38 protein-coding genes and 1 other RNA gene (1 of these 39 running past the window's edge) are annotated in these 43,187 nt (G+C 63.2%); 13 read left to right on the top strand and 26 right to left on the bottom strand.

What is annotated here, in order from left to right:
- From P3T42_RS34270 to P3T42_RS34255, 4 genes are all read right to left on the bottom strand, one after another.
- The coding region (locus P3T42_RS34270) for an electron transfer flavoprotein subunit beta/FixA family protein (RefSeq protein ID WP_429308488.1) at nt 1-341 on the bottom strand (341 nt) is incomplete at its 3' end.
- Between the two features lie 292 nt (nt 342-633).
- The gene (locus tag P3T42_RS34265) at nt 634-1,434 is read right to left on the bottom strand and encodes a MetQ/NlpA family ABC transporter substrate-binding protein (protein ID WP_429308487.1); all 801 of its coding nucleotides are present in this window, start codon (nt 1,432-1,434) and stop codon (nt 634-636) included.
- 84 nt (nt 1,435-1,518) lie between these two features.
- On the bottom strand, nt 1,519-2,172 hold the full coding sequence (locus P3T42_RS34260) for a methionine ABC transporter permease (protein WP_074300384.1): 654 nt from the start codon (nt 2,170-2,172) through the stop codon (nt 1,519-1,521).
- Entirely contained in the window at nt 2,162-3,196 is a 1,035-nt protein-coding gene (locus tag P3T42_RS34255; RefSeq protein WP_429308486.1) for a methionine ABC transporter ATP-binding protein, read from the bottom strand. The genes P3T42_RS34260 and P3T42_RS34255 overlap by 11 nt, the downstream gene beginning before the upstream one ends.
- A 238-nt stretch (nt 3,197-3,434) precedes the next feature.
- Between P3T42_RS34255 and P3T42_RS34250 the strand changes: the two genes are divergently transcribed.
- The gene (locus P3T42_RS34250) at nt 3,435-4,346 is read left to right on the top strand and encodes a lysophospholipase (protein ID WP_429308485.1); all 912 of its coding nucleotides are present in this window, start codon (nt 3,435-3,437) and stop codon (nt 4,344-4,346) included.
- A 33-nt stretch (nt 4,347-4,379) separates the two neighbouring features.
- Here the strand turns inward: P3T42_RS34250 and P3T42_RS34245 are convergent, their stop codons facing one another.
- Nucleotides 4,380-5,303, bottom strand: a complete 924-nt coding sequence (locus P3T42_RS34245) for a histone deacetylase family protein (protein ID WP_074301722.1) — start codon at nt 5,301-5,303, stop codon at nt 4,380-4,382.
- 215 nt (nt 5,304-5,518) lie between these two features.
- Between P3T42_RS34245 and mltB the strand changes: the two genes are divergently transcribed.
- Nucleotides 5,519-6,859 (top strand): lytic murein transglycosylase B, encoded by a 1,341-nt coding sequence (gene mltB / locus P3T42_RS34240; protein WP_429308484.1) that lies wholly within the window; start codon nt 5,519-5,521, stop codon nt 6,857-6,859.
- 156 nt (nt 6,860-7,015) lie between these two features.
- Here the strand turns inward: mltB and cysM are convergent, their stop codons facing one another.
- The 17 genes from cysM to gyrA form a co-directional block, all read right to left on the bottom strand.
- A complete protein-coding gene (gene cysM / locus P3T42_RS34235) occupies nt 7,016-7,918 on the bottom strand; it encodes a cysteine synthase CysM (protein ID WP_074300388.1) in 903 nt (300 codons plus the stop codon).
- A 287-nt stretch (nt 7,919-8,205) separates the two neighbouring features.
- Complete coding sequence (locus tag P3T42_RS34230) at nt 8,206-8,589, bottom strand: ComEA family DNA-binding protein (protein WP_074300389.1); 384 nt, start codon at nt 8,587-8,589, stop codon at nt 8,206-8,208.
- A gap of 76 nt (nt 8,590-8,665) precedes the next feature.
- Nucleotides 8,666-9,658, bottom strand: a complete 993-nt coding sequence (rfaD, locus tag P3T42_RS34225; RefSeq protein WP_074301723.1) for an ADP-glyceromanno-heptose 6-epimerase — start codon at nt 9,656-9,658, stop codon at nt 8,666-8,668.
- Between the two features lie 77 nt (nt 9,659-9,735).
- Entirely contained in the window at nt 9,736-10,740 is a 1,005-nt protein-coding gene (gene rfaE1 / locus P3T42_RS34220) for a D-glycero-beta-D-manno-heptose-7-phosphate kinase (protein ID WP_074300390.1), read from the bottom strand.
- The gene (locus P3T42_RS34215) at nt 10,706-12,109 is read right to left on the bottom strand and encodes a UDP-glucose dehydrogenase family protein (protein ID WP_429308483.1); all 1,404 of its coding nucleotides are present in this window, start codon (nt 12,107-12,109) and stop codon (nt 10,706-10,708) included. The genes rfaE1 and P3T42_RS34215 overlap by 35 nt, the downstream gene beginning before the upstream one ends.
- Nucleotides 12,110-12,243: 134 nt before the next feature.
- Nucleotides 12,244-13,419: a lipopolysaccharide assembly protein LapB gene (gene lapB, locus P3T42_RS34210; RefSeq protein WP_074300392.1), complete on the bottom strand. Its 1,176-nt coding sequence runs from the start codon at nt 13,417-13,419 to the stop codon at nt 12,244-12,246.
- Between the two features lie 61 nt (nt 13,420-13,480).
- Complete coding sequence (locus tag P3T42_RS34205; RefSeq protein ID WP_074300393.1) at nt 13,481-13,774, bottom strand: LapA family protein; 294 nt, start codon at nt 13,772-13,774, stop codon at nt 13,481-13,483.
- A 371-nt stretch (nt 13,775-14,145) separates the two neighbouring features.
- Entirely contained in the window at nt 14,146-14,472 is a 327-nt protein-coding gene (locus tag P3T42_RS34200) for an integration host factor subunit beta (RefSeq protein WP_074300394.1), read from the bottom strand.
- Nucleotides 14,473-14,504: 32 nt separating this feature from the next.
- Nucleotides 14,505-16,238 (bottom strand): 30S ribosomal protein S1, encoded by a 1,734-nt coding sequence (gene rpsA, locus P3T42_RS34195; RefSeq protein WP_028200080.1) that lies wholly within the window; start codon nt 16,236-16,238, stop codon nt 14,505-14,507.
- Nucleotides 16,239-16,407: 169 nt separating this feature from the next.
- Nucleotides 16,408-17,094, bottom strand: a complete 687-nt coding sequence (gene cmk / locus P3T42_RS34190) for a (d)CMP kinase (RefSeq protein WP_429308482.1) — start codon at nt 17,092-17,094, stop codon at nt 16,408-16,410.
- Between the two features lie 35 nt (nt 17,095-17,129).
- Nucleotides 17,130-18,434: a 3-phosphoshikimate 1-carboxyvinyltransferase gene (aroA, locus tag P3T42_RS34185; RefSeq protein ID WP_074300396.1), complete on the bottom strand. Its 1,305-nt coding sequence runs from the start codon at nt 18,432-18,434 to the stop codon at nt 17,130-17,132.
- Nucleotides 18,435-18,453: 19 nt separating this feature from the next.
- Nucleotides 18,454-19,395, bottom strand: a complete 942-nt coding sequence (locus tag P3T42_RS34180) for a prephenate dehydrogenase (RefSeq protein WP_429308481.1) — start codon at nt 19,393-19,395, stop codon at nt 18,454-18,456.
- Nucleotides 19,396-19,475: 80 nt separating this feature from the next.
- Nucleotides 19,476-20,588, bottom strand: a complete 1,113-nt coding sequence (hisC, locus tag P3T42_RS34175) for a histidinol-phosphate transaminase (RefSeq protein WP_429308480.1) — start codon at nt 20,586-20,588, stop codon at nt 19,476-19,478.
- Nucleotides 20,589-20,654: 66 nt separating this feature from the next.
- Nucleotides 20,655-21,737: a prephenate dehydratase gene (pheA, locus tag P3T42_RS34170; RefSeq protein WP_429308479.1), complete on the bottom strand. Its 1,083-nt coding sequence runs from the start codon at nt 21,735-21,737 to the stop codon at nt 20,655-20,657.
- 53 nt (nt 21,738-21,790) lie between these two features.
- Nucleotides 21,791-22,873 carry a 3-phosphoserine/phosphohydroxythreonine transaminase gene (gene serC / locus P3T42_RS34165; protein WP_429308478.1) on the bottom strand — a complete coding sequence of 361 codons (1,083 nt, stop codon included), beginning with the start codon at nt 22,871-22,873 and terminating at the stop codon, nt 21,791-21,793.
- Nucleotides 22,874-23,063: 190 nt separating this feature from the next.
- Nucleotides 23,064-23,672, bottom strand: coding sequence for a DUF2059 domain-containing protein (locus P3T42_RS34160; RefSeq protein WP_074301724.1), 609 nt, complete (start codon nt 23,670-23,672; stop codon nt 23,064-23,066).
- A gap of 114 nt (nt 23,673-23,786) precedes the next feature.
- Nucleotides 23,787-26,417 carry a DNA gyrase subunit A gene (gene gyrA / locus P3T42_RS34155; protein WP_074300401.1) on the bottom strand — a complete coding sequence of 877 codons (2,631 nt, stop codon included), beginning with the start codon at nt 26,415-26,417 and terminating at the stop codon, nt 23,787-23,789.
- Between the two features lie 483 nt (nt 26,418-26,900).
- Between gyrA and ompA the strand changes: the two genes are divergently transcribed.
- From ompA to P3T42_RS34125, 6 genes are all read left to right on the top strand, one after another.
- Entirely contained in the window at nt 26,901-27,548 is a 648-nt protein-coding gene (gene ompA / locus P3T42_RS34150) for an outer membrane protein OmpA (RefSeq protein ID WP_074300402.1), read from the top strand.
- Between the two features lie 221 nt (nt 27,549-27,769).
- Nucleotides 27,770-28,468, top strand: coding sequence for a bifunctional 2-polyprenyl-6-hydroxyphenol methylase/3-demethylubiquinol 3-O-methyltransferase UbiG (gene ubiG, locus P3T42_RS34145; RefSeq protein WP_429308491.1), 699 nt, complete (start codon nt 27,770-27,772; stop codon nt 28,466-28,468).
- Between the two features lie 25 nt (nt 28,469-28,493).
- On the top strand, nt 28,494-29,207 hold the full coding sequence (locus P3T42_RS34140) for an HAD-IA family hydrolase (RefSeq protein ID WP_074300404.1): 714 nt from the start codon (nt 28,494-28,496) through the stop codon (nt 29,205-29,207).
- Nucleotides 29,208-29,329: 122 nt separating this feature from the next.
- Nucleotides 29,330-29,699: a transfer-messenger RNA gene (gene ssrA, locus P3T42_RS34135) on the top strand.
- 382 nt (nt 29,700-30,081) lie between these two features.
- Entirely contained in the window at nt 30,082-31,137 is a 1,056-nt protein-coding gene (locus P3T42_RS34130) for a Fic family protein (RefSeq protein ID WP_429308477.1), read from the top strand.
- 17 nt (nt 31,138-31,154) lie between these two features.
- Complete coding sequence (locus P3T42_RS34125) at nt 31,155-31,937, top strand: substrate-binding domain-containing protein (protein ID WP_429308476.1); 783 nt, start codon at nt 31,155-31,157, stop codon at nt 31,935-31,937.
- Between the two features lie 82 nt (nt 31,938-32,019).
- Here P3T42_RS34125 and P3T42_RS34120 read toward each other — a convergent pair whose 3' ends face one another.
- A complete protein-coding gene (locus tag P3T42_RS34120) occupies nt 32,020-32,286 on the bottom strand; it encodes a hypothetical protein (RefSeq protein ID WP_429308475.1) in 267 nt (88 codons plus the stop codon).
- Between the two features lie 111 nt (nt 32,287-32,397).
- The gene (locus P3T42_RS34115) at nt 32,398-33,477 is read right to left on the bottom strand and encodes a substrate-binding domain-containing protein (protein ID WP_429308474.1); all 1,080 of its coding nucleotides are present in this window, start codon (nt 33,475-33,477) and stop codon (nt 32,398-32,400) included.
- 134 nt (nt 33,478-33,611) lie between these two features.
- On the opposite strand from P3T42_RS34115, the gene P3T42_RS34110 reads away from it, so the two are divergent.
- Genes P3T42_RS34110 through P3T42_RS34095 form a run of 4 tightly spaced genes read left to right on the top strand, consistent with a single transcriptional unit; the run spans nt 33,612 to nt 38,901 of the window.
- Complete coding sequence (locus P3T42_RS34110) at nt 33,612-34,109, top strand: NAD(P)H-dependent oxidoreductase subunit E (protein WP_429308473.1); 498 nt, start codon at nt 33,612-33,614, stop codon at nt 34,107-34,109.
- Nucleotides 34,106-35,665 carry a formate dehydrogenase beta subunit gene (locus tag P3T42_RS34105; protein WP_074300410.1) on the top strand — a complete coding sequence of 520 codons (1,560 nt, stop codon included), beginning with the start codon at nt 34,106-34,108 and terminating at the stop codon, nt 35,663-35,665. Before P3T42_RS34110 ends, P3T42_RS34105 begins: the two co-directional genes overlap by 4 nt.
- A gap of 14 nt (nt 35,666-35,679) precedes the next feature.
- Nucleotides 35,680-38,640 carry a formate dehydrogenase subunit alpha gene (gene fdhF, locus P3T42_RS34100; protein ID WP_429308472.1) on the top strand — a complete coding sequence of 987 codons (2,961 nt, stop codon included), beginning with the start codon at nt 35,680-35,682 and terminating at the stop codon, nt 38,638-38,640.
- A gap of 9 nt (nt 38,641-38,649) precedes the next feature.
- Nucleotides 38,650-38,901, top strand: a complete 252-nt coding sequence (locus P3T42_RS34095) for a formate dehydrogenase subunit delta (protein ID WP_074300412.1) — start codon at nt 38,650-38,652, stop codon at nt 38,899-38,901.
- A gap of 70 nt (nt 38,902-38,971) precedes the next feature.
- Here the strand turns inward: P3T42_RS34095 and P3T42_RS34090 are convergent, their stop codons facing one another.
- The gene (locus tag P3T42_RS34090) at nt 38,972-40,684 is read right to left on the bottom strand and encodes an FAD-dependent monooxygenase (RefSeq protein WP_429308471.1); all 1,713 of its coding nucleotides are present in this window, start codon (nt 40,682-40,684) and stop codon (nt 38,972-38,974) included.
- 79 nt (nt 40,685-40,763) lie between these two features.
- Nucleotides 40,764-41,819, bottom strand: a complete 1,056-nt coding sequence (locus tag P3T42_RS34085; RefSeq protein ID WP_074300414.1) for a cation diffusion facilitator family transporter — start codon at nt 41,817-41,819, stop codon at nt 40,764-40,766.
- 142 nt (nt 41,820-41,961) lie between these two features.
- Here P3T42_RS34085 and P3T42_RS34080 point away from each other — a divergent pair, with 142 nt between their 5' ends.
- On the top strand, nt 41,962-43,187 hold the 5' portion of the coding sequence (locus tag P3T42_RS34080) for a tetratricopeptide repeat protein (RefSeq protein ID WP_429308470.1). 622 nt of this gene lie beyond the right edge of the window; only the first 1,226 of its 1,848 coding nucleotides appear in the window; it begins with the start codon at nt 41,962-41,964; its stop codon lies off the right edge, out of view.

The raw sequence follows: 43,187 nt of genomic DNA, 5'->3' as shown, positions 1-43,187 counted from the left end.
ATCACCAGCGAAGGCTGTTCCTTGTCGACCAGCGCCTTGAGCAGCTTGGCCACGGCCAGCGGCTGCAGGTCTTCGTTCGACTCGATCAGGATCGCGCGGTCCGCGCCGATCGCCAGCGCCGTACGCAGCGTTTCCTGCGCCTGCGCGACACCCGCCGACACGGCGATCACTTCCGTCGCCACACCCGCTTCCCGCAGACGCACCGCTTCTTCCACGGCGATCTCGTCGAACGGATTCATCGACATCTTTACATTCGCAATGTCGACACCCGTGCCGTCCGACTTCACCCGGACTTTCACGTTGTAATCGACCACTCTCTTGACTGGCACCAGGATTTTCATGCACACGCTCCAAAGTTACGAATACGTCAACCCAACGGACATTATAACGACTGCCCCTTTGCGGCAGCCGTGTCGCAGGCTGGTTTACCTCGAGGATAGCGCTCCTCAGCGGCGTGACGGCAATAACGAACGATCGTTCTATTTTAATCCCGAAAAAACCCGGGCGACAACCCCGGGTCCCGACTTACGACTCTAATTCATCATTTGCCATCCATGACGGATGCGATGACTCAATCATCGTGCAACGCGCCACCTTCTTGCATCACCCGTTTGGGTGGCTAGCTCAGATTGCTCACCACGCGGCAATCACCGCACCGCCGTATTTCGTGTCGATGTACTGCTTCACTTCCGGCGAGTGATACGCCGCGATCAGCTTCGCCACCCACGGCTTGTTACGGTCCGCTTCGCGGATCGCGATGATGTTCACGTACGGGCCTTTCGGATCTTCGATCGCGATCGCGTCCTGTTTCGGCTTGAGGCCCGCCTGCATCGCATAGTTGGTGTTGATCGCGGCAGCATCCACGTCGCCGAGCGAGCGCGGAATCTGTGCGGCGTCGAGTTCGACGATCTTCAGCTTCTTCGGGTTGTCGACGATGTCGAGCGGCGTGGCCTTCAGGCCAGCGTCGGCGCGCAGCTTCAGCAAGCCTTCCTTCTGCAGCAGCAACAAGGCGCGGCCGCCGTTGGTCGGATCGTTCGGCACGGCGATCTTCGCGCCAGGCTGCAGTTCGGCGAGCGACTTGATCTTCTTCGAGTAAATGCCCATCGGGAAGGTCACCGTGTCCGCGACCCTGATCAGCTTGTAGCCGCGATCCTTCACCTGCGCCTCGAGGTAGGGGTCGTGCTGATAGCTGTTGGCATCCAGATCGCCACTGGCGAGCGCCGCGTTCGGCTGCACGTAGTCCGCAAATTCGACGATCTTGATGTTCAGGCCGTTCTTCGCGGCGACACCCTTCACGACTTCCATCAGTTCCGCGTGCGGACCGCCGGTGACGCCGACCTTGATGGTGTCGTCGGCATAAGCCGCTGTGTTTGCGGCGAAGAGCGCTGCGGCGCCGAGAGCAGCCGCTACCTGCAGAATGAAACGACGTTGCATGACTGACCTTCTCCAATTCTCTTCAAACGGGTTCCGATAACCCTTGTTCTAGTTGCGACGCCCTGTCTGCCGCTGAAGGGCGTCTTACTTGTGGCTCAGGCGACGCACGAGCCAATCCCCAAACGACTGCACCAGTTGCACGAACACGATCAGGATCGCCACGACCGTCCACATCACGTCCGGCTCGTAGCGTTGATAGCCATAGCGGATGCCCAGGTCGCCGAGGCCGCCGCCGCCGATCGCGCCGGCCATCGCCGAATAGCCAACCAGCGAGACGAAGGTGATCGTCAGCCCCGCGACCACACCGGGCCACGATTCAGGCAACAGCACCTTGAAGACGATCTGGCTGGTGGTTGCGCCCATAGCCTGAGCGGCTTCGATCAGGCCGCGGTCCACTTCGCGCAGCGCCGTTTCCACGAGACGCGCGATGAACGGTGCAGCGGAGATCGTCAGCGGCACGATTGCCGCAGCGGTCCCAATGGAAGACCCGACCACCAGCCGCGTAAACGGAATCACCGCGACCAGCAGAATGATGAACGGTGTCGAACGCACCGCGTTGATCACGATCCCCATCGAGCGATTGAGGCCGACGTTCTGCAGGACGCCCTGACGGTCCGTCAAATACAGCAACACACCGAGCGGCAAACCGACCAGCGCGCCCACGAGGCCCGAGATGCCCACCATGATGAGCGTCTCCCAGAACGACTGGACGAACATATCGAGCATTTCACTCAACATAGGACATCTCCTCCACCACTACACCCTGTTCGCGCAGATACGCCAACGCCTGCGCCACATTCACCGGTTCGCCGCCCGCGAGCACCGCGAGCGAGCCGAACGCCTGCCCCTGGATCTCGTCGATCTGGCCGTGCAGGATGTTGAAGTCGAGCTCGAAGCGGCGAATCGTTTCCGAGAGGATCGGTTGATCGACGCCCGTGCCGGTGAACGCGAGGCGCAGCAGATGACCGCTGCCGGTCTTCAGACGTTCGGCGACACGCGCCTTTAGTGCAGGCGGCAACTCCTGCGCAATCACATCGCCGATCAGCGCGCGCGTGACTTCGTGATGCGGCTGCAGGAACACGTCGATGACCTTGCCGTGTTCGACGACCCGGCCCGCATCCAGCACCGCGACGCGGTCGCAGACCTGCTTGATCACGTCCATCTGGTGCGTGATCAATACGATGGTCAGGCCGAGTTCGCGATTGATGCGCTTGAGCAGATCCAGAATCGAGCGGGTAGTTTCCGGGTCGAGCGCCGAAGTGGCCTCGTCGGACAGCAAGACCTTGGGCTTGCTCGCCAGCGCCCGGGCAATCCCCACGCGCTGCTTCTGACCACCGCTAATCTGTGCCGGATAACGGTCTTTCTGCGCCGTGAGGCCCACCAGTTCGAGCAGCGGCAACACGTTGGCTTCGATCTCGGCGCGCTTCAGGCCGGCCAGTTCGAGCGGCAGCGCGACGTTCTCGTACACGGTGCGCGACGACAGCAGGTTGAAATGCTGGAAGATCATGCCGATCTCGCGCCGCGCCTCGCGCAGTTGCGCGGCGGAGAGCGTGGTGAGATCGCGGCCGTTGACGACGATGTTGCCTTCGCTCGGACGTGTCAGCAGGTTGATGGTGCGCACGAGCGTGCTCTTGCCGGCGCCGCTGCGACCGATGATGCCGAACACCTCGCCCGCCGGAATCGACAGGTCGACGTTGTGCAGCGCCTCGACCCAGCCCCGCGGTCCGGCAAAACGCTGGAAGATATTGCGAATTTCGATCATGAAAAAACGAAACGGCGGGACTGCCGGCGAGCGTGGATGCGCTCCCGACAAGCGGCCGCCGTTACTTTTATAGGGATTTGGTCCGCGATTCTACCGCAGCGTCGACATTCCCTTTAATAATCAATTCCGATTTTTTCATAACCCAAAGGAATTAGAGGCGCATCCCGCACGCAGCGCTCGCGCGTGTCGCATGCGTACGACTATGATCGGGCGGGTCAAAACTACAACGATGGCGGACATGGAGACTACCCAGCACAACAACGCTCGTCCTGACTCAGCGACCACGGCGGTCGCCCCGCAGCGGGGCGGGGGCGCGGCGCGCCCGGTCGTAACGACACGGGACGGCGTCGAGCTGCCGCTGTACCGGTGGCCCGTCGCCGGTACCCGGCGCGCGACGGTGGCGCTACTGCACGGCCTCGCGGAACATGCCGGCCGCTACGCGGCCCTCGCCGAGCGGCTGAACGCAGCGGGCATCGAACTGCTCGCCATCGACCTGCGCGGCCACGGGCAAGCACCCGGCAAGCGCGCCCGGATCGATCGCTTCGATGACTATCTGCTCGACGCCGAGGGCTTGTTAGGCGTCGCGGCACGCGAAGGCGGCCCCTTGTTCCTGATGGGCCACAGCATGGGCGGCGCGATTGCCGCGCTGTACGCGATCGAACGTCTGCCGGCAAGCGGCCACCGGCTGGCGGGGCTGATCCTGTCGAGTCCCGCGCTCGCGCCGGGCCGCGACGTACCGCGCTGGATGTTGACGATGAGCCAGATCATCAGCCGCGTCTGGCCAGGCTTTCCCGCCATGAAGATCGACGCGGCGCTGCTGTCGCGCAACGCGGCGATCGTCGAGGCGAACCGCAACGATCCGCTGCTGCATCACGGGGCGATTCCGGCTCGCACCGGCGCGGAGATCTTGCTGGCGATGGCGCGCATCGAGCGCGGCCGTGCCGGTCTGCAGGTGCCCTTGCTGGTGTATCACGGCACCGCCGACAAGCTCACCGAACCCGACGGCAGCCGCGCATTCGGCCAGCATGCCGGCTCGCCGGACAAGACGCTGACGCTTCACGAAGCGAGTTACCACGAAACGATGAACGACCTCGATCGCGAGCGGGTGATCGGCGAGTTGCTGGCGTGGATCGAGGCGCGGTGCGGTTGAAGTTGCGCACGCCGCGCCGCGCGCCGGGGACGCTCAGATTCCCGCGAGCGCCCGCACGTGGGCGACCACGCTGCGCCCCAACGCCGACAGGTTGTACCCTCCCTCGAGGCAACTGACGATCCGCCCCTGCGCATAGCGGTTGGCGATCTCGCGCACCTGATCGGTCAGCCACGCGTAATCGTCTTCGACGAGCCCCATGTTGCCGAGATCGTCCTCGCGATGTGCGTCGAACCCCGCCGAGACGAAGATCATCTCCGGCTTGAAGGCGTGCAGGCGCGGCAGCCACATCATATCCACCGCCTCGCGCACTTCCATGCCCTTGGAGCGTGCCGGCATCGGCAGGTTGACCATATTGGGCGCCTGGTTGTCGGCGCCGCTGAACGGATAGAACGGGTGCTGGAAGATGCTGCACATCAACACCCGCGAGTCGCCGGAAAAAGCGGCTTCGGTGCCGTTGCCGTGATGGACGTCGAAATCGATAATCGCGACTCGCTCCAGCCCATGCACTTCCAGTGCGTGGCGCGCGGCAATCGCGACGTTGTTGAAAAAGCAGAAGCCCATCGCGCGAGCCGGCTCCGCATGGTGACCGGGCGGCCGCACGCTACAGAACGCGTTGTCGTAACGGCCTTCGATCACCGCGTCGGTGGCGGCCACCGCAGCGCCGGCGGCGCGCAAGGCCGCCTGCCAGGTATGCGGATTCATCGAGGTGTCCGGGTCGATCTCCGCGTAGCCTTCTTCAGGCGACCGGCTGCGGATGTAATCGACGTGCGCCTGGGTATGCACGCGCAGCAGCGCGGCCTCGTCGGCAAGCGGCGGCGACTCGCGCTCGATGAGCGCGTCGATGCGGCTGGCGATCAGTTGATCTTCAATTGCCTGCAGGCGCGCCGGACATTCGGGATGCCATTCGCCCATCTCGTGAAGCAGGCAGTCTGGGTGGGAATAAAAGGCTGTTGCCATGATTCTCTTCTGCGTCGCTTCGCGCAAGCGCGCGCGGCGTGTCTCCGTCCAAAGGCGCGCACACGCGGCGCGCCCAACCCCATCAAGTTACCACACCCTTTGCCGGAGACGCCCTGCGGCAACGGTTCTGCACAGTTCCGCAATGGGCCTCGGGTATACTGCCCCGTAACCTTCCGTCACCGTCTGTCTCCTTCGCACTGCTCTCCCAGTTCACTATGACCGTCAAGCTTGCTCCGTCCGCACGAAACCGGCTACGCACCCAGAAAGTAGCCACTGCACTATCCGTCGCATGGTGCGCGTTCGCGGCAGCCAGTCCGGCCGAGGCACAGACCAGCGCCCCGCAGCGGCCGCTGCTGGTGACGCAGTCTCAGCCGCAACAAGCGGTGCCGCAAGGCCAGACCTTCGAAGAAGAAATCATTCCGCAGCGCTACGCGAACAACCCCGACGTCGACGGTTTCATCAACGACATGGTGGCGCGCTACGACTTCGATCCCGCCGCGCTGCATACGTTGTTCGCCGGTGTCAGTTACTCGACGACCGCGGTCAAGCTCGTCACGCCGTCGACGGCGCCGTCGGTGAAGAACTGGCGCGTGTACCAGTCGCGCTTTCTCGACCCGGTCCGCATCAATGCGGGCGTGCGGTTCTGGCGTAACAACCAGGCCACGCTGCAACGCGCCTATGAGGAATTCGGCGTGCCGCCCGAGGTGATCGTCGGCATTCTCGGTGTGGAGACCATCTACGGGCGCTTCATGGGCAACTTCCGCGTGCTCGATGCACTGACCACGCTCGCCTTCGATTACCCGAACACGCCGAACCGCGCCGATCGCGAGCAGACCTTCCGCAAGAATCTCGAAGACTATCTGGTCTGGACCCGCGACTCGCAAATCGACCCTACCTCGGTACTCGGTTCGTACACGGGCGCAATCGGCATTCCGCAGTTTCTGCCGAGCAGCATCGTGCAGTATGCGATCTCGTATGACGGCAACAAGCAGATCGACTTGCGCACCAGCCAGGCCGATGCGATCGGCAGCGTCGCGAACTATCTGAAGCAGAACGGCTGGGAGAACGGCCGCCCTGTGATCTGGGACATCAGCCCGGATGCCGGCAGTCAGGGCATCGCCCAGGCCGCCGCCGACGGTCAGCCCGAGCCGCACTGGCCGCTCGAACAACTGCTGCGCGCCGGCCTGCTGCTGAACCAGCCGGGTCTGGACATGGCCGCGGAGGCCGGTACGCCGGTGACCATCGTCGACCTGCCCTCACCTGGACTGCCGACCGAATACAAGCTGGGGCTGAAGAATTTCTACGTCCTGACGCGCTATAACCGCAGCTTCTTTTACGCGCTATCGGTGTATCAGCTCGGCGAGAAGATCAAGGCGCAAATGGAGGCGTCCGGCGATCTGGACAGCAACGGCGCACCGGCCTCGATGGCGCCGCCTGCGGCACTGCCAGGTACAGCGCCTGCACCGATGGTCAGGCCTGCGCCTGCCGCTGTTCCGGGTACTGCGCCGCTGGGCCTGCCGGCTCCGATACCGGCCCCCGCTGAGGACGCGCAATAAGCGGCCGGCAAGCGCTTCGCTTCCTTCCGCTGGAATCGAAGCGGGAATTGCCTGAATGAAAAAGCGCCGGTCAGTTTGAACTGAGCGGCGCTTTTGTTTGGTGAAGCGTTTCGTGAGACGTCTGCGACGTATCAGGCCATCAAGGCCTGCCCTGACTCACGCCGGGAACACGCCCGTGGACAGATAGCGGTCGCCGCGATCGCACACCACGAACACGATGGTCGCATTCTCGACCTGCCGCGCGATCCGCAAAGCCACTTCGCACGCGCCCGCTGCCGAAATACCGCAGAAGATCCCTTCGACCGCCGCCATCTTGCGCGCCATCGCTTCGGAGGCCGCCTGGCTCACGTTCTCGACGCGATCGACCCGGCTGCGATCGAAGATCTTCGGCAGATACGCTTCGGGCCACTTGCGGATCCCCGGAATACGTGAGCCCTCTTCCGGCTGCGCGCCGATAATTTCCACCGCCTGATTCTGTTCCTTCAGATACTGCGATACGCCCATGATCGTGCCGGTGGTGCCCATGGCCGACACGAAGTGCGTGATGCGTCCTTCGGTCTCCTGCCAGATTTCGGGGCCGGTGGTTTCGTAATGAGCAAGCGGGTTGTCCGGGTTCGCAAACTGGTCGAGGATGATGCCCTTGCCTTCGCGCTGCATCTGCTCGGCGAGATCGCGGGCGTATTCCATGCCACCCGTCACCGGCGTCAGCACGATCTGCGCGCCGTAGGCAGCCATGCTCTGACGGCGCTCGACGGACAGGTCTTCCGGCATGATCAGCACCATCTTGTAGCCGCGAATGGCGGCCGCCATGGCGAGCGCGATGCCGGTATTGCCGCTGGTGGATTCGATCAGCGTATCGCCCGGCTTGATGCGGCCGCGCATTTCGGCCTTCTTGATCATCGACAACGCCGGGCGGTCTTTCACCGAACCCGCCGGGTTGTTGCCTTCGAGCTTGCCGAGGATCACGTTATTGCGGCTGCGGATCTCGTCGTCGGGCAGGCGGACGAGCTGTACGAGCGGCGTATTGCCGATCGTGTCTTCAATCGTTTTGTAAGCCATATCGGGGTGCGGTGCAGTCGCTGCGCGGAGTCTTCAATCCAACGATTCTAAACTACCGTGCGTCGGCCTGCCGTGCGGCCCTGTCAGCGGCATGGATGCAGCCGCGCACGGGTATGGCGATATAACGTTGAGATATAAGCCGGCGCGCAACGCAAAAAGCCCGCGGTCGAGCACCGCGGGAGCCAGTCATCTGAGTGACGGCTGAAGGAGTGTGCTGTGCCGACTCCAACCAGAAAGGACATTCACCTTGCGGCGGCGCGGGGGCAAGCACGCGCCGCCGCACGGGGCTATTTCTTCACCACCACGGCCGCGCCGCTCTTCTGCGTGCCGGCCGCATTCGCGGCAGCGGCCGTAGCAGTCGCGGCCTTGCCCTGCGCCGGCGCCGCAGCCTGTGCGCCAGCAGCAGCGCCAGCCGGACCGACAGCGAGACCCTCCGCCTGCAGGCGCTCGACGGTATGCCCGCCCATGCCCTTGACGCGCTTGCTGAGATCCGCCGTGTCCTTATACGGACCGTGCGCATCGCGCTCTTCAAGAATCGCTTTCGCTTTGGCCGGACCGATGCCCTTGATGCCACGCAGGGCAGCTTCGTTGGCCGTGTTGACGTCGACCGCCGCATAGGCGTGACCGAACGCGGCGAGCATTGCCGCGGTAACCATGATTTTTCGCAACATATGGAATCTCCCTCTACAACCTGCCGGTGACGACCACCGGCGAGGAGATTCCAGTTTAAAGAGGTCTACGAATGATTTATAGCTGGCCGAATAGCCAACGCACGTAGCGGTCGACACCTTCCTGCACGCTCAGGAACGGCGCGTCGTAGCCGGCGGCGCGCAGCTTCGTGAGGTCCGCTTGCGTGAAGCACTGATACTTGCCGCGCAGTGCGTCGGGAAACGGAATGTACTCGATCAGCCCACGTTGCACCTGCTCGGCGAGCGAAAGCGGAGCCTCGTTGTTCAGCGCGCGCAACGTGTTGACGACGGTGCTCGCGATGTCGTTGAACGGCTGCGCGCGACCGCTGCCGAGATTGAAGATACCCGAGCGCTCCGGATGATCGAAGAAGTGCAGATTGACCTTCGTGACGTCTTCAACCGAAACGAAATCGCGCGTCTGCTCGCCCGCGGCATAACCGTTGTATTCGCCGAACAGCTTGACCTTGCCCTCGGCGCGGAACTGGTTGAAATTGTGGAACGCCACCGAGGCCATGCGGCCCTTGTGGGTCTCGCGCTGACCATACACGTTGAAGTAGCGAAAGCCCGCGATCTGGCTTTTCGCGGTGGGCAGCACGCGGCGGATCACCTGATCGAACAGGAACTTCGAATAGCCGTAGACGTTGAGCGGCTGCTCCACTTCACGCTCTTCGACGAAGCGGCTGGAGCCGCCGTACGTGGCCGCGGAAGACGCATAGAGGAACTGCGTGCCCTGGGCGAGACACGCGTCGAGTACCGCGCGGCTATAGCGGAAATTGTTGTCCATCATGTAGCGGCCGTCGGTTTCCATCGTGTCCGAACAGGCGCCTTCGTGGAACACCGCGCGCACCTTGCCGAAATCGCCGCGCGCAAAGCGTTCGACGAATTCGGTCTTGTCGAGATAGTCGTCAATTTCGCAATCGACGAGGTTCTTGAACTTGTCCGCGCGCGTGAGATTGTCGACCGCGATGATGCGTTGTTCACCGCGCTCGTTGAGCGCTTTCACGAGATTGCTGCCGATAAAACCGGCCGCGCCGGTGACGATGAGAGTCATGGTCGTCCTGTCCCGAAATTGGGTTCGACTGACGCCCGCCGCCCGCGCCGCAAACGCGCGCGAGGCGGCGTGCGGCATTAGAGAAAGAGTTCGTCGTAGTCGACGGTAGCGGTGCCGAGCTTGCCGACCACGATGCCGGCCGCGCGATTCGCCAGCGCCACCGCATCGACAAGCGACAGGCCCGCGCCGAGCATCACGGCGAGCGTGGCGATCACGGTGTCGCCGGCACCCGAGACATCATACACTTCGCGTGCCACGGCCGAAGCGTGCAGGATGCCGTCGTCCGAGAAGAGCGTCATGCCTTCTTCCGAGCGCGTCAGCAGCAGCGCCTTGAATTCGAGTTCGGTGCGCAGCTTCGTCACGCGCGCAATCAGATCGTCTTCCGACTTCCATTGCCCGACCACCTCGCGCAACTCGGCGCGATTCGGCGTGATCAGGGTCGCGCCACGGTAGCGCTCCCAATCGTCGCCCTTCGGATCCACCAGCACCGGCTTGCCTGCCGCATGCGCCTTCGCGATCATTTTCGTGACGTGCGTCAGGCCGCCTTTGGCGTAATCGGACATCAGGATCACGTCGTGAGCGGGCAGCAACTCGTCAAAGCGTGCGAGGCTGGCGAGCAGCACTTCGTGCGTCGGAGTATTCTCGAAATCGACCCGCAGCAACTGTTGCTGACGCGACAGCACGCGCAGCTTGATCGTGGTCAGCAAGGCCGGGTCGCGCTCCAGATGCGGCACCACACCGCTATCGTCGAGCAACTGGACGATGCGCTCGCCGGGCTCGTCGTGTCCGACCACGCAGAGCAGCCCCGCCTGCGCGCCGAGCGCGACCGCGTTGCGTGCGACGTTCGCCGCGCCGCCCAGCCGGTCTTCCTGCTTCTGCACGTGTACCACAGGCACCGGCGCTTCCGGCGAAATACGGTTGACGTCGCCGAACCAGTAACGGTCGAGCATCACATCGCCGACCACCAGCACCCGGGCTCCGGCGAGCCGCTCACGCGGCACGGCGACGGCCCCGGGAGCGGACACGGCGGTTTCGTTGAGGGTGGTCTCAGGCATCGGCTGGGAGTTCGGTGGGTTGGGCATAGGGACGTCCAATCGAGTGGTAATCGATGCCCAGTTCGGTCATCGCTTCCGGTTCGTAGAGGTTGCGGCCGTCGAAGATCAGCGGCGTCTTCAGCACCGATTTCAGATGCACGAAGTCCGGGCTCTTGAACTCCTTCCATTCGGTGACGATCACCAGCGCGTCGGCGCCGACGAGGGTCTCGTTCTGGGTGCTCGTGAAGTGCAGACGCGACAGGTGTTCGGGCGCATCGTGCAGGTCGATCGCGAAAACGCGGCGCGCTTCGGTGATGGCGACCGGATCGTACGCCCGCACGTTGGCGCCGCGCGCCAGCAGCTCGGCGATGATGCGCCGGCTCGGCGCTTCGCGCATATCGTCGGTGTTCGGCTTGAACGCGAGGCCCCACACGGCGAAGGTGCGGCCGCTCAGATCCTCGCCGAGCTTGCCGGCAATCTTGCGCACAAGCACTTCCTTCTGCTCGTGATTCACCGCTTCGACCGCTTCGAGAATGCGCAGGTTGTGGCCGCTCTCGCTGGCGGTGCGCACGAGGGCCTGCACATCCTTCGGGAAGCACGATCCGCCATAGCCGCAGCCGGCGTACAGGAAGTGATAGCCGATGCGCGGGTCGGAGCCGATCCCGCGGCGTACCGCTTCGATATCCGCCCCGACGCGATCCGCGAGGTTCGCCATCTCGTTCATGAACGAGATGCGCGTGGCGAGCATGGCGTTCGCCGCATACTTGGTGAATTCCGCCGAGCGCACGTCCATGTAGAGCGTGCGTTCGTGATTGCGGTTAAACGGCGCGTACAGACGCTTCATCAGCTCGCGCGCACGCATGCCGGCGTCGTCTTCGTCATGGCCGAGCACGATGCGGTCGGGGCGCATGAAGTCGTCGACCGCCGCGCCTTCTTTCAGGAACTCCGGGTTCGAGACGACCGAGAAGCGATGCTGCTCGCTCTCGCCGAGACCGCGCTTCGTCAGCTCTTCTTCCACGACAGCGCGCACGCGTTGCGCGGTGCCGACCGGGACCGTCGACTTGTCGACGATCACCTTGAAGCCGTTCATCGTGCGGCCGATATTGCGCGCCGCTTCGAGAACGTATTGCAGATCGGCCGAGCCGTCTTCATCGGGCGGCGTGCCGACCGCGATGAACTGGACCTCGCCGTGCGCCACGCTCGCTTCGACATCCGTCGAAAACGTGATGCGCCGCGCGGCCCGGGTGCGGGCGATGATTTCCTGCAACCCAGGTTCGTGAATCGGGACGCCGCCGTTGTTCAGAATCTCGATCTTGCGCGGATCGACATCCAGACAGAAAACGTCGTGGCCGATTTCGGCAAGGCACGCGCCAGTGACAAGGCCGACATAGCCCGTGCCGATAATGGTGATTTTCATACGCGTTCCGCTAATGGGTTCCGGTGAGGATTTCCGGCATTGAATCCGGCGCTGACTGCCGTATACGAACAGCCCATGCATGCTGCAACGGCCGCCACACTCCGGCGTGGCGTTGCGCGGTCATGACGCGCCGCTCAGCTTGACGCTGCGATCGGCTCGACGCGCCGCGGTGCATAGGTTTCCCACCCACTGCAACCCGGACACTGCCAATAGAAAAGACGTGCCCGGAAACCGCAATTCTGGCACGTATATCGTGGCAGATTTTTGGTGCGCTGCTTGATCAGCGTACGCATCAGTTCCAGTTCGCTGCGGCGCGGCTCCTCCGCGCTCGCCTGCTGCGCTTCGAGCAGCCGCGTCATGCCGGCGAGGTTCGGCGACTTCTGCATCTGCGAGCGTGCGAGTGCGTGCGCCGCATCCTGCCCGCGCAGGGCCGCGACGTGCTGGTAGGCCACGTCCAGCAGATCGTTCGAAGGGTAGCGGTCGACCCAGCTCGTCAGCAGATCCGCCCCGTCCTCCGGGCGCCCGAGCGCTTCATACGCTTTCATCAGCTTTTCGGCCACCAGCGGCAAATACGAGGAGTTTTGCTCCTCGACTTTCAGCCAATGCGCGATTGCAGCCTCCGGCGCGCCGCCCACCATGTCCACATCGCCGAACAGGATGGTCGCGCGCACGCTTTGCGAGTTGGCCTTCAACGCCAGATGCAACTGGTGGCGAGCCTCATCGGGCTTCTTTTGCTGGAGTGCTTCCTGCGCCAGTTCACAGTGGAACTGGGCGATTTCCTTGTCCAGCGACTCGGCGCCCATTGTTTCGAGGTGACGCGCGGTGTCGATCGACTTGTGCCAGTCCTTCTCGATCTCATAGATGGTGAGCAGCGCGCGCTGGGCGCCCAATGCATGCTCACCGGCCTCGAGCGAGCGGAAGGTCTCTTCCGCGCGGTCCAGCAGGCCCGCCTTCAGGAAGTCCTGCCCCAGCTCATAGGCCGCATGATCGCGCTCCTTGACCGGCAGGTCGGCACGGCTCAGCAGGTTCTGATGCACGCGAATCGCGCGGTCCGTCTCGCCGCGGCGGCGGAACAGATTGCCCAGCGCGAAATGCAGCTCGATGGTTTCCGGGTCGAGCTTGACGACCTCGATGAACGCATCGATAGCCTGGTCCGGTTGCTCATTGAGCAGGAAATTGAGGCCGCGGAAATACGAACGCGGCAGGTTGGCGCTCTCGGACAGCAGCGTCTTGAGGTCGTAGCGCGCGGCCATCCAGCCGAACGCGAAAGCGACGGGAATGACCAGCAGCCACCAGAAGTCTAGATCCATGCGATTGATCGGGAGTACAGAAACGAAAGCCGCGTGCCTCGGGCACACGGCATGGGAAAACCTAGATCAGCGGCGGCAGCGGCGGTTGCTCGACCACCACCGGGGCCTCGCGCGCCACGCGCAGCTCACGCTTCAGGCGGCCGTTTTCGAGCCGCAGCCGAAACAGCGCCGGCACCGCCGACACCAGCCCGGCCAGCAAACCGACCACAAAGAACGCGAGGCCGATGAGGATCAGCGGGGCGGACCATGCGTAGCCGGCCAGGAAATTCAGCGTAGCGGTTTGCGTGTTGGAGAGTGCGAGCACCAGCAGCAGCACGAACACCAGAACGCGGATCAGCCAGACGATAAATTTCATGAATAAGGTCTCTTGACGGCAGTTGCGGGTATGACGCCGGCTTGATGACGCGCGTCGCGCCATGGTGTCGCCCGCGCCGAAGTGACCCGTATTGTAATGGAAGGCCCAGCGAGTGGGCAGGAACAAGGCGTCTGGATGCGCTTACGTGGGGTTTACCGCCCGGTTTGCATGGCGTCTCGCGCCGCGCGGATCTTCCACCCGGCAAAAAGGCAGTTGCCGGGTAACCTGAGCGTCTCCGGCGTGCTCCCCCGGCGGAGCGCCGGAGCGTAGACGAAAAAAAAGCGCCCGAAGGCGCTTTTTCTGGTCTTTTGCCGTCTGGCTTTGGCCGCTGACGCTACCAATGCCACGCTGCGAACCGCACAGCGGAACATTTACAGGTCGTCGTCATCCGGCTCTTCAGCCTTCAGCGGCTCGCCCGAACGTCGATCTACCCGCTCGCGCAATTCCTTGCCGGGCTTGAAGTGCGGTACGTACTTCTCGGGTACCAGCACCTTCTCGCCCGACTTCGGATTGCGTCCGACACGGGAGGGACGACGATTGAGGCCGAAGCTGCCGAAGCCACGAATTTCAATGCGATGGCCGTTGGCAAGCGCCTCCGACATCGCATCAAGCATCGTCTTCACCGCGAAATCCGCATCTTTAAGTACAAGCTGCGGAAATCGCGTAGCCAGCTGGGCGACCAATTCCGATTTGGTCATACTGCAGCAGACCTCTCAAGAAAACTCAAGGCTTACTGGTTCTGGCCGTCGAGCTTGGCCTTCAACAGCGCGCCGAGGTTCGTCGTGCCGGTGGCAGCCGAGCTGGAATCCGACGAAGCCAGGCCGCGAATCGCTTCCTGTTGCTCAGCCGAGTCCTTAGCCTTGACGGACAGGTTGATACCACGCGACTTGCGATCGATGTTGATGATCATCGCGTTGACCTTGTCGCCTTCCTTCAGCACGTTGCGAGCATCTTCCACGCGGTCTTGTGCGATTTCCGAAGCGCGCAGGTAGCCTTCGACTTCTGCCGACAGCTGAACCACAGCACCCTTCGCGTCTACCGTCTTGACCACGCCGTCGACGATCGAACCCTTGTCGTTCATTGCAACGAAGTTGCTGAACGGGTCGCCTTCGAGCTGCTTGATACCCAGCGAAATGCGTTCCTTCTCGACGTCGATGCCGAGAACGATCGCTTCCACTTCGTCGCCCTTCTTGTACTTGCGAACCGCTTCTTCGCCCGTTTCGCTCCACGACAGGTCCGACAGGTGAACCAGACCGTCGATGCCGCCAGGCAGACCGATGAAGACGCCGAAGTCGGTGATCGACTTGATTGCGCCTTGCAGCTTGTCGCCCTTCTTGAAGTTGCGGCTGAAGTCGTCCCACGGGTTCGGCTTGCATTGCTTCATGCCGAGGCTGATACGGCGGCGGTCTTCGTCGATTTCGAGAACCATGACTTCGACTTCGTCGCCCAGCTGCACAACCTTCGACGGTGCAACGTTCTTGTTCGTCCAGTCCATTTCCGACACGTGAACCAGGCCTTCGATGCCCGATTCGACTTCGACGAATGCGCCGTAGTCGGTGATGTTGGTGACCTTACCGAACAGGCGCGTGCCCGACGGGTAACGGCGGGAAATGCCTTCCCACGGATCGTCGCCCAGTTGCTTGATACCCAGCGAAACGCGGTTCTTCTCTTGATCGAACTTGAGGATCTTCGCGGTGACTTCCTGGCCAACCGACAGCACTTCGCTCGGGTGACGCACACGACGCCATGCGATGTCGGTGATGTGCAGCAGGCCGTCGATACCGCCGAGGTCCACGAATGCGCCGTAGTCCGTGATGTTCTTCACCACGCCTTCCACGATCGCGCCTTCCTTCAGCGTTTCGAGCAGCTTTGCGCGCTCTTCGCCTTGCGTGGCTTCGATCACGGCACGGCGCGACAGCACGACGTTGTTACGCTTGCGGTCGAGCTTGATGACGCGGAATTCCAGCGTCTTGCCTTCGTACGGGGTCGTGTCCTTGACCGGACGCGTGTCAACCAGCGAACCCGGCAGGAACGCGCGGATGCCGTTGACCATGACGGTCATGCCGCCCTTGACCTTGCCCGTGATCGTGCCGGTCACGAGTTCGTTGTTGTCGAGGGCCTTTTCCAGCGACAGCCACGAAGCCAGGCGCTTCGCCTTGTCGCGCGACAGGATGGTGTCGCCATAGCCGTTTTCCAGCGCGTCGATCGCGACGGAAACGAAGTCGCCCGCCTGCACTTCTACCTCGCCCGCGTCGTTCAGGAACTCTTCGAGCGGGATGTAGGCTTCGGACTTGAGACCAGCGTTGACGACCACGAAGTTGTGGTCAACGCGCACGACTTCGGCGGAGATCACTTCGCCGGCGCGCATGTCTTGCTTGGTCAGCGACTCTTCGAACAGAGCCGCAAAAGATTCGGTATTCGGGTTGGAAGTTTGCAGGTCGGACATAAAAATCAAAATTTGCATGGTTCTCGCGTGCCCGGCTGGCCGGACGGTCAGCAATTTCGGCGAGGTGCGAATCCCACGCGGGGTTAAAGGGTTAATACACGCTCCACGACGATCGCGGAGCACCTACACGACAACAGACTGCTTTCACTGCTTGCTACTTGATACGGTTGATGCCCGAGCCGCACTTTCATGTGGCCGGAAGAAGCGCCTGGTACCACTGCACGACCTGATCGACCGCCTGGTCGACCGACAATGCGGAGGTATCGAGCAGCTTCGCATCCGCTGCAGGCTTGAGCGGCGCGGCCGCGCGCTGACTGTCGCGCTCGTCGCGTTCACGCAAATCCCGGAGCAAGTCATCTATATTAGCAGAAAAACCTTTTTGGATCAATTGCTTATGTCGCCGGACGGCACGGGCCTCGGCGCTGGCCGTCAGAAACACCTTGAGGGCCGCGTCCTGGAAGATCACCGTGCCCATGTCGCGGCCGTCGGCGACCAGTCCCGGCTCCTTGCGGAAAGCCCGCTGACGGGCCACCAGCGCGGCTCGCACGGGAGCGTGGACGGCGATGGCGGAGGCCCGTTTGCCGATTTCTTCGGCGCGAATCTCGCTCGATACATCCACGCCGTCGAGCTGGGCGAGCCCCTCGCGGAAGGTGATATGGAGGTCGTCGATCAGCTTCGCAAGGGACTCGGCGTCGTCCGCCGCAATGCTGTAACGGACGCTCGCCAGCGCGGCGAGCCGGTACAGTGCGCCGCTATCGAGCAGGTGGAAGCCGAGATTGGCGGCGACCAGCGCGGCCACGGTGCCTTTGCCGGAGGCGGTCGGGCCGTCGATCGTAATGACGGGCGTCTGGTGAAAGGGACGGGTCGGTTTCATCGAAAAAGTCGCACGTCAGGTCGGTTCAGGTCGAATCAGGGTTGGGCCAGCGCCATGAAGCGCTCGAAATAGTCCGGGAAGGTTTTGCCGACGCATTTCGGATCGTTGATCCGCACCGGCACCCCGCCGAGACTCACCAGCGAAAAGCACATCGCCATGCGGTGGTCGTCGTAGGTGTCGATCGCGGCGTTCGGCGTCAGTTTCTCGGGCGGCGTCACAGCAATGTAGTCCTCGCCCTCGGTGACCTTGGCGCCGACCTTGCGCAACTCGGTCGCCATGGCCGCCAGCCGGTCGGTTTCCTTGACGCGCCAGCTGGCGATGTTGCGCAGCGTGGTCGTGCCATCGGCGAACAGCGCGGCGACGGCAATCGTCATCGCGGCATCCGGAATCAGGTTGCAATCCATGTCGATCGGTTCCAGCTTGCCATGATCGTGGCCAATGCCGCGCACTTCGATCCAGTCTTCGCCCATCGTCACGTTCGCCCCCATCCGGATCAGCGCGTCGGCAAAACCGACGTCGCCCTGGATGCTGGCCCGTCCGACCCCTTCCACCCGCAGCGGACCGCCGCCGAGCACGCCGGCGGCAAGGAAATACGAAGCGGTCGACGCATCGCCCTCCACCATGATCCTGCCCGGCGACTGGTAGCGCTGGCCGGCCGGCACGGTGAACTGGTGCCAGCCGTGGCGTTCGACCTTGATGCCGAAGCGCTCCATCAGCTTGATCGTGATCTCGATATAAGGCTTCGAAATCAGCTCGCCGTCCACCTGAACGATCGTCACGCCGCTGTCCGTGCGCAACAACGGCAGCGTCATCAGCAGGGCGGTCAGGAATTGGCTCGACACGTCGCCGCGCACGCGGATCGGCGCTTCGACGGCGATCTTGGCCGGACGAATCCGCAGCGGCGGAAAGCCGTCGTTTTCCTCGTAGTCGATCTTCGCCCCGATCTGCCGCAGACCGTCGACCAGGTCGCCGATCGGCCGCTCATGCATGCGCGGCACGCCGTGCACACGGTAGTCGCCGCCGTTGACCGCAAGCGCTGCCGTCAACGGCCGCACAGCCGTGCCGGCGTTGCCGAGGAACAGGTCCGCGGTTCTTGCCGTGAACGCGCCGCGTGTGCCGGATACGACGCACTCGTCGCCCTCGCGCTTCAGCTTGACGCCGAGCTTTTCGAGCGCGTCGAGCATCACGCGCGTGTCGTCGGAGTCGAGCAGATTGGTGATGGTGGTTTCGCCCTCAGCCAGTGCCGCGAGCAGCAGGACGCGGTTCGAAATGCTCTTCGAGCCAGGCAGGCGAATCGTGCCGGACGCACGGGAAAACGGTCCGAGATCGAGGTATTCCATGATTGAGTCCAGTTTCCGGTTATTTCGCGGGGTCGGCGGCAGCGCTGACGTTGGCGCGCTGCTCCTGCCATTCGGTACGCGCGACGCGGGAGCGGGCGAACACCGCCTCGAGCGCGGCGCCGTCCGCGGCCTCGACGGCCGCGCGCAGGCGCGCGAGCACCGCCGTGTAGGCGTCCAGTTCATCGAGCAGCGCAGCACGGTTGGCGACGCAGATGTCCCGCCACATTTCCGGACTCGACGCGGCAATCCGCGTGAAATCGCGGAAGCCGCCCGCGGCGAAAGAAAACTTCAGCGCCGCGTCAGGCGAGTTCAGGATCTGCTCGACCAGCGCAAACGAGAGCAAATGCGGCAAATGGCTCACCGACGCCAGCACGCGGTCATGCTGCTCCGGCGTCATCTCGTGCACCGTCGCGCCGGTGGCGCGCCACATCGCGGCGACGCGCTCCACCACGTCAGGCGGATTGTCGGGCAACGCGCACAACACGACGTTGCGGCCTTCATAGAGATCGGGCAGCGCGGCATCCGCGCCGCTCGATTCGCGCCCGGCAATCGGATGCCCCGGCACGAATTGCCCGACCCGCTCGCCGAGCGCGGCACGCGCCGCGGCGACCACGTCGGACTTGGTGCTGCCCGCGTCGGTGACGATGGTGGAGGCTTCGAGAAACGGCGCGATCCGCTCGAGCAACGGTTGGGTCTGCGCAACCGGCGCCGCCAGCAACACATAGTCCGCGCCGGCGAGCGCGGCCTGCAACGCCGCGTCGTCGCTCAACGCCACAGCGGCGTCCACCACCCCCAGTTCGAGCGCGCGCGCGATCGACGCGGGCGTGCGCCCTACCCCGATCACGGCGCGCGCACCGGCCACGTCGCCGCGCTCGCGCAATCCGCGCGCCAGCGAACCGCCGATCAGGCCGACACCTAAAATCACCAGCTTGTTAAAAGAAAACCCGGCCACGTCGATCACAGGAAAAAGCGCGCCATCGCGTGAAAAACGCTGGCGCGCGGGTCAAAATCTCACGCTCGGTTCGAGCGCGCTTGCACCGCTCAGGCAGACGCGAGCGTCTTTTCGAGCGCGGCGATAAATGCTTCGTTTTCTGCCGGCAGGCCGATCGTAATGCGCAGCCATTGCGGCAGACCGTAGTTGCCCACCGGACGCACGATCACGCCCTGCTTGAGCAACGCGAGATTGACGCGATTGCCGGCGCCGTCGTCCTGGCCGACACGCACAAGGACGAAGTTGCCGAACGACGGCACATACTCGAGGCCGAGCCGGTCGAACGCTTCCGTCAAAAAACGATAGCCCTGCGCATTGAGTGCCGCGGTCTTTTCCAGGAAAGCCTTGTCGTTCAGGGCAGCGATCGCAGCAGCCTGGGCCAGCGTATTGACGTTGAACGGCTGGCGCAGGCGATTCAGCAGATCGGTCAGCTCCGGCTGGGCAATCGCGAAGCCGACGCGCAAACCGGCGAGGCCAAACGCTTTCGAGAACGTGCGCGACACGAGCAGGTTCGGATAGCGGCGCACCCATGCGATCGAGTCGTAGCGCTTTTCCGGCGCCAGATATTCCGTGTACGCCTCGTCCAGCACCACCACGACGTTGCGCGGCACCTTGTCGAGAAATGCCTCGAGCGCCGGGCCCTCGATGAAGGTGCCAGTGGGGTTGTTCGGATTGGCGACGAACACGAGACGGGTGTCGTCGGTGATGGCCGCGAGCATCGCGTCAAGGTCGTGGCCGTGCTTGACCGCCGGCACGACGATGGCGCGCGCGCCCAGCCCCTGGGTTGCCAGCGCATACACGGCAAACGAATACTCGGAGTAGACGATCGACTGGCCCTTTTCGACAAACGCATGCGCCGCGATTTCGAGAATGTCGTTGCTGCCGTTGCCGAGCGTGACCCAGTCGGCCGGGACGTCATAGCGCGCGCTCAACGCCGCCTTCAGTTCGAACGCGTTGGCGTCCGGATAGCGACCCAGTTCGCTCGCAGCCTGCGCCAGGGCGCGCTGCGCCGACTCCGGCATGCCCAGCGGATTCTCGTTCGACGCAAGTTTCACAATGCTCGCCTCGTCGAGGCCAAACTCGCGGGCCACTTCCGAAATCGGCTTACCGGCGATATAAGGCGCAATCGCGCGCACATAGGAAGGACCGAAAGGCGTTGTCATGAATATCTCCGGTTCGACTAATTGAAGTAATGAATGAGGTTCGACGAAAAGGGCCAGGCAGACGGATCAGCGCGCCCGCGGGTACGAGCCGAGGATCTTCAGGAATTCAGCCTTCTGACCGAGCTCGGCGAGCGCCGCCGTGACGGACGCATCGTCCCGGTGTCCTTCGACGTCGATGTAGAAGTAGTACTCCCACGTCCCGACACGGGCCGGACGCGACTCGAAACGCGTCATCGACACGCCATGCCGAGCCAGCGGCTCGAGCAGCTTGAACATCGCGCCCGGCTCATTCGCCACCGAGACGATCAGCGAGGTCAGATCGCTACCGCTCACACCGGTCGGCTCCTTGCCGATCATCACGAAACGCGTGCGGTTGTGCGGGTCGTCCTGGATCAGCGCGTGCGCGACCTGCAGGCCGTAGTGGATCGCTGCGCGATCGCCGGCGATCGCTGCCACGGTTGGATCGGCCGCGGCGATTCGCGCGCCTTCGGCATTGCTCGCCACCGCCTGCCGCTCCAGATGCGGCGCGTTCGACGCGAGCCAGCCCTGGCATTGCGCAAGCGCCTGCGGATGCGCGCAAACGCGCGTCACGCCACTCAGGTCGCCGTTGAGCGTCAGCAGATTGTGGTGGATCGGCAAAGCAAGTTCGCCACCGATCAGCAACTGCGTTTGCAACAGCAGGTCCAGCGTGCGCGAGACCGCGCCTTCGGTCGAGTTCTCGATGGGCACCACGCCGAATTCGGCGGCACCCGCTTCGACCGAACGGAAGACTTCATCGATGGACGGACACGGCAGGCCTTCGATCGACTGACCGAAGTACTCGTGCATCGCCTGTTCGCTATAGGTGCCCGCCGGGCCGAGATACGCGGCCTTGATGGTCTTTTCGAGCGCGCGGCTGGCGGCCATGATTTCGCGCCAGATCGCACTGATGTGCTCGCTGGCGAGCGGCCCGTCGCTCATGTCCTGCAGACGCGCGATCACCTGCTGCTCGCGCTCCGGCCGGAACACCGGCGCGTTGAAATGCTTCTTGACTTCGCCAACCTCGAGCGCAACCGCGGCCCGCTGGTTCAGCAGCGCGATGAGTTGTGCATCGAGCGCGTCAATACGCTCGCGCAGCGGTTTAAGTCGTGTATTAAGTTCGTCGTCCATGCGTGAAACGGCTCTGCCGGGAAACTGCGGGAAGGGATGCCCGCGCCTGAGGCTCAGGCGCTGCGCTGTTCGAATTCCTTCATGTACTCGACGAGCGCTTTAACGCCTTCGAGCGGCACCGCGTTGTAAATCGACGCCCGCATGCCGCCGACGGACTTGTGGCCCTTCAGCTGCACCAGCCCGCGCGCTTTCGCACCGGCCAGGAAATCTTCGTTGCGCGCTTCGTCGGCGAGGAAGAACGGTACGTTCATCCGCGAGCGCGAAGTGCGTTCAATCTTGTTCAGGTAGAAGCTGCTTGCATCGATGGCGTCGTAGAGGAGCTTCGACTTCTCGATGTTGCGCGCTTCCATGGCGGTCAGGCCGCCCTGCTTCTTCAGCCACTTGAACACGAGCCCGGCGATGTAGATCGCGTACGTGGGCGGCGTGTTGTACATCGAATTGTTGGCGGCGACGGTTTTCCACTCGAACGCGGACGGGCACACGCTCATCGCGCGGTCCAGCATGTCCTCGCGCACGATCACCACGGTGACGCCGGCCATGCCGATGTTCTTCTGGGCACCGCCGTACAGTACGCCATATTTGGCGATATCCATGGGACGCGAGAGGATATGCGACGACGCGTCGGCCACCAGCGGAACGTCGCCGAGGTCGGGAATTTCGAAGGTTTCGACGCCGTGGATCGTCTCGTTCGTGCACAGATGCACGTAGGCAGGATCGTCGGACAATTGCCACTCGGCGCGCGCCGGGGCGCGTGTAAAGCCGTCGGCAGTTTCACCGCTCGCGGCCAGATGCACGCTGCCGTACTTTTGCGCTTCCTTGAACGATTTCTGCGACCAGGAACCCGTCACCACGAAATCGGCGCGCGGCTTCGAACCGAACAGGTTCAGCGGCACGATGGCGTTCTCGCCCAGACCGCCGCCCTGCAAAAACAGAATGCGATGGCTGGCAGGCACGTCGAGCAGGTCGCGCAGATCGGTCAGCGCTTCCTCGTGAATCGACATGAACTCTTTGCCGCGATGGCTCATTTCCATCACGCTCATGCCGCTGCCGTGCCAGTCGAGCATCTCGTCGGCGGCGAGGCGCAGCACTTCTTCGGGCATGGCCGCAGGTCCGGCCGAGAAATTAAAGACGCGCATCGTGAAACCCCTGAAGCGGGCGCGCAACGAATCACCGTTGCGAATTCGCGCCCGAAAAGAAAATGGCCGTCTGCGCGTGTGCGCAAACGGCCATTATCGCATTGACACCGCTACCCCGCCAAACCCGGGCGCCGCGAGGCGCCTGTGGCCGGCCGGTTAGCCCGGCATCAGCAAAGCCCGATCGACCTGCTTACTTGGCCGGCTTGACCGAAGCGACTTCCTGGTCAGCTTGAGCGCGCGTTGCCTTGATCGATTGCGGCATGTACTTTTGCATCAGACCGTTCACGACGTCGCGGCCAACCTGGTCCTGGACCTGGATGAACTTGCGGCCCGTCGGGCTCTTGTAGAACGCCGTCAGATCTTTGATTTCCGACGTCGAATAGTACTTCGCGTAAGCGTCGTACTGAGCTTGCATTGCGTCCTGACGGAAGCCATCCGTTGCGAAGACCTGGCCTGCCGCGTCAACCAGCTTCGGCACAGCGTTCTTCTGCAGCGTCGGGACGGAAGCTTGCTTCTGCTTGTCCGTCATCGTCTTGTTTTCGCTCAAAGCGTCCGACAGGATGGCCGGAACCAATTGCTTGGCTTGCATTTGTGCGCTGTTACCGATTGCGCCGACGAGCTTCTGCGCGTCGATCGCGTCCAGCAGATCCTTGATGGCAGCCTGCTTGGCCGGATCAACCGGCGCTGCAGCAGCCGTGCTGTCCGCCGGAGCCGGCGTTTGGCTTTGGAGCGCCTGCGCCATTGCAAGGGTCGGCACGAAAGCAGCCAGCAACATCAACTGTTTGAATCCTTTTTGCATCATTACTCCCTAAGAGAAATTAGTCGAACTGCTTGCTGCGTGGACTGCGCATCGGCCCGATGCGCCAGTCTGCGTCCCCGCAGCGTTCACCCTGTACATGATTGCCGGTGCGAATCAGGCTGCGCCGCCCTCTTCACCGCTTTCGTCACCGTCAGCGGGACCTTCGGCGTCGCCATCCACATCAGCTTCGGCCTCAGCAACCTGCTGCAAACCGGAAAGCTTCGTCCCTTCATCAAGACTGATGAGTGTAACACCTTGGGTTGCGCGGCCCATTTCACGGATTTCCGACACGCGCGTGCGAATCAGCACGCCCGTATTCGTAATCAGCATGATCTGCGCCTCGGAATCCACCAGCGTGGCGGCAACCACACGGCCGTTGCGCTCCGACGTCTGGATCGCGATCATTCCCTTCGTACCCCGCCCGTGGCGGGTGTACTCAGTGATCGGCGTACGTTTGCCGAAGCCATTTTCCGTGGCGGTGAGCACTGACTGCTGCTCGTCGCCGGCGACCAGCAGCGCAATCACCTGCTGCCCGTCGTCAAGCTGCATGCCGCGGACGCCGCGCGCCTCCCGGCCCATCGGACGCACGTCGTTCTCGTCGAAGCGCACTGCCTTGCCCGAATCCGAGAACAACATCACGTCGTGCTGACCGTCGGTGATAGCCGCGCCGATCAGGTAATCACCATCATCCAGACCGACCGCAATAATACCCTTGCGCAGCGGCCGACTAAAGGCTTCTAGCGGCGTCTTTTTTACCGTTCCTAACGCGGTGGCCATGAACACGTATTTATCCGCCGAGAATTCCTTGACCGGCAGGACCACCGTGATCTTCTCGCCGTCCTGCAGCGGGAACATATTGACGATCGGGCGGCCGCGCGAGTTGCGCGAACCCTGCGGCACTTCGTAGACCTTGACCCAGTAGACGCGGCCGCGGTTCGAGAAGCACAGGATGTGATCGTGCGTGTTGGCGATGAAGAGCGTGTCGATCCAGTCGTCTTCCTTCATGGAAGTCGCCTGTTTGCCGCGACCTCCGCGCTTCTGGGCGCGATATTCGGACAACGGCTGCGATTTCACATAACCGGCATGCGACATGGTCACCACCATGTCCTGCGGCGTGATCAGGTCTTCGGTGTTCAGCTCGGTCGCGTTCAGCTCGATCTTGGAACGGCGTGCGTCGCCGAATTCGGCCTTGATCGAGGTGAGTTCCTCGACGATGATCGCCGCAATGCGTTCCGGGCGCGCCAGGATGTCGAGCAGGTCGGCGATTTGGGCCATCACTTCGCGGTACTCGCCGATGATCTTGTCCTGCTCCAGACCGGTCAGGCGTTGCAGACGCATCTGCAAGATTTCCTGAGCCTGGGTGTCGGACAGACGGTAGAGGCCATCGGACTGCATGCCGAACGCGGGGTTCAGGCCTTCCGGACGATACGCTTCGCGACCGCCCGCCGAGGCGTTTTCCGTCTCGGCGCGCGACAACATTTCGCGCACCAGCGACGAATCCCACGGCCGGTTCATCAACTCCTGCTTCGCGATAGGCGGAGTCGGCGCAGCCTTGATGAGGGCGATGAACTCGTCGATATTGGCGAGCGCCACCGCCAGGCCTTCCAGCACATGACCGCGTTCGCGCGCTTTACGCAGTTCGTATACGGTGCGCCGCGTCAGCACTTCCCGCCGGTGCGACAGGAAGCAGGACAGCATTTCCTTCAGGTTCAGCAGCTTCGGCTGGCCGTCGACCAGCGCGACCATGTTCATGCCGAACGTATCCTGAAGCTGGGTCGCCTTGTACAGGTTGTTGAGGATGACCTCGGGCACTTCGCCACGCTTCAACTCGATCACGACCCGCATGCCGCTCTTGTCGGACTCGTCGCGGATGTCGGAAATGCCTTCGAGCTTCTTCTCGTTGACGAGTTCGGCAATGCGCTCGAGCAGCGAGCGCTTGTTCACCTGGTACGGCAACTCGTCGACGATGATCGCCATCCGCTGGCCGCGGTCGATTTCCTCGAAGTGCGTGAGCGCGCGCATCACCACGCGGCCACGGCCGGTGTGATAGCCGTCGCGCACGCCGGCCACGCCGTAGATGATGCCGGCCGTCGGGAAGTCGGGCCCCGGAACGATTTCGATCAGCTCGTCGATCGTCGCTTCCGGGTTCTTCAGCAGATGCTGACAGGCGTCGACGATTTCGTTCAGGTTGTGCGGCGGGATGTTCGTTGCCATCCCCACCGCGATCCCGGACGAGCCATTGATCAGCAGATTGGGAATACGCGCCGGGAGGATAGCCGGCTCGTTTTCGCTGCCGTCGTAGTTCGGCGTGAAGTCGACCGTTTCCTTGTCGATGTCGGCGAGCAGCTCATGGCCGATCTTGGACATGCGGATTTCGGTGTACCGCATCGCCGCGGCGTTGTCGCCGTCGACCGAACCGAAGTTGCCCTGACCGTCCACCAGCATATAGCGCAAGGAGAAGTACTGCGCCATCCGGACAATCGTGTCGTAGACAGCCGTGTCGCCGTGCGGGTGATATTTACCGATCACGTCGCCGACAATACGCGCCGACTTCTTGTAAGCTCGGTTCCAGTCGTTGTTCAGCTCGTGCATCGCGTACAGCACGCGCCGGTGCACCGGCTTCAGGCCATCGCGGACATCGGGAAGCGCACGCCCCACGATCACGCTCATCGCGTAATCGAGATACGAACGGCGCATTTCCTCCTCTAGGGAGATTGGCAGAGTCTCTTTGGCGAATTGATCCATTATCCGTATCTTTTACGTGCGAAGACGATGGCGGGACCCCGTCTTCGCGTAGGCGCTGCAGGCGCAACGCATCACGCGATTCTAACACGCGAGGCATCCACCCCCGGCGGGGGCACGTATACCTATTAGTGGGCAGCACACGAAGGGCGCCTGGGAGGCTCCAGGGACAGGCAGGAGCGGGCCCGATTTATGCTGGCCCCTATTCGGCTCTCAGCCATGACTGGCGGGGCGTACCGCTCCCCCCACGCTTCTGTTGCGGATGCACCACAATCGGACAGGGGTAGGGAACGGGGGCAGATTTTTTTACGTGGGAAGGGAACGATATGGCAAAATGCCAACGCACAAAGAAGTTAGACACTGCTCGAAGTCTACACAGCGCGTTTTTTGTTCCGCACCAATGTTATACTTCGAGCAATGTATGACTTGTCATCGTCAACAAGCTCGCAGTAAACCTGCGGTAATCTCAATTTCGAGAGGAGAAATATGAATAAACTTTCAAAGCTCGCGTTCATTGCAGCTACCGCAGTAATGGCTGCATCCGCAATGGCACAGTCGGTGCCGGCGTCGCGACAAGCTACGAACGACAACTGGGTGAACGGTACGGGCGAGTACGTGTGGATGAACGGCACGAACGAACTCTGCTGGCGCGATGCATTCTGGACGCCGGCAACCGCTAACGCAAAGTGCGATGGCGCCCTGGTTGCTCAGGCACCGACCCCGCCGGCACCGCCGCCGGTCGCTCCGGTTATCCAAAGCCAGAAGATTACGTATCAAGCTGACGCGCTGTTCGACTTCGACAAGGCTATCCTGAAGCCGGCTGGCAAGGAAAAGCTGGACGATCTGGCATCGAAGATCGGCGCGCTGAACCTGGAAGTTGTGGTCGCAACGGGCTACACGGACCGTATCGGTTCGGACAAGTACAACGACCGTCTGTCGCTGCGTCGTGCACAAGCTGTCAAGGCATACCTGGTCAGCAAGGGCATCGAAGCCAACCGTATCTATACGGAAGGCAAGGGCAAGCGCAACCCGGTTACGACCGGCTGCAACCAGAAGAACCGCAAGCAACTGATCGCCTGCCTCGCACCGGATCGTCGCGTGGAAGTCGAAGTTGTCGGTACTTCGAAGCAGTAAGCTCCAAGTTACCGCAGTATCAAAGCCCCGCTTCGGCGGGGCTTTTTTTATGCCCGAATGCTTCGTTACGTCACGTCAGGGCGACCCACCGGGCATCGGCCTTAGGCCGGTTGCCGGCAACCGAGGTGCCCGTGGCATTTTGCCGCCCTGTGCGTCGGCCTATATACTCGGGGCTTATCCTCGACACCCGTTCACCCGCTCTCATCAAGGCCTCATCCGTCATGACCAATGCCGATCCCCACGAACTGCAGAAATTCAGCGATCTCGCCCATCGCTGGTGGGACCCGAACGCCGAATTCAAACCGCTGCACGAACTGAATCCGGTCCGGCTCAACTGGATCGACGCGCATGCGCAGCTCGCCGGCAAACGGGTGCTCGATATTGGATGCGGCGGCGGCATTCTGACGGAATCGATGGCCGGATTAGGTGCACAGGTGAAGGGAATCGACCTGTCGAGCCAGGCGCTCGGCGTGGCAGATCTTCACAGCCTTGAAAGTGGTGTAACCGTCGATTACGAAGAAATCGCCGCAGAGGCGCTCGCCGCCCGCGAACCCGGCACTTACGACGTCGTGACCTGCATGGAAATGCTGGAACACGTGCCCGAGCCGGCGGCCATCGTCGCGGCCTGCAAGACCTTGGTGAAGCCTGGCGGGTGGGTTTTCTTCTCGACGCTCAACCGCAACGTGAAGTCTTATCTGTTCGCGGTAATCGGCGCGGAATATATTGCGCGGATGCTGCCCAAGGGCACCCACGACTACGCGCGCTTCATCCGCCCGTCGGAACTGGCAGGTTTCGTCCGCGCCGCCGAGTTGCGCACCGCGGACATCAAGGGCATCGCATATCACCCGCTCAGCAAGCACTTCGCCCTGTCGGACGACACGAGCATCAACTACATGCTCGCCTGCCGCCGCGACGCCTGACGCGCACCGACTCCACTACGCATCCATGAGCGACCCTACCCCCCTGCCGCAGCGCGAAGACGAAGACGCCTCGATCGGCCTTTGCCAGGCGGTCCTGTTCGACCTTGACGGCACCCTGGCCGACACGGCGCCCGACCTGGCCGCAGCCGTCAACAAGATGCGCCACGAGCGCGGCCTCGAGATGGTGCCGCTCGACGACCTGCGGCCGCTGGCATCGGCCGGCGCACGCGGGCTGATTGGCGGCGCCTTCGGCATTGGTCCGGAGCACCCCGAGTTCGCGGCGATGCGCGAAGAGTTTCTCGCCAACTACGAAGCCGACCTGTGTATCGAAACCACGCTGTTCCAGGGCATCGACGCCGTGCTAGATGAACTGGACGCGCGCGGCGTGCGCTGGGGCATCGTCACCAACAAGGTAGCGCGCCTGACCGATCCGCTCGTCGCCCTGCTGGGGCTGGATCTGCGGGCCGGCTGCGTGGTCAGCGGCGACACGACCCCGCACTCGAAGCCCCATCCCGCGCCGCTGCTGCACGCGGCCCGGATGCTGGACCTCGCGCCGGAGCGAGTCGTCTACGTGGGAGACGACTTGCGCGACATCCAGGCGGGCTTCGCCGCGGGCATGGTGACGGTCGCAGCCGCCTACGGCTACTGCGGCAACGACATTCCCCCGACCCGCTGGCATGCGCAGCATGTGGTCCAGTCGCCGGCCGAACTGCAAAAGCTGCTGCGCGAGATCAGTTGAACAGGCTGCCGGCTGGCGGCCTTGGTGAACCCGGCGGCGGTCCTATCCAAAGACAGCCAGGACAGGGCTGTCAATCTATTGTAAAATCTACTTTGGTTCAGAAGTTTTGGGCAACAAACCGCGGGGGCGACCTGGTTTCGACAGGGGTTGCGAAGCGGCTAGGGCATACCGAGGACCCGTCACCTCGTTAATCAATGGGAAAAACGTAACTGCAAACGACGAAACGTTCGCACTGGCAGCCTAAGGGCCGCCGTCCTCTGCCTAGTTCACTGACGGGCTAGAGTCGCAAGACCGGTAGCAATACCGACAGAGGTCATATACGTCAGTTAAGCCTTGGCGGCGTCACGACGCCCGGGTCGAAAACCTAGTGAATCGCCGTCATGCAGCGTGTTCGTCCGCGTCGTGGTGGTTAAATCAAATGACAGAACTAAGTATGTAGAACTAGTCGTAGAGTGCTTCTGGACGCGGGTTCGATTCCCGCCGCCTCCACCAAACACCCTGCAAGTGGCAACACTGTTTTACTGGAAACCCCGACAGCGTCAGGCTCTCGGGGTTTTTTGCTGAGTACTGCGTTAGCTCGGCGGACGCGCAGATGCAGCCCATCGGCAAGACACGAGAAGCTTGAGCCAAGTCATATCCATACCGTCAAGAATTGCTTTTGCTAAACTTTAGCGAGCTAAACTTTAGTTAGCCGGATTGCTATTAAAGTTTCGATAGCAGCCTCCGGTCTGATTAAACTCTTTGGCCCCATCCTTTAGTTAGGACAGAACGAATCGCTGGCGACTACGTTGACGGCTCACTCGCCGCCGAACGCTATAAAGCGTTTGTTCCCCGTCCCCTGCCGCCTGATCCGCCCATCGCGATTGACTCGACCATGTTCATACTGCTCGAGGGTGCGAATCGCGCTCTCGGCAGATTGGACGGACTGGCGGCCCTGTTCCCCGACCCGGATCTGTTCATCTATTTCTGCGTTCGAAAGGAAGCGCTGCTATCCAGCCAGATCGAAGGCACCCAGTCGTCACTGTCCGATCTGCTTTTATTCGAGAATGATGAAGTACCCGGCGTCCCGCTGGACGATGTTCAGGAGGTGTCCTGCTACGTTGCGGCGATGAACTATGGCTTGGAGCGTATCGGGGCCAATTTCCCTTTGTCATTGCGGCTGCTGCGTGAGATTCACGGCAAACTGCTCAATAACGGGCGAGGAGCCGAGAAGGACCCAGGTGAGTTTCGGCGTCAGCAAAACTGGATTGGCGGGAGTCGGCCGAGTCTGGCGATGTTCGTGCCCCCACCTCCGGATCGCCTGATGCAATGCCTGGGAGACTTCGAGCGTTTCCTGCACGCCGATCCGCCAGCGGTCCCCCTGCTGGTCAAAGCAGCCATGGCACATGCCCAGTTTGAAACGATCCACCCGTTTTTAGACGGTAACGGACGCCTTGGACGCCTGCTCATCACGCTTCTCCTCTGTGCGGAGGACGCCATGTCGCAGCCAATTTTGTACCTCAGCCTGTACTTCAAGGCCAACCGCAACGAATACTACGAACGGCTGCAGCGTGTCCGGGAAAAAGCCGACTGGGAAGGTTGGATCAATTTCTTCCTGCAAGGCGTCAAAGAGACTTCCGAACAAGCGGCGGACGCGGGCCGACGGATCTTGAGTATCTTCGACGAAGACCGCAAAGCGATCGAACAGTTGGGCCGAGCCAGTGGGTCCGCCGCGCGATTGTTCCAGGCGTTGCAACGCAGGCCCATGTTGACCATTCCAGCCGCAGCTGAAAAACTGCAACTGTCTCAACCGGCAGTCACTGCTGCATTTGCAAACCTGATCGAATTAAAGATCGCCAGCGAAGTTACCGGGAAGCAACGTGGACGGGTTTTTGTCTACAGTCGCTATCTGGCAGAACTTGCACAGGGAACCGAGCCTATCAGGCGCTAGCCAACGACACTCCCCACATGAAATCACGCCTCCCAACCCTGCTCACCACAACCCTCCTCTGCGGCTCGCTATTCACCCAAACCGCGCAGGCTGTCGACCTCCACGTCATGAATTCCGGCGGCTTCACCGCGGCCTATCAGCTACTGGCGCCGAAGTTCGAAGCAAAAACGGCAGACACGCTGAACATTGCCTACGGACCGTCCATGGGCAACTCGCCCGAGGCGATTCCCAACCGTCTCGAGCGCAAGGAACCCGCCGACGCCGTCATCATGGTGGGCTACGCGCTCGACAAGCTGATCGCCGAGGGCAAGATCATCCCCAGCTCGCGGGTCGAATTAGCGGACTCGCGCATCGGCATGGCGGTTCGCGCAGGCGAACCCAAGCCGGACATCGGCAGCGTGGAAGCATTCAGGACGACCTTGCTGGAGGCAAAGTCGGTGGCGTATTCGGATAGCGCGAGCGGCGTCTACATCCAGAACCAACTCTTCGAGAAAATGGGCATCGAAGCACAGCTCAAGCCGAAAGCCACGATGATCCCAAAGATTCCTGTGGGCTCGGTCGTGGCCAAGGGGGACTATCAACTGGGATTCCAGCAGGTCAGCGAGTTGTTACCGGTGCCGGGCATCGAGTTCGTCGGGAAGATTCCTGAGTCGCTGCAATCGGTCACCCGTTATGCGGCCGGCATTCCGGTGGGCGCCGCTCATCCGCGTGAGGCCAAGCAGTTCCTCGACTTCCTGGCCTCGCCCGAGGCCGCGCCTGATGTGGCCAGCACCGGTCTCGATCCGCTAGCCGCGCACTAGCAAGCAATCCGTACCAGCAAAGCGAAGCCCGTGCGTGGCGGTGGCGCGAAGGTGCGGCAGCACCATGCCGCGCCAATGCGCGTTACTGATCCTGCGGGCACTGCAGATTGCAACCGTCCGGATCACCGTTGTCGCCCTTGCGGCGCATGGCGGACTTCTTGTCGGACTGGTACTTGTTGGACGGCGCCGATGCCGCGAACGGCAGTTGCGGATGCTCCTGCAGGTGGAATTCATCGTCCAGAATGCCGCCCGGCACGCCCGGTGAATTTTGCGCAAAAGCAATGGAGACTGTGGCGCACAACGCGCCTGCCGTCACGGCCACGGCACAGGCTTTGAGAAGAACGTTCATGTCGATCCGGCGCGGTGTGGCCGCGCAGTTGAGGCTAAATCATAAGACTACAGAGTATCTCATACCACTCTGCGACGCAGCGGCAGGCCCCTGGGCGCTTGTTACAGCCGCTTACCCGAGGGTCGCGCCGAGCCCTTCGTCGAGTTCCAGCAAGGTGCCGCAATCCTGTGGATTGTAGCCTTCCAGCCGCGCCACCCCGCTCTTGAAGGCAACGCTACGCAGCATGTCGATGACCGTGACAAGCGGCGTGCGCTCCAGCGCCGCCCGGTCGCATGCGAAGTAATAGTCTTCGTCGACGATCGGCACGAAATCGAGGCCGAAGTGATGCGCGGCCGGCTCGACGCCGAATCCCACATCGGCCATGCCGCTGGCGACAAACGCGGCAATCGCCGAATGCGTCAACTCCGTCGACGCATAGCCGTTGACCCGATCCGGATCGACACCCACGCGGCGCAGTGCCAGATCGAGCAGCATCCGCGTGCCGGATCCCGGCTGGCGGTTCACGAAGCGGATGTCGTCGCGCGCGAGATCGCCCAGTCCATTGATCCGCTTCGGGTTGCCCTTCGACAGAAACAGGCCCTGCTTGCGCTGCGTGAGGTGAAGCAGCACATGGCGCTCGGGATCGAGCCAGCGCCGGTAGGTATCGGCACAGGCAGCGCGAAACTCGCCGCGCGGCAGATGGAAGCCGGCCAGGTCGCACTCGCCGCGCGCCAATGCGGTGACCGCATCCGCGCTGTCGCGATACTTGATGTCGACGGGCACGTCATCGGCCACCAGCGCCGTGACCAGCGCTGCTACGGCATAGCCGTGCGAAGCGTGAATCCGTACATCGTCGGCGGGCGGCGCGAGCCATCGGTTCAGGTCGCTCGCCACCTCGCTCGCCAGCGCCCGCATGTTGCCGTCGAGCCGCTCGCTGCACAGCCGCTGCGCGCGCAACACGGCCTGGCCGAGTTCCGACAGCACCGAGCCGCGCCCACGCTCCTTGGCGATCAACGGACCGCCCAGCCGCTCCTCGATACTGCGCAGCAAACCCCATGCGTGACGGTAGGACAAACCCTTAAGCGTCGCCGCCTGGGCAATGCTGCCGGCTTCGTCGACGAGCGCCAAAAGCTGCACGACGTCCGTCAGGCTGGCTTCGCGGCCGTCCGGGTCGCGGACAACCAGCTGTGCGTGGCATTCGATCCTGATCATATATGTTGACTTGCCTCCTATTGCGTAAGGGCCAGTACCCGCCTATCGTTGGCTCTACACCTACAAACGAATGAAGCATAAGTGCACACTTTATGAAAGACAAGTGCATATTAGACTTCGGAGGAGTCCCCACTTTGCACGATTCCAACGCGATCGCGCCTGAGCCACTGGTGCAGCGTCACGCGCAACCCGGCCGCTCGCTGCTTGCCGTACTGCACGCCATCCAGGATGAACTCGGCTTTGTGCCGCCGGATACCGTGGCACCACTCGCCCGCGCAATGAACCTGTCGCGCGCGGAAGTCCACGGTGTGCTGACCTATTACCACCACTTTCGCACCCATCCCGCTGCGCCCGTCACCGTGCAACTGTGCCGCGCCGAAGCGTGCCGCAGTATGGGCACCGAGGCGCTTGCGCAGCACATCGAGACGCGCACCGGTTGCCGCTTCGACAGCGCACATCAACATCAAGACGCGGAAGGCGCAGCAGTCGAACTGGAATCGGTGTATTGCCTTGGTCAGTGCGCGCTGTCGCCGGCCTTGACGATCAACGGCACGTTGCACGCGAAGGTGACACCCCAGAAGTTCGACGCGCTGCTCGCGGCCGCGACGAAGCGGGTGGAGGAAACCGCATGACGCGCATTTACATCCCTCGCGATTCCGCAGCGCTTGCGCTCGGCGCCGACGCGCTCGCCGACGCGATTGCCCATGAAGCGGCGCAACGCGGCATCGCCATCGAACTGATCCGCAACGGTTCGCGCGGCTTGCTGTGGCTCGAGCCGCTCGTCGAAGTAGTCACGCCGCGCGGGCGGATCGGCTATGCGAATGTCGACGCAGCAGACGTCGTCTCCTTGTTCGACGCGGGCTTCATTGAGGGCGGCGCTCATCCGAACCATGTGGGTGTCGTCGACGAGATTCCTTATCTGCAAAGGCAGCAGCGTCTGACCTTTGCCCGCATCGGCATTACCGATCCGTTATCGACCGACGACTACCTCGCCCACGGCGGCCTTGAAGGTCTGAAGCGGGCGCTCGCCGCCGACGGCGATGCCGCCTGCGAAGCCCTGATCGAATCGGGCTTGCGCGGCCGCGGCGGTGCGGCGTTCCCCGCCGGCATCAAATGGCGTACTGTGCGTGGCGCCAGCGCGCCCCAGAAGTACATCGTCTGCAACGCCGACGAAGGCGATTCCGGCACCTTCTCCGACCGTCTGATCATGGAGAGCGATCCGTATGTGCTGATCGAAGGCATGATCATCGCGGGGATCGTGACGGGCGCGACGCTCGGCTATATCTACGTGCGCAGCGAGTATCCGCATTCGATCGCGACGCTCGAAGCCGCCATCCAGCGCGCCCGCGACGCCGGCTGGCTCGGCGACAGCGTGCTCGGTTCGGCTCACCGTTTCGAACTGGAAGTCGCCAAAGGCGCGGGCGCCTATGTCTGCGGCGAAGAAACCGCGCTGCTCGAATCGCTCGAAGGCAAGCGCGGCATCGTGCGGGCCAAGCCGCCCGTGCCGGCGCTGGTGGGCCTGTTCGGACAACCCACCGTCATCAACAACGTCATCACGCTCGCCACGGTGCCGATCATCTTCGCGCGCGGCGCCGCGTTCTATAAAAACTTCGGCATGGGCCGCTCGCGCGGCACCCTGCCGTTTCAGCTCGCCGGCAACGTGAAGCAAGGCGGACTCGTCGAACTCGCGTTCGGGGTCACGCTGCGCGAGCTGCTGTACGACTATGGCGGCGGCACCGCGAGCGGCCGGCCGGCGCGCGCCGTCCAGGTGGGCGGCCCGCTCGGCACCTATCTGCCGGAAAGCCAATGGGACATTCCGCTGGACTACGAAGCGTACGCGGCGGTCGGCGCCGTGGTCGGTCACGGCGGCATTGTCGTGCACGACGACACCTCGAATCTCGCGGAGCTCGCGCAATATGCCATGCATTTCTGTGCGCTCGAATCGTGCGGCAAATGCACGCCATGCCGGATCGGTTCGACGCGCGGCGTCGAGGTGATCGCGCGGATTCGCAACGGCGATACGTCGACGCGGCAAGTGCAACTGCTGCGCGACCTGTGCGACACGATGGTGTCCGGTTCGCTCTGCGCAATGGGCGGCATGACGCCCTACCCGGTGCTGTCCGCACTCGACCACTTTCCCGAAGACTTCGGTCTCGACACCGTCCAGCCCAAAGCGGCGGCGGCCTGACGATGGAGCCCACCATGTCCGACGTGCTCAAATCCACTGCCGGCGGTTGCGGCTCCGGCAATTGCGCGTGCAAGTCGCAAGCGCAGTCTCAGTCGCAAAGAAATCCGCAACCCCGCTCCCCCTTCGACGACACCGACTACGGCACGCCACTGCGCCACGCGGATGTCGACGTGACGCTCGAAATCGACGGTCAGGCGGTGACCGTTCCGGCTGGCACCTCCGTGATGCGGGCCGCGATCGAAGCCGGCGTGAACGTGCCGAAACTGTGCGCCACCGATTCGCTCGAACCGTTCGGCTCGTGCCGTTTGTGTCTCGTCGAGATCGAAGGCAAGCGCGGCTATCCGGCCTCGTGCACGACGCCGGTCGAAGCAGGCATGAAGGTGCGCACGCAAACGGACCGTCTGCAGTCGCTGCGCCGCAATGTGATGGAACTGTACATCTCCGATCACCCGCTCGACTGCCTCACCTGCCCCGCCAACGGCGACTGCGAACTGCAGGACATGGCGGGCGTGACGGGTCTGCGCGAGGTGCGCTACGGCTTCGACGGCGCGAACCACCTGAAGGATCAGAAGGACGAATCGAATCCGTACTTCACCTACGATCCGTCCAAGTGCATCGTCTGCAACCGCTGCGTGCGTGCCTGTGAGGAAACCCAGGGCACCTTCGCGCTGACGATCGCCGGACGCGGCTTCGAATCGCGCGTCGCCGCCAGCGCCAGCGAGCCGTTCATGGACTCGGAATGCGTCTCGTGCGGCGCGTGCGTCGCTGCGTGCCCCACCGCGACGCTGCAGGAAAAGAGCGTTGTGATGCTCGGTCAGGCCGAGCATTCGGTGACCACGACCTGTGCGTACTGTGGCGTCGGCTGCTCGTTCAAGGCCGAGATGAAGGGCAGCCAGGTCATACGCATGGTGCCGAATAAAAACGGCCAGGCCAACGAAGGCCACGCATGCGTAAAGGGCCGCTTCGCGTGGGGCTATGCCACCCACAAGGACCGCATCACCAAGCCGATGATCCGCGCAAAGATCACCGACCCCTGGCGTGAAGTCAGTTGGGAAGAAGCGCTGAGCTATGCGGCCTCGGAGTTTCGCCGCATCCAGGCGAAGCATGGCCGCGATTCGATCGGCGGCATCACGTCGTCGCGCTGCACTAACGAAGAAACCTACCTGGTGCAGAAGCTCGTGCGCGCCGCGTTCGGCAACAACAACGTCGACACCTGCGCGCGCGTGTGCCATTCGCCGACCGGCTATGGCCTGAAGACTACGCTAGGGGAATCGGCCGGCACGCAAACTTTCGCATCGGTCGACAAGGCCGACGTCATCATGGTGATCGGCGCGAATCCGACCGACGGTCATCCGGTGTTCGGCTCGCGCCTGAAACGCCGCGTGCGCGAAGGGGCGAAGCTGATCGTGGTCGATCCGCGCCGCATCGATATCGTCGATACGCCGCATGTCAAGGCGTCGCATCATCTGCAACTGCGGCCGGGCACCAACGTCGCGATCGTCAATGCCCTCGCGCATGTGATCGTGACCGAGGGCCTCCTCAACGAAGCGTTTATCGCAGAACGTTGCGACACGCGCGCGTTCGATCAATGGCGCGCCTTTGTCGCGCTGCCGGAAAACGCACCGGAAGCCACGGCGGACATCACCGGCGTACCTGCCGAACACGTACGTGCAGCGGCGCGTATCTACGCCACGCCCGGCAATTCCGCGATCTATTACGGCCTCGGCGTCACCGAACACGCGCAAGGCTCGACCATGGTGATGGGCATCGCCAACCTTGCGATGGCTACCGGCAACATCGGCCGCGAAGGGGTGGGCGTGAATCCGCTGCGCGGCCAGAACAACGTGCAGGGTTCGTGCGACATGGGCTCGTTCCCGCACGAACTGCCGGGTTACCGCCACATCAGCGACACGACCACCCGCACCCTGTTCGAAGAAGCCTGGCACGTCACGCTGCAACCCGAACCGGGCCTGCGCATTCCGAACATGTTCGACGCGGCGCTCGACGGTAGTTTCAAGGGGCTCTACTGCCAGGGCGAAGACATCGTGCAGTCGGATCCGAATACGCATCATGTGTCGGCTGCGCTGTCGTCGATGGAGTGCATCGTCGTGCAGGACATTTTCCTCAACGAAACCGCGAAGTACGCGCACGTACTGCTGCCCGGTTCGTCGTTCCTCGAAAAGGACGGCACCTTCACCAACGCGGAACGCCGCATCTCGCGGGTTCGCAAGGTAATGCCGCCCATTCCCGGTTACGCCGACTGGGAAGTCACGGTGATGCTCGCCCGCGCGCTCGGTTATGAAATGGACTATGCGCATCCTTCCGAGATCATGGACGAAATCGCGCGCCTCACGCCGACCTTCCACGGCGTCTCGTATGCGAAGCTCGAGCAGCTCGGCAGCATCCAGTGGCCGTGTAACGAGAACGCGCCGGACGGCACGCCGACCATGCACATCGATACTTTCGTACGCGGCAAGGGCAAGTTCGTGATCACGAAGTTCATCGCGTCGCCCGAAAAGGTCACGCGCAAATTCCCGCTGATCCTCACGACGGGCCGCATCCTGTCGCAATACAACGTGGGGGCGCAAACGCGCCGCACGGAAAATTCGCGCTGGCACGACGAAGACCGCCTCGAGATTCATCCGCACGATGCCGAGGAACGCGGCATCAAGATGGACGACTGGGTAGGCATCGAATCGCGCGCGGGCCAGACCGTGTTGCGCGCCAAGGTGACCGAACGGATGCAGCCGGGCGTCGTCTACACGACGTTCCACTTCCCCGAATCGGGCGCCAACGTGATCACGACGGAGAGTTCCGACTGGGCCACCAATTGCCCCGAATACAAGGTGACAGCCGTGCAGGTGATGCCGGTCGAACAGCCGTCGCAATGGCAGAAGGACTATTCGCGCTTCAACACGGAACAGCTCGACTTGCTGCGCCAGCGCGAACTGGCCAACGCAACGTCGGGCAAATGAGGGCGCGCCATGGATGAACAGAACCTGATCGACATGGCGAACCGGATCGGCGAATTTTTCGATTCGATGCCGGATCGCGAAGAAGCGCTCGCCGGCATCGCCGATCATATTCGCCGTTTCTGGGAGCCGCGCATGCGGCGTGCGTTGCTGGCCACGCTCGATCGCCCGGATGCGGACGGCCTGCAGATGTCGGGCATCGTCAGAGAGGCCGTGCTGGCGAATCGCGAGAAGCTGACACCGGCGGCCGCTGTGGCCGGCTGACCTGGAGGCGAGCGCGGCATGCGACGCGTCGCAACGTCATGCCGCGCCAGGTGTCGCTGGGCACATCGCCCTAACCGGCCGCCTGCTGCGGCGTCACGCTCCTCGCGAACCACGCCTCGCAGTGGCGCAGCAAGCCGTTCAGATCCGACGCCGGACGCCCACGCGCACAGATATACCCGTCTGGACGCATCAGATAAAACGCCGGCCGGGTTCGCCCATAGGACTCGGACAGCGGCGGCGCGCCCTCGCCTGTCGTATCGCTGATCCGCCAGATTCGCACCGCGCCGGGCAAGAGCCGCTCGATGGCGTCGCTCAGGCGGTCGAGATCGGCGTCGCGCGCCGCGTGGCGGCTCGCAGCCGGATCGAGCGGCGCTTCGTTGGGCGCGACCGGTGCGACCAGCAGAAACAGCGAAAAAAGCGCCGGGTCGTGCAGATCGAAAATGCAGCCGATACCGGGTGCACGCCCCAGTGGGCCATCCACGACATGCACAAGCGCATCGGGTGCGCGCTCACCGGCGCGCGGTCCGCCATCGAGCACCCGTTCGAGCGTGAGCGGACTGCGCCGGTACTGGATCGACAGTTCGCTCACCGTCAGGCGTGCGGCATCGCGCAGCGGGCCGAGCGCGGCAAGCGCCGGCATGACACGCTCGCGCAATAGCTTGAGCGGCCCATGATCGGCTTCCGCCATGTGCGTCACAAAGCTGGTCTGCCGCAACACATCGCGCTCGATCGGATGCCGCTCCAGGTGATACGAGTCGAGCAGCCGGTCCGGCGCATGCCCCTTCATCACGCGAGCCAGCTTCCAGCCCAGGTTGAACGCTTCCTGAATTCCGGTGTTCATGCCTTGCGCGCCGGCGGGGCTGTGCACATGCGCGGCGTCGCCGGCCAGAAACACGCGCTCGACCCGCAACTGTTCGACCATCCGGCTGTTCAGATGAAAATGCGTGGCCCACGTCAGGTCCGCGAACTTCACCGGATGATGGATACGCCGTGCGGCAAGCGCGCGGCACTCCTCGAGCGAAGGCGCGGGCGCAGGTGCTGCGACCTTTGGCGCTGTCTCGCCGGAACCGTCCGGTGAGGCCGGCATTGCCGGATGATCCGCAATCAACCGGTAGCGCCCCGCGCCCATCGGAAACAGGGCCGCGAGTCCTTCGCCCGAGGCAAAGATATGGAACTCGTCGTCTGACCAGTCCGTCTCCGCCTGCAGATCGGCGAGCAGGAAAGTCTGCTCGAAAGTCTTGCCGGCGAAGCTCATGCCGAGGCGGTGGCGAATCGCGCTATGCGCGCCGTCCGCCGCGATCAGGTACGACGGATGGACGGTTTCGCTGCGTCCGTCGGCGTGTTGCAGCGTCGCACTGAGCCCGGCCGATCCCTGCGCGAACATCGTCAGCTCGACACCGCGCTGGATGTTCACGCCGAGCGTCGCCAGATGCTCGGTCAGCAAGCGTTCGGTGACGGCCTGATCGAGGAACAGCACGTACGGATAGCGCGTCTGCAGCGGATCGAAATCAAGGCGCGCGAGACGTTGCCCATTGGAATAGAGATTCGCTGCGCGGGCGCGATGTCCCAGTTCCAGAAACGGCTCGATGAGGCGATGCTGTTCAAGCAGTTCAAGCGTGCGTGCCTGAATGCCGATGGCCCGCGAATGCGGATCCGGCTGCAGCGCCTTGTCGATCAGACGCACAGAAATATGCGCACGAGCGAGGCTCATGGCTGCAGCAAGCCCGGTTGGGCCCGCCCCAACGATCAGCACCGGCGACGCATCGTATGAAGCGGCGGCCATGCAGAACTCCGGAGACCAACATGCCGCCTAGTGTACGCCGCTGCCCCGCCGCCTGACGGTGCACTGCGTCAATCCCGCATCAGTGCGCGTGCGGGTGCTCGAGGGAGCAGTGGTGATCGGTCGTGCCGAGATCGACCTGCAGGGTGGCGTGCTGCATCGCAAATCGTTCGCGCAGCGTGAGTACGATGGCGTCGACAACTGCGTCGCCGGGATGTCCCGCCGGGATCACGAGATGCGCGCTCAGCGCGTTGCCGGTGGTGGACAGCGCCCACACGTGCAGGTCATGCACGTCGGTGACGCCCGGCTGGCCCGCGAGATAGTCGCGAATGCGCTGCAGGTCGACGCCGGGCGGAACCGCATCCAGCGCGAGCCGCACCGAATCGCGCAGCAGCCCCCACGTGCCGTACACAATCACCGCCACGACAACGAGACTCATGACCGGGTCGAGCCAGGTCCAGTTCGTACCGAGAATCACGAGGCCGCTCACCGCGACGGCCGCGGAAATCAGCGCATCGCCGGCCATGTGGAGAAAGGCGCCGCGAATATTGAGGTCTTCCTTCTGGCCGCGCATGAAGAGCCACGCGGAGAAGCCGTTGACCAGCATCCCGACCGTAGCGACGACGAACACCGTCAGCCCCGCAACGGGCGCGGGGTTCATCAGACGGCCGATCGCTTCGGCGACGATCACGCCGCACGCGAACAGCAACAGCCCGGCATTCGCAAGCGAAGCGAGGATCGAGGTGCTGCCATAGCCGAAGGTGTAGCGCGCCGAGGGGCGTCGCGTGGTGAGCCACGTCGCGCCCCAGGCGAGCAGCAGGCCCAGCACGTCGGAGAGATTGTGGCCGGCGTCGGCGAGCAGCGCAGTGGAATGCGCGAGCACGCCGTAGATGCCCTGAACCAGGACAATGACGACGTTCAGTACGACGGCGATAGCGAAGGCGCGTCCATGGCCCGCGACCGGCGCGTGGTGGTGATGGTGGCCGCCGTGGCTGTGGTTGTGATCGTGGGTATGGCTGTGACCGTGCGCGGCGTGCTCATCGCCGTGTGCGGCGTGATCGTGTCCGGTGTGGTCATGCCCCGCGTGATTTTCGTCGCGCTCGCCGGCGGGGTCATCGGGAACGGGAGGGGTCGTCATAGGATACGGGCCGCGTCGTCGACACACACATGAACAGTGCGTCATACGTTATAGATCAACATCCCGACCGTCAATCGATGGGTGGGAGGCCGCGAGTGTGGGAAAATACGACATTTGCCTTACAAGACTTGCCCTTCCCGTCATGGAACCCCTGTTTGAGAGCGCCTACGCGGCGCATCGTGACGGCCGCCTCGACGATGCCGAGCGCGGCTATCGTGCCGCGCTCGATATCGATCCCGCGCATGTCGATGCGCTGCACCTGCTGGGCGTACTGCGCCACCAGCTGGGTCAGCACGCCGAAGCAGCCGACCTCGTCGGCCGCGCGGCCGACCTGCGTCCGCAGGATGCCGCGCTGCAGCTAAATCTCGGCAACGCGCTCAAGGCACTGGGGCAACTCGACGGCGCCATCGAGCGCTTTCGCAACGCCTTGACGCTGGCACCGTCTTTTCCGCTCGCGCACTACAACCTCGGCAACGCGTATGCGGCGGCCGGCCGTCACGAAGACGCCGCCGATGCCTTCCGGAAATCGTTGCGCCTGCAACCGGATAACGCCTCGATTCACAACAACCTGGGCAACGCGCTGCACGCGCTCGGGCGCCACGACGAAGCAATTGCCTCGTTCCAGCGCGCGCTCGAACTGCAGCCGGGTCACGCGGGCGCCCACAACAATCTCGGCATGGCGCTCAATGCGCTTGGCCGGGCCGATGAAGCCGTCGAGCAGTTTCGCGCCGCGATTTCCGCGCAGCCGCGCTTTGTCGCCGCGCATTTCAACCTCGCCAACACGCTGGACGCCACCGGCCAGCACGAACAGGCGCTCGGCGCATTCGAAGTCGTGCTGGCATTGCAGCCGCAGCTTCCGCCGGCGCTGTACGGCTTGGGCAACGCGCTCGCCGCGTTGGGGCGTCACAACGAGGCGCTGCCGCGTTTTGAACTCGTGGTGGGCCTCGATCCGAAGTTCGCGCTCGCGTGGCTGAGCCTCGGCACCACGCACCACGCGCTCGGCGCGCATGCTGCGGCCGTACGCGCATTCGATCAGGCGTTGCGCCTGCGGCCCGATCTGGCGTCCGCGCATATGAACCGGGCCCTGGCGTGGCTCACGCTCGGCGATTTCGCGCGTGGACTGCCCGAATACGAATGGCGTCTCAAGACCACGGCGCAGCGTGCCCCGCAGACGCTGCCCCGCTGGCAAGGCGAGCCGATCGAAAAGCGCACGCTGTTCGTGCATGCCGAACAGGGTTTCGGCGACACGCTGCAGTTCGTGCGTTTCGTGCCGATCGCGGCGCAGCGCGCAGCGCGCGTCGTGCTCGAGGTGCAGCCGCAGCTCGTGCCGATTCTCGCGCCCGCCGCACTCGAGTGGCGCGTGACGCT

The sequence above is a fragment of the Paraburkholderia sp. GAS38 genome, from assembly GCF_050434965.1.
GTDB lineage: Bacteria > Pseudomonadota > Gammaproteobacteria > Burkholderiales > Burkholderiaceae > Paraburkholderia > Paraburkholderia phenazinium_A.
The sequence above is the reverse complement of the archived record's forward strand: the minus strand, read 5'-3'. Positions and strand labels throughout refer to the sequence as shown.

What these genes read in the sequence shown, in the direction of transcription:
- P3T42_RS34265 (WP_429308487.1), bottom strand. Translation starts at nt 1,434, where the DNA reads ATGCAACGTCGTTTCATTCTGCAGGTAGCGGCTGCTCTCGGCGCCGCA.
- P3T42_RS34260 (WP_074300384.1), bottom strand. Translation starts at nt 2,172, where the DNA reads ATGTTGAGTGAAATGCTCGATATGTTCGTCCAGTCGTTCTGGGAGACG.
- P3T42_RS34255 (WP_429308486.1), bottom strand. Translation starts at nt 3,196, where the DNA reads ATGATCGAAATTCGCAATATCTTCCAGCGTTTTGCCGGACCGCGGGGC.
- P3T42_RS34250 (WP_429308485.1), top strand. Translation starts at nt 3,435, where the DNA reads ATGGAGACTACCCAGCACAACAACGCTCGTCCTGACTCAGCGACCACG.
- P3T42_RS34245 (WP_074301722.1), bottom strand. Translation starts at nt 5,303, where the DNA reads ATGGCAACAGCCTTTTATTCCCACCCAGACTGCCTGCTTCACGAGATG.
- mltB (WP_429308484.1), top strand. Translation starts at nt 5,519, where the DNA reads ATGACCGTCAAGCTTGCTCCGTCCGCACGAAACCGGCTACGCACCCAG.
- cysM (WP_074300388.1), bottom strand. Translation starts at nt 7,918, where the DNA reads ATGGCTTACAAAACGATTGAAGACACGATCGGCAATACGCCGCTCGTA.
- P3T42_RS34230 (WP_074300389.1), bottom strand. Translation starts at nt 8,589, where the DNA reads ATGTTGCGAAAAATCATGGTTACCGCGGCAATGCTCGCCGCGTTCGGT.
- rfaD (WP_074301723.1), bottom strand. Translation starts at nt 9,658, where the DNA reads ATGACTCTCATCGTCACCGGCGCGGCCGGTTTTATCGGCAGCAATCTC.
- rfaE1 (WP_074300390.1), bottom strand. Translation starts at nt 10,740, where the DNA reads ATGCCCAACCCACCGAACTCCCAGCCGATGCCTGAGACCACCCTCAAC.
- P3T42_RS34215 (WP_429308483.1), bottom strand. Translation starts at nt 12,109, where the DNA reads ATGAAAATCACCATTATCGGCACGGGCTATGTCGGCCTTGTCACTGGC.
- lapB (WP_074300392.1), bottom strand. Translation starts at nt 13,419, where the DNA reads ATGGATCTAGACTTCTGGTGGCTGCTGGTCATTCCCGTCGCTTTCGCG.
- P3T42_RS34205 (WP_074300393.1), bottom strand. Translation starts at nt 13,774, where the DNA reads ATGAAATTTATCGTCTGGCTGATCCGCGTTCTGGTGTTCGTGCTGCTG.
- P3T42_RS34200 (WP_074300394.1), bottom strand. Translation starts at nt 14,472, where the DNA reads ATGACCAAATCGGAATTGGTCGCCCAGCTGGCTACGCGATTTCCGCAG.
- rpsA (WP_028200080.1), bottom strand. Translation starts at nt 16,238, where the DNA reads ATGCAAATTTTGATTTTTATGTCCGACCTGCAAACTTCCAACCCGAAT.
- cmk (WP_429308482.1), bottom strand. Translation starts at nt 17,094, where the DNA reads ATGAAACCGACCCGTCCCTTTCACCAGACGCCCGTCATTACGATCGAC.
- aroA (WP_074300396.1), bottom strand. Translation starts at nt 18,434, where the DNA reads ATGGAATACCTCGATCTCGGACCGTTTTCCCGTGCGTCCGGCACGATT.
- hisC (WP_429308480.1), bottom strand. Translation starts at nt 20,588, where the DNA reads ATGACAACGCCTTTCGGTCCTTCCTATGTGCGCGCGATTGCGCCTTAT.
- pheA (WP_429308479.1), bottom strand. Translation starts at nt 21,737, where the DNA reads ATGGACGACGAACTTAATACACGACTTAAACCGCTGCGCGAGCGTATT.
- serC (WP_429308478.1), bottom strand. Translation starts at nt 22,873, where the DNA reads ATGCGCGTCTTTAATTTCTCGGCCGGACCTGCGGCCATGCCCGAAGAA.
- P3T42_RS34160 (WP_074301724.1), bottom strand. Translation starts at nt 23,672, where the DNA reads ATGCAAAAAGGATTCAAACAGTTGATGTTGCTGGCTGCTTTCGTGCCG.
- gyrA (WP_074300401.1), bottom strand. Translation starts at nt 26,417, where the DNA reads ATGGATCAATTCGCCAAAGAGACTCTGCCAATCTCCCTAGAGGAGGAA.
- ompA (WP_074300402.1), top strand. Translation starts at nt 26,901, where the DNA reads ATGAATAAACTTTCAAAGCTCGCGTTCATTGCAGCTACCGCAGTAATG.
- ubiG (WP_429308491.1), top strand. Translation starts at nt 27,770, where the DNA reads ATGACCAATGCCGATCCCCACGAACTGCAGAAATTCAGCGATCTCGCC.
- P3T42_RS34140 (WP_074300404.1), top strand. Translation starts at nt 28,494, where the DNA reads ATGAGCGACCCTACCCCCCTGCCGCAGCGCGAAGACGAAGACGCCTCG.
- P3T42_RS34130 (WP_429308477.1), top strand. Translation starts at nt 30,082, where the DNA reads ATGTTCATACTGCTCGAGGGTGCGAATCGCGCTCTCGGCAGATTGGAC.
- P3T42_RS34125 (WP_429308476.1), top strand. Translation starts at nt 31,155, where the DNA reads ATGAAATCACGCCTCCCAACCCTGCTCACCACAACCCTCCTCTGCGGC.
- P3T42_RS34120 (WP_429308475.1), bottom strand. Translation starts at nt 32,286, where the DNA reads ATGAACGTTCTTCTCAAAGCCTGTGCCGTGGCCGTGACGGCAGGCGCG.
- P3T42_RS34115 (WP_429308474.1), bottom strand. Translation starts at nt 33,477, where the DNA reads ATGATCAGGATCGAATGCCACGCACAGCTGGTTGTCCGCGACCCGGAC.
- P3T42_RS34105 (WP_074300410.1), top strand. Translation starts at nt 34,106, where the DNA reads ATGACGCGCATTTACATCCCTCGCGATTCCGCAGCGCTTGCGCTCGGC.
- fdhF (WP_429308472.1), top strand. Translation starts at nt 35,680, where the DNA reads ATGTCCGACGTGCTCAAATCCACTGCCGGCGGTTGCGGCTCCGGCAAT.
- P3T42_RS34095 (WP_074300412.1), top strand. Translation starts at nt 38,650, where the DNA reads ATGGATGAACAGAACCTGATCGACATGGCGAACCGGATCGGCGAATTT.
- P3T42_RS34090 (WP_429308471.1), bottom strand. Translation starts at nt 40,684, where the DNA reads ATGGCCGCCGCTTCATACGATGCGTCGCCGGTGCTGATCGTTGGGGCG.
- P3T42_RS34085 (WP_074300414.1), bottom strand. Translation starts at nt 41,819, where the DNA reads ATGACGACCCCTCCCGTTCCCGATGACCCCGCCGGCGAGCGCGACGAA.